Raw genomic sequence first — 57,671 nt, forward strand, 5'->3', positions numbered from 1 at the left:
GTTCTTTCCTTTTCACGCCTGCCAGTTCCAGCGCCGCCGACACATTGCCGCCTACAGTACGATTATGCACCAGATTGAATTGCTGAAAAATCATACCAATCTGCTGGCGTACTGGTCGCAACTGACGTTCCGACAAGCTAGTCAACTGCTGCCCACCTACGATGACACGCCCTTCATCTGGGCTTTCCAGCATGTTAATCATACGCAGTAAGGTCGATTTGCCTGCACCACTACTGCCGACGATGCCATGAATATCGCCTGTACCAATATGCAGATCCACCTGCTTGACGGCAGGCAAATCACTGCCGGTTTTGCCAAAATATTTGCTCACGCCTTCCAGCGTAATCATTCCCATTCCCTCCTCCGCCTCAATCCGGACCGATGAGGATCAGTGTATTACTATTTTGGTATATCTGTTATAGCCTGTTACTCCTGCTACATTATAAGCAAATGCTGCGTCTGTGTCACTATTTTTCACAGGTTATTAAAGATGAAATATGGATGAAGAAAAATGGCATTGCCAATCAAACCAAAAACACCGCCCATCCAGTCAACATCATGACGACTGGATGAGCGATGCAATATGTTGAAGATGAGGAGATTCTTATCCTATTTGATAGTGATCCAGACTTGATCCTGTTCCACCTTTATCAGGAATGTGCGCACCTGCACTTTATCGTAGTAATAGCTTAACTTTGCTGTTCCTGCTGCTCCATATAGGCACGGATTTTTTTCATGTAGTCCGGCGCATCCATCGGATCAGCAGCAATCATTTCGATCAGACATAGCCGCTCACTCTGCTGCTGCTCCGCTTCCGCAATTGCCAAATCCAATTCGCCATTGGTGGTTACTTTTGCCGTATACGCATCGCGTCCAAATGTACGGATCAGCTCGGTATAATTCCAAGCCGGTACTTCGTTGTACGTCTGCTTAGCAATGTCTTCTTTGACATTCAAATACTTTTCAATTGTATATCCGCCATTGTTCAGGATGAAAATAATTGGTCGACAGCCATATTCCAGCATGGAGCTTAGTTCCTGCACGGTCAATTGCAGCGAACCTTCACCGGTAAACAGAATTACCCGACGATTGGGAGCCGCAATGGATGCACCGAATGCTGCTGGCGTTGCGTATCCGATACTTTGCCAGCCGCCCTGCGCAAGATACATAACCTGATTCGGCAAACGAACCTGCGACATACCATATGCGAATGTCCCCGTCTCTGCCAGCACGATATCCTGTTCACGCAGCATCTGCTGAAAACGCGGATAATAGTGCAGCGTATGCAGTGGCTCGTCTGCATTTCCTTGCGCCGTATCATAAGCAAAATCCGTTTTCGGTATATCCTTCATATTCATCCAGCCCAGTTCCACCAGCGCCTGTATCATATCCTCTCCGCGGATATTCGAATAGGTTGCTTCCCCGATGGTCACATACTCTGGCTGAATATTGATGATCGTATTCGTATCCAGCTTAGCGGTAAAATTAGCTGTATTGATATCCGTCCAGATCAACCCCAGCGCCAGCACCACATCTGCTTGCTCCACGATCTCTGTTACCTGCGGATTACCAAATGCACCGCCATACATACCGATATATTGCTCGTGCTGCTCATCGAAGCCGCTTTTCCCCATTAACATAGATGCCGCTGGAATGCGTAGTGCCTCTGCCAGCTGAATCGCTTGCTGCTGCCAGCGCTGTCGCAGCACGGTGGTATCAGATAGCAGCACCGCGCGCTCTGCGGCATGTAGTAGCTCACCCGCCTGCTTCATCGCCGCTTGAAGCGAAGAGGAGCTTGTTTTCAATGGCGAAGGCTGTTGATTTGTATGTGGTAGCACCTGCTGGTTCACCAGATCAATAGCGACCATCAGATATACCGGCTTCTTCGTCGTTGTCGCGATATGAATCGCCTGCGGAATTTCCAGCATCGCATTTTCCGGTGTGATTACAGCGGTATAAGCGGTAATTGGCTCATACACTTTGCGGAATACATCGTAATCGCCATCCATCAGCGTATGATGCATTAATTGTTTGGATTGCTGCATCTGGGAAGCAGGTGTCCCTACAATATGAATGATCGGAATATTCTCACTGTATGCACCAGCAATCGCGTTGCAGGCACTCATCTCACCTACGCCAAAGGTTGTAATCATCGCGCTGATGCCTTTGACACGGGCGTAACCATCCGCTGCATAGCCCGCATTCAGCTCATTGCGTGCTGGAATAAAGCCAATGCCCTCGTAACTTTCCAGTGCATCCACCAGCGAAAAATTATAATCGCCTGGTACACCAAAAATCTCCGTAATATGTTGTTCCTTTAGGCAATCAAACAGATAATGTCCAACTGTCGTTCCGGTGCGGGTCATGCTGTTGGTGTTCGTATTCATGATGTTCCCCTTTCCCGTTCTGATTTTGGATTGTCGTCGCTCTGGTTTACACAGAGCGTCCATCACTATACCCATTACCCAATGCAGCCCAATCATTGCCAACTAGCTTACTGAAAAGCACAGCAAAAAGGAGATTTCCCGTCGCATACGGAAAATCCCCTTGGTCTACAATACTAATTCTAGCTCTATTCAAACTGCAAGAAGCCGACCTACCACTCATCAGATCTCGTCGCCAAATGTATTGCGGCTGCCGTTCATCTCCATCTCCGGTTCTTCCATCAGCTGCTCCAATCGCTCCTCATCCGCAATGCCCTGAATATCTTCCGAGCTGATGCTGATATAGCGATACCCATCCTCCTGCTGACGCTTGAGCGCTTCTTCCTTGAAAAAGCGTGGGCTGCCTTCCCCTGCATCCTCGTCATAGACCAGCACAATGCCATCCGTCTTGCGAAATAATAGTTCATCGCGCGCCTTGAACTGCCAGATGCCCTGATACGGCTGATTGCTGACTACCCCATGAAAGTCGATATCTTTTAAAATCTGATTGTAATAGTCCTTCTTGTCATCGCTCCAGCGTTCCTCTGGGTTAGCAAACGCGGACAGGATCGATACCCGCAGCTGCGGATACTCCTGCTTCAATTCTATCGCCGTCTCGCACGCCCACAGATCGACACCATACTGTCCGGGCGTAATCACCCATTCTAGCCCATCCTCCAGCAGCGGAATTAGCTTGCTGCGAATCGCTTGGCGGATATAATGAATGCCTTCATGCTTTTGACTGAAAATACTCAGCTCATGCGCACGGTAGCCAGTGACGAGTACATTCTTCATGCTGTTTTGCCTCCGCTTCCGTTTCCATTCTTTTGTTGTCCATCATACCATGTTACCATAGCTCGGTTAAGAGCAAGGCAGACATTGCTATAAGGAAACCAGAATATTCACGCACAAAAAAGACCGGTTCGGCTAATGGAATCGGTCTTTTTCTGATGAAGATTATGGATGCAGTAAATCAGACTGCACATGGAAAGCGATTAGGTTCCCATCTTTTTGCGCTGATTGTTTACTTTTTTGGTCATCTGGCTTTTCATCGATTTGGTGCCGGTGGATTGTTGTCCGTTACCGCCTTTGCCTTGGTTACCTTGCTTTTTCTGTGCCAGCAGACGTTTAGCCATCTCGGCTTGACTCAGCTTTTTCGCTGGAGCGTCTTCCGGTGTGGATGCTGGTTGATTATGTTCTGTCGTCAATAGACTCACCTCAGCTCCATCATAGCATATCGCCACCGCCAACTCTATCCCAAAACAGTAACAATTATACGGCGCTACGCCTCTACGAATAGTAAGCGAGCGACTGCCGCATGAACGATGGTGCAGATCAAGATATGAGCGTAACGATGGAGCATATAGAGTAACAATGGAGCATACAACGGGAGCTATTCTAGCAAATAAACCTGCTGCCGATGCGTATTCAGTAATGCCAGCACTACGCCGCTACTACTAGCAGACATGAAACGAAAACGTTCCGCACCGCCGACGATCATTTCCGGTTGAATATCATAGCGCACACGCAAGGTATCCGGCAGGTTATCCAGTACAATCGCACTCATCTCCTGTGCTTCTAGACGATCCAACAGCAGATGCTGATCTATCGGACGGTGATCGCCAGTTAACTCATCGATATGACGGAACTCGCCCGTACGCTGATAATGGGTGCGTGCATACAGATAGCTGTACACATTTTCCGCATAATAACGAGCTTCAAAATTGGCAATGCTAGACAATGCCACTTGAACCTGCTCTCCATAATCGGATGCAGCAATCTCTTCGTGCAAATAATACTCGCAGTTGCGGTCAAAATCCTCCACCAGCCACGCGTACACCTCTGGAATATTAACACCACCAAATACGCTGATGTTACCCAAGAAGCGGTATTTGCCATCATTATATTCAAAGCCCCAGATGTGATTCTCGCTGTATAGCGCCGCATCCAGACATTGTAGACCGTCTGTGCCGAGCAAGTGGATACGGTACGAACGTTGATCCTCTAAATGCTCATGCGTAAACGAAAGCATCGGTAAAAAGTAACACGACAGCGATGGATCTTCCAATACATCTGCTGGTTCGGGAAATACCGTTACCCCTGCATACTCTGTTGCTGGCATTACATGATCAGACTTGCGTTTTATCATGAGAGTCACCTCCCGCTTAACCGTTTCCGCCTTGGAACGATGGATATTTGGTCATGCCGCCATCGGCAAAGATAGTAATGCCGGTCACATAGCTCGCTTCAGAGGAAGCTAGCCATACTGCTACCGAAGCGATCTCGGACGGTTCGCCGATATATCCCATCGGAATCAGCTTGGTCACAGCTGCCTTTTTCTCTTCATCTTCAAACTTCTCCGCATTGATCGGTGTATTGATCGCGCCCGGTCCAATGCCATTTACCCGAATCCCATTCGGCGCATATTCCATCGCCAGCGTCTGGGTCATCATCTTCACGCCGCCCTTACTCGCGGTATAGTGTACAAAATGCGGCCACGGGATAATCTCGTGTACGCTGGACATATTGATAATGCTGCCTTTGATATTATGTTTCAGCATGTAACGGATCGCTTCACGGCTGCCAAGGAATGTACCGGTCAGATTCACATTGATCACCTTATTCCAATCGTCCAGCGACAGTTCATGCGACGGCACTTCATTTTCCATACCGGCATTGTTAACCATGATGTCCATACTACCAAATGTATCGTGTGCCGTCTGAATAATGCGCTGGGCATCCTCTTCGTTCGACATATCGCCCTGCACATCAATCGCCTGTCCACCGGCTTCCTTGATCTTTTGAATCGTTTCTTCCACGCCGTCGTGGTTGCTATGGTAATTGATTACTACATTTGCTTTTTCCTGTCCAAAACGAAGCGCAATCGCCTGACCGATCCCTGTTGCCGCTCCGGTAACAATCACTGTTTTGCCCTGCAAATCCGGATACATACTGTTGCCTCCTTCGTAATCATGCTCTCGTATTCAGCTCATCTTTTGCCGTTTATAACTCGTGCTGGCAAAAGAAGGTACAACCATTGGTTACACGAAATCAGACGATGGTAAACAATTCAGCTGTTGCTTTTAGGATATTCCAGCATCGTGAAGCGCCTGAAGCAGCGACTGTGCCAGATCGTCCTCACTGCTGGACGCAGCCTGCTCCTCATGTACAAACAGTACCTCTGCCGCATACGCATAATTGAACCGAATATATCCGCCCACACTATGATAAAAGAGCTGACCGGAATGCTCTGTTTCCACGCGTAGATTGGGCGGCCACTGCAAGGCAATACGATCGGCAATTTCCTTGAGCCGCAGTCGCAGCGGTTCACGATACGTAGGAGATGGTGTAGACGGTGCGACAGGTGCATCGGACGCTGCTCCAGCATATTCCATATCTGCGCCCGGATCGTTCACAAGATACACACCACCAGCAGACGCACTTGCGACAGAAGCGTTTTTTTCGGAAAGACCCGTAGGCTGAACTCCTTGTCCAGTCTGCCCTTTTTTCGACTTGCCCTTGTTTAACAACAGCTGATGATATTGCTTGGATTCATTCAAAGGTTCAAAATACGCCTTCTCCCGTAGTAGCTGATAACCGGGATCATAACGCTTGCCTAGCTCATGATCCATAAACTCCTGCCACGAGAACGTTCCCCAGTCCAGTCGTTCGATCGTCGTCGCATGACGTGGCAGCCAAATACCACCCTCTACCTCACGATGCAGAGCGATCATATCACCGTCAATCGTACTGGCGATCACGATACATTCCTCCAACTGGGGAGCGGTGATAGGACTACGCTCATCATGCTCCCATAACTCATACTGGGCAAATCCGTTCAGCTGCTGCGCATCCGGCTGCTCCACATGCAGCAAGCCGCAATATGTGCCCTGTCCATATTGCTGCAAAAATGCACTGTACGCCGCAGGCAGTATAATGTCATGCTCCTGCTCCCATAGCTCTAGCTGCTCCGTTTCGATAAGACTGTTCTGATTGGATACCAGATACATGTGATTGCCTCCTTCAAATAGATGGGCTTGATCCTGATTTCTTTGGCAGCCTGCGATTGTACAGATAGATGCACAATCAGAGACGGATTGGTAATATGTTCTTTGTCATGTATCTATTCACATCGACGAGGTCAAATGATGCCTTTGATTTCTTTTAAACCATTCCGAACATCTTTATACAACAAATTCCCCTGTAGATTCATCTACAGGGGAATAATAATGAACATTTCATTTTTATTTGGAGTTGTTATGCAGTAGATTCAGCACACTGCGCAGCTCAGCAATCGGAATCTGTCCGGGTGCAGAAGCGCGTTTTACCGCTCCAAACGTGAGTGCCGAACCGACCAGCTCGCCTGCCAGACGACTAATCAGCCCTTGACCACCCATCGACATCGTAATCAACGGACGCTCTGCATACTGCTCTCGCATCGTTACCGTTGCGTCCAACAGCGTGATCACATCCGCCGCAGACTTCGGCATCGCTGCAAGCTTCAGCAGATCGCCGCCCAGCTCCTGTGCTCGGCGCAGACGCGAGATAATCTCTTCCTTCGGCGGTGTTCCTTGAAAATCATGATTTGAAATAATAACAGCGGTATGATGCTGATGCGCCTTATCCACGATGGCGCGGATATGCTCGTCGCCAATAAACAGCTCAATATCGATCAGATCCACCTGACCGGAAGACGCCAGCGACTGATTTAATTGTACATAGTACGCATCGCTGATCTCGCGCTCCCCGCCTTCTTTTGCCGTACGGAACGTAAAGATGATCGGCACGGATGGTAGATACGCACGAATCTCTAACAGTGCAGCACGTACCCGCTCTATACTGTCCACATGTTCAAAAAAGTCCGCTCGCCATTCCACCACGTCCAAATCAGCGGTTTGCAAAAAGCGTGCTTCCTCTTGTAATTCTTCAGTAGTTCGACCGACGAGCGGCACGCATACTTTCGGCGCACCTTCGCCAATCACCACATGTTTTACAATCACGGGTGTAAAGTCGTTAGCCATACATAAGCTCCTTTTCGACGGAATAGTAGGATGTAAATAACAGATGACAAGGGAAGAGGCTCCAACAGCCGCCGTGGGACTATTCCTGCGGTATGTATCCGGTGCTGTGGAATCCTTATGTCAGTGAACGGTACAAAGGAACGGTACGTTCCCGTCGCTGCTGACCGATTCATCTGCCCCTATTGATGTTCATTGCCCCTAGTATACCCGTTATTGTCACACTTGAGAATGACAAGCTACATGGACATGCCGCACAGCACCCCTCTAAACTGCTGTACTGCAATGAGTGTTATAGCGTGTAACACGGATATTGCGTTATGATCAATGACGATCTCTATCGCAAAGTCGCGTTGCCGTCTAGATAGCCATCCTCTGATTATTTTCCAAGGGTATCGGTAGAACCGATTATACGTGCATAGGTTGCATCATCGCACAGCACGAATAGCTTCGCTTCTTCCGGTATGTTGTCATTCAATTTGCGATTGATGGTCATATCGTTGCGATCACTGATCAGCGTTGCGCCTTCTGCCAACAGCGCATGAAAGGCATCACCGTAACTGCTCCATTCCGCACGTACTGGTACATGAAAGAGATCCTCGCCATATCGCCGATTCAGCAATTGATTAATAATATCATTATTCCCTTCATGCAGCGCTGAACGTACAGCCAGACGTGAGATAGCGTCATGAGATAGTACAAACTCATTGATATGCACGTGGCGGAAGTTTTTAATATGATTTTCCAGCATAATCTCTACCGTGGTATGCACCTGCGGAGCGATGCGTTCGATACTGGAAGCAACCAGCAGCGATTTGCCATCCACCAGCGACGCATCATCAATCCGCGAATCCGCGAAAATGATCGCCGATTGCGCATGTGCAATATTTGCCTGTACCAGTATCTCTTCACGCGTTGGATCACCATGCACATAATGAACCTGCGGGTGATCATGCGGATGCTTGTCCAGCTCGTCGATAATAATAATATCCAATTGCGGATTGCTCGAAAATAGCTCGTCAATCGCATATTGCGCCTTTTTACTCCAATTAATAATGACGACATGATTGTGCCCGGTATAACTCAATTTGCCCGCGTCCCTTCTACGATTGTATTCCCCCATAGAGTCGATGATTTTCCCGATAATCAAGCTGAGCAGCCCGATCCCGAAGATGTATAGAAACATAGTAAATAGTTTGCCCGGTACGTGCTCCATAAAATAATCCCCGTACCCGACCGTGGACATCGTCGTCAGCACCCAGTAGAGTGCGTTAAACCAATGCCCAAATGTTTGTGGCTCCAACGCATACGCGATAAACGAGCTAACAAGAATAAACAGCAGTGCCGTACACACCAACACCGATTTACGCATCCGAATCAGCCGACGCGATAATTGAATCAGGATATGCATGCTCCCATTCCTTTCCTATGTACATTCTGCCATTTGCTTTGCCTGCGAGCATTGCTCTATGTATTGCTTGCTATGCCTCTATTCCTGCTATATGGCATGATCTCTATTCCGCAATCAAACAGATCAATAGATAGATAGCCGGAATGTAGCATTATTCGCGATCTGTCGGCATTCCACCTGTTTATTGTAAAAAATAGTGATCCTTGCAGCCCCTAACTCTTCTTCTCTCGCAAACGGTATGGAATCTTCCGCTATAAAATGCCTTAACTTTGTCTATTCCTTCCCGCTCCATCTTGCCTTCCATCCGCTATAATAAAAGCAACGATAGAGACATAATAGCGAACAAGGCTGCTGTGGATAGCTTGAAGCAGGCGGAGTAAAGGGGTACGCAGGATGATGGAGATTGCAGTTTCGGATTGGCTGTCTTATATAAACGAAGAAAATTTGAAGCGGTGGATGAATGAATACCGATCACTGGGACCGTTGATCAGCATTCTGATTCCGTTTCTAAAATCATTTATTCCACCGATGCCAACGGTGATCGTGCTGGGCGTCAATGCCGCAGTGTACGGGCTGTGGGTCGGGTTCCTATATTCGTATATCGGTATTATTGGCGGGTCATTGGTGGCATTTGCGCTGATTCGCAAGCTGTCACAGCATCGTTATCTGACGCGCCTTGCCAGTCGTCCCAAAGTGGATCGTACGCGGCGCTGGATTCGGGACAATGGATTTACGTATGTATTTCTACTTAGTCTGTTTCCGGTAGGTCCGTTTACGATGCTCAATATTGCCGCAGGCTTGAGCGGCATTCGCTTTCGTTCGTTTCTAATTGCGATTTTATTTGGACGCGGAGTGATGGTGTTTGCCGTTTCATTTATCGGTGCCGATCTGGCGTTGTATTGGGAGAATCCGTGGTATCTGACGCTGGTGGTGCTGTTTATCGCTGTCTGTCTGGTGATTAGCCGCCGGATTGAAGCCTTTTTCAGCCAAAGGGATAAGCAGTCAAAGGGGTGAATGACAATCAAGTTGCTTATGCAATTAAATTTGCCATGAACGCGGTCAGAAGCGCACGGAAAGGGTAATAAGAGGTAGAACGATATTCGGCTGCCTAGTATACTTTTGTGTTCATCGTGAGCCTTGTCTGTTATGGACATAAGCTTAAGATGACATTATATTTCAACACGCAGCCGCCAGCCCCCATTTTGGGTCGCTGGCGGTTTTGTTTTTTTATAAAAGGAAGGAATGAATCGGATGGATATGACACTGCTGCTCTCGTCTACGGCAGATCAGGATATCACAGGGCTGATGGAGCAATATCGCTCGTTCGGTCCGCTAGTCAGTATTGCACTGGCTTTTTTACTGTCGTTTGTCCCGCCGCTACCAACGATGGTGGTGATTGGGCTTAATGCAGCGGCTAATGGATTATGGTATGGATTTTTCTACTCATGGATAGGGGTTATGGTCGGCATCATGACGGTATTCATCCTTGTCCGCCAACTCTCGCACTGGAAATACCTTCAGCGCTTTGCCGAACGAAAAAGTATTCGCAAAAGTCTAAGCTGGATCGAAAAGAACGGCTTTTTATATTTGTTTTTGTTCAGCTTGCTACCATTTGGACCGTTTACGGTCATGCATGCAGCGGCAGGATTAAGCGGCATCTCGCTACGCTCCTTCCTGATCGCCTCTGCCACCGGACGAGCGATTATGATCTTTGTCGTCTCGTATATCGGCTCCGATCTGGACAGCTATATCCAGAATCCGTGGCTGCTGCTGCCAGTCGTAGTATTCATTGCTGCTGGACTATTTCTAGCGAAAAAGCTGGAGAGCTGGGTTGGTAAGCATCATGAAGAATCCGCTTCGGCTGCTACCGAAGAAGCCACCTCTTGATGTCTGATAAGTAGATTATTCCCTACATGAGTGTGATATGAGCTTTCCAATGATTCTGTTAGGGTCAAGGTATGACCTTGCATATAACGATCACTACAATGATGTGAGGCGAATGCTGCACTGCTTTGGATAAATAGATCGTCATAACAAAACGAGCAGAACTCCCATTGCATCTATAATGGGAGTTCTGCTCTATTCTTATTTACCACGAAGCAATCGCGCCATCTGTGCGCGATTCTGTACCGCCGATCAGCACACCGTTCTGCTCATCCCGCACGATAATCTGTCCGCGTCCAAATCCACCAGAGCTGTTGGCGCGGCGAATGATATGACCTTTGCGCATGAGACTTTGGGCAAGAGGATCGGGGAACGATGGCTCCACTTCGATCACTTTGCCTTCGAGCCATTGCCAGCGTGGAGCGTCTAGCGCCGCCTGCGGATTCAATCCAAAGTCGATCATATTCATCACTACCTGCATATGCCCCTGCGGTTGCATAAAGCCACCCATTACGCCAAATGGTCCAATCGGACGATTCTGCTTGGTCAAAAAGCCGGGAATAATCGTATGGTACGTCTTTTTGCCCGGCTCCAATCGGTTATCGTGGGTCAAATCCAGCGAAAAGGAATGTCCACGATTTTGCAGACCAATCCCGGTTCCCGGAATTACGATGCCAGAGCCAAAGCCCATATAATTGCTCTGGATATACGACACCATATTGCCCTCATCATCCGCTGTCGCCAAATACACGGTCCCACCCGCTGGTGGTTGCCCTGCCTCCGGCTGCAATGCTGTATCGCCGATCAATTGACGGCGCTGCTCCGCGTACACGTCAGACAACAACTGTGCAGCACGGATCGTCATTTTATCTTCCTGCGTAATATATTTTAGCCCATCCATAAATGCCAGCTTCATCGCTTCCATCTGCTTATGATGCGTATCCACTGTATCGCGTTCGGTAAAGGTATATCCTTTGAGTATATTCAATGCCATCAAGGCGATCAGCCCTTGACCTGCCGGAGGAATCTCCCACACATCATATCCTCGATAATTCACCGAGATCGGCTGCACCCATTCGGGAGTGAATGACGCTAAGTCCTCTTTGCGCAAATACCCACCATGTGCGCGTGAATGAGCATCTATCTGCTCTGCCAGCTCGCCCCGATAAAAGGACTCCGCCCCGCTCTCCGCAATGCTGCGCAACGTAGCTGCATGACCCGGTGATCTCCAAATCTCACCAATGCGTGGTGCTCTGCCCTTCGGTGCAAACGTATCAAACCAGCCCTGATACATCTCCCCTTGTAACACTTCACTAAATCGCTGATATGCCAAATTCCAGTAGTAGCCAAGTGTCGGCGATACGGGGAAACCGTTTTCTGCATAGTCGATAGCGGGCTGCAATACTTCGGTCAACGGCAAGCGACCAAATCGCTGTGACAGTTCCTGCCAAGCTGCCGGTGCGCCCGGTACAGTAACGGGTGTCCAGCCATAGGTCGGCATACGCTCATGCCCGGCTTCTTGAACTGCTTCTATCGAAATAGACTGCGGCGCTGGTCCATTCGCATTCAGCCCATGCAGCTCATCCTTCATCCATACTAAGGCAAAGGCATCGCCGCCAATTCCATTTGACGTCGGCTCCACTACCGTCAGACAAGCGGCGGTAGCAATCGCAGCATCGACAGCATTGCCGCCCTTTTTCAATATATCCAGCCCTGCCTGTGCCGCCAGCGGCTGCGAGGTTGCTACCATACCATTGCGCGCATAGACTGCATTGCGCTGAGAAGGATACGGGTAAAATAACGGATCAAATGTTGTCATCTTCAGCCTCCATTCCAGTGATGGACTCCACTCCAATATAGTCAACCAATCGGTTCCAATGTCCATCCAGTATGTATTCTTCCATACGTATGATTATGCAGACCAATACAATGCACTGCATATCCATACGAATGATTGCATATCTGTAGTATAAGCTTTTCCAGCATGAAATGGAAAAGCATGAGCTGACTACAACCACTCACATGACATCATGATTCCATCATCCTACATGACATATCGTCTCAAAACACAAAAAACCGCAAAGCCGTTTCAGTGACGAAACGAGCCTTGCGGGATCATGTATATATTGTTTTTCCTATTGAGCCATGCCTACTTAACCGTTGGTACGATCATTCCGTTGATCCTGCGATTCATCCTTGTGCAGGTTCACTGCTGGCGGCGGAGTAGGGCTTGCATTTCCTCCGTTATACGGATTGCCGTTATTGCCATTATTCACATCGGAGGAGTGATATGGCGATTGCTCACGGCGTTCACGCGAACGGGTGAATAGACGCTTAATCCAGCCAAATGCTGCCACAACAGCAGCCGCGATCACATACCAGAACTTTTTCAGCAACAGCAGCAGACCGAGCTTCTTGGCGGCAACCAGTCCAGCACCACCAACGATCAGACCCGTCAGACCCATTTCGGATACATGGTCTGTCGCTTCATTGAACGCAGTATATTGATTGCTGCTCGTCACAGTCAGATTCGGCAAAATCTTTTGCTCTAGAATCTGACGGTCGGTCGTCATATTCTCTGGATCGGTAACCAGAATAACAGAGATATAACCAGTACGCGTCAGAATACGCGAATTGTAGTTAATAATCGGCTGATTTTGTGCATCTTCCAGCTTGAGCGACCAAGTCAGATTCCGCGTATTCTCATTGTAATTCGGTTCCTGATCCCAACCGATTACTTGCAGCTGATTTTCGGCAGGCACTTGTTTGTTGTTTTCCTCTGTACCTTCACGATAGCTGTCGAGCAGATCGTCAGCATCGATATCGTTTTTCTCATCGTCGGCGATATGACCGGAATCGGTGTATTCAAACAATACCCACCAGTTCTGATTTTCGTCCGTCGGGAATACGCTACCGATCTCTTTACCGCTTGGAATATCATTGGAATCGGTCGTCATTTTCTTCGTATCATCGCCATCCAGATAGTAAAATTCCTTGCCCAGATCCAGTGAAGCAATGTCATCCATCTCTACCTTCTGCGGACCAGCTACCCAGTTATATGTACTCTCTGTCTGTGTACTGCTACTACCATCTGATGCGTATGCAGGCACTGTGCCCACCATCATCCATACCAATGCTCCTGCGAGAGCCAAACCTTTTGCAAATCTCAATCTGTACCTTCCTTTCCAGCATCGCTTATGCGATACTGCCCCTATTCTATTATTGTCTACTTTTGCTATTCCGCGAGCCTCACACTATTCGAATCATAGATTGATATACTACACGGACCTTTGCATCCTATCATTTGCTTGCTATCTAAATCAATACATAATTGATATAAACATTCGTATTCATACCTTTGGAACCATTTTTGGATTTGAAAAACCAAGAATACCATAGTACATTTGTCTCTTTATTTCGCATTTGTGTACATTTGGAATCCGTATCATAAGGGATGATTGCTTACCCAAAAATAGTTGTCCATCAAGTGTCAGATGGCGTATGCTACTCCATACCTATTGTTTATAAAGCCAAAGGATCATTTGTGAGGAAGTGCATTTGACACTCTCTTCTAACGTGTAAAGGAATGGAAGGTGTATGCCTTTTTTGATCCTGAATGGATTGGTGCTACAATCTATTACATGGGGTGCATATTGTTTTTTGTTATTTCTACGCAGCTCATTCGTTACTGTGTCTAACTCAACCATTCTCTCTGTTGCCGCATCACTGCATGTCATAGCCATTTTATAAAAGAAAGGTATATCACTCATGCTATTTATTCACAAAAAGCTAATCAACCGCCTCTCCAAACCGCATAAAGAACCGGGTATGGTATGCTGTTATGCTCAATCGCAAAGCATGGCGTCCATCACCAGCCGCGCGATTTTGCTAATGAATCATGATACGCTAAAGGTGTTGTTTCTCAACTTCTTTTCTACCAAGGTTGTACATACCGTTCAATGGAATATCGCTGATCTGAGTCGTCATTCGTTTCGTGCTGGTATACAGCTAGCGTCTGTCTGGTCCTTTGATGCAGGCGGACAGCATTGGCGATTCCAAATCATGAAAGTCATTCTGCCACTTGGCTCGATGCAGGGTGACTTTCTGGACTTTCTGCAGCAGTATATTGTTCATGAGAATGAACAGTAAGGCACCATAAGGAAGCAATGCAACTATAACATAACCCTGCCTATCAACGAGCAGGATCACATTGGCTTCATTATAGGAATACAATCGCACGAGAAAAGAATACTATCATACAAGAGTCCGACGATGAACATTCCTACCTTACACCGATGACTGCGCGAACAGCCTCCTATAACAAAGACTACGAATGACGAGATAGGATCAGCCCTATCTCACGTCATCCGTAGTCTTTGATCTACCCTTTATAATCTCCTATTGCTTAACCTTGAACATATCCTAACAATCAGCCCATCACATTATTCAGCTTGCCCTGACGCGATACCGCGATCACATCGCTCACTTGACGCAAGATCTGATCCAGTGAAGCCGAGTCATGTACATCGTATTCGTCAATATTCAGACGCAGTACGGGGCAAGCACTAAATTCGTTGATCCAGTTAGAATAACGACCGTGCATCTGCTCCCAGTACGAGCGGTCGGTATCAATCTCCATCTGACGTCCGCGCAGCTGAATCCGGTTCAGAATCGACGGCAGACTGCCTTCCAGATAAACTAGTACATCGGGATGTGGGAAATACGGCGTCATCACCATCGCCTCAAACAGGCTGGTATACGTCTCGTAATCCGTCACCGACATCGTACCTTTATCCGCGTGCATTTTAGCAAAAATACCAGTGTCCTCATAAATCGACCGATCCTGTACAAAGCCGCCGCCCGCTTCAAAAATATGCTTTTGCTCCTTAAAGCGCTCTGCCAAAAAATAAATTTGCAGATGGAAGCTCCAGCGCTCAAAATCATGGTAAAACTTCTCCAGATACGGGTTATGATCTACCTTTTCCAGCGACGTCTTGAAATGCAGTCGTTCCGCTAGTTTCGCTGTCAATGTCGACTTGCCTACGCCCACCGTTCCGGCAATCGTGATCAGCGCGTTATCAGGTATGTTGTATTCGTTCATATATAAGCTCCTTTAATGCGGCAGCAATTTCGCTGAATTGCGCCTGATTCTCCACAAAATCAACGGCATCGCCATCAATGGTAATAATCTTCGTATTCGGTTCATTTATTGCAATTGCCGCCATCGCATCATCGTAATCAGCAATCAGCTGCTCCAGATATGCGGTATCCATCGCCTGTTCAAACGAACGTCCACGACGCTCAATACGCGTCAGCAGCGTGTCCAGACTGGCACGGATATACAGAATAATATCCGGCTTAGGCAGATCGTCCGTCAGTAGATGATAAATCTGGCGGTATTTATCACGCTTCACGCCTTTGAGTGTACGCTCGGCGAAGATCATGTTTTTGTAAATATGATAATCGGAAATGACTGGCTGATTGTTAGCAATATAGTGCAGCCCGGTATCTTCTAGCTGCTTGTACCGATTGCAGAGAAAGAACATTTCCAGCTGAAAGCTCCACTCATCAATATTTTTGTAAAACTTGCCGAGAAACGGGTTCTCTTCCACAATCTCTTTGATCAGCGGCAGTTCAAACTGCTGCGACAACATTGTGGACAGTGTCGTTTTCCCAGCACCAATTGGGCCTTCTACGGCAATAAATGGGGGTTGTGTCATAGGCTGTACTATCCTTCCTGTATCGCATCGTCGTGCATAGACTTTATGTATTGTATCATGAAATTGGATGTTGACCAGCGAGGTATACTATTTATCTCAAAAAAATTTTTCGCAACTGTATGGACGTACGTTAACCTTTATATATAGAAGCAACATGAGAGTATCGGCAGTACGCTTTCCAATATATTCAGCGCATTTCCTGTACCATGTGGTCTCCATGCTGTTTCTTCATACATCGAAGATCGACAAATAACCGCCTGCATATGCACAGCGGTTATTTGTCATCTTTGATCATCAAGATAGCTAGCAAAAGCGATGGCTTATTCCTCGAACAAATACACAATCATGCTGTGATCATGCTCAAAGTTCCAGTCCACATAGATGTCAGCTACTTTTTTGTCCACAATCGATTCGATGCCTACATGACTTTCCAATAGCGTCTTTTCCAGTCGATCCTTGGTCATGCGTAGCATATGCTCATAACCGAGACTGATAAATTCCTTTTCCAGCAAAATCGTAACACCGCTTCGGAAAATAAACAGCATTCGGTTGTTGATCCACCAAGAATCGATATGAGCGGGTGGCTTTTGCAGCGCACTTGTAGCTTCGATGATACGTTCGTGAATCTGCGCTTTGCCTTCATACTCCACTGACGGCGGAACTTCCTTGCCTAACAGCGCGATGATGACACCAGAAGCGCGATACAGTCCCCAGTCGTAATACCAGTCCAGTACCTCCATATTCAACTGATGCTGCAAAAAGTCACGCAGCTCCGGCAGCAGCGACTTCATTAACAGATCACGAGTATAACGAAACGCCTGCTCCTCTTCTTGGCTTAGTAGAAACTTCTCTACTGGACTAATAAAATTTTTCAAATGAAATACCATACAATGCGTATTTAGATAAATCGAGACCGATTCGGGACCTTTACCAAATCGATTACGCAAGAGTTTGGTCGTATAACTGGTCGTTTGGGTGATTATGCTTTTTGCGTTCAATGATTTATACACTCCAGATTCCATAGAGTTTAGAGGATAGAGGGATTGGAATTTGCCATAGAGCATGGCAGTACCGCAGCGCAAGCGGAATACAGCACTGTGACCGAGGTGCTTAACTGCTCAGCTCGCGACGAAGCTGGCGAGTAAAATTCAGCAGATGCAGCGGCTTGGTAAAATAGCGTCCAAATCCGGCATTCAGCGCACGTGCCACATCCTGATCCATGGCAAAACCGCTAACCGCCCACACCGACATCGGCGTGTCCGGCAGATTTTGCTTCAATTGTTCAGGAATGGTGTATTCCTCCATGACCGGCAGTTGGATATCGACGATCACCAGCTTAGGTAAATGCTGCTGTACTTGCTGTAACGCTTCCGTTCCATTTGTGGCTTCAATCAGTGTGATGTGCGGAAACTTTTTGTCCAGCAAATAACGAAGTAACTGGAGGTTAATTGGATCGTGACCCACGTATAAAATGGTTGTCATCGTAACATTTCCTCCTTATAAATAAATAGGCCGAAGCAGAGGCGTCGTGTACCTCTACTTCGGCCTAATGTCAGCGCATTTGCATGTCTGAATTATTACCGAACTCTATATTCGTCTATACAGTGTTGATTATGATTTGAACGTATATAGAATTAGACTGTCATCCTGCTCAAAGTTCCAATCCGTATACACATCTTCGATTTCTTTGTGAAACAGACGTTCCAGATCGGTGTCTTGCTGCAACATTCGCTTTTCCAACCTGCGTTTGGCTGCGCGTAGCTGATTCTCATAACCCAGTTCACAAAGCTCTTTTTCCAGAAGTACGGTTATACCCTTTCGAAAGACAACTAGTGTATTGGGCTTCAACCACCATGAGTCCATAAATGAAGCCTGCCGCTGGATCGCTGCGGTCACCTCGTTGATCTGCTGATGCACCGTCTGCTTTCCTTCATAGTCTGCCGTTTGTCCCAGTTCTGGATCATGCAGAATCCCTGCAATCATACCAGAGGCATTGTGCATACCCCAATCATAATATAACCGATCTACCTGCAAATTTAAATGCTCGTCCAAAAATTCCACCAGCTCTGACAACAGTGATTTCATCACCAGCTCGCGGGTGTGCAAAAAGGTCTGCTCCTCCTGCTCGTTCAGCAGAAATGCCTCAACCGGATTTAAAAAGTGATGCAAACGGATCAAAATCATATGTTGATCCATCGTGATCGACATGGATTCTGGACCTTTTCCAAAGCGCGTGCGTAGCAATTTGCTAGTATAACTTGTCGTTCGACTGATCATCTCGGTATTGTTCATTGGAAATGCACCCACTATCATGTATGCAAGATTTAAGGAGAATTACTTTATACACTATAACCTATTTGCGTAATTCTGTGTTCTTTAAACGTATAAATGGTTCTGATTTGGAAAAATCGGTACTAAAGTTGCACGCGGTAAACGTCTTGCTTTTGGCATATCATTTTGTGCGTTTGGGTAAATTTACCTTCCAAAATCCACCTGTATATGTTACTAATTAGTAGGTCATACAATACATATATAGATAAGGGGTAAGTTGGATGAAATGGTTTCTTTATTGCTTGAAAAATTACGCGACATTCTCTGGTAGAGCATCGCGTACAGAGTTCTGGATGTACATGCTGTTCAGTACATTGTTGGCGATTGTCGTTTTAACGATCGACAAGATTATCGGTGCTGACAACATTTTGTACGGAGTCTTCGCGCTCGCGATCATTGTTCCGAGTATCGCAGTTAGCATTCGTCGTCTGCATGACACCAATCGCTCGGGTTGGTGGTACCTGCTGAACTTTGTACCATTCGGCGCATTTGTAGTCCTCGTATTTGATTGCCTGCCAAGTGACCCAGCAAGCAACCAATACGGTGTGCACCCAGATTACATCGACTACAACAATCCACAAAAGCAATCTGTATAAGTACGCGTAGCTTGAAGCTTGACTACATGGAATACGATACCATAGTTCCAATGCAATACTAAGCTAGTTGAATAGCATGGATTCTAGTCTCAAGTAAATCGCAGCAGCATACCGCCAATCTATGGCTCTGATCATTCTTCTTGCAAAGGAAAGAGATCAGCCAGAGATTGGCGGTTTTGCTTTATATTTTTGTTTTATATATGGATATGGAATGTATTTGCAGAGGTATTCGGCTATAGATGTGTAGGCTCATATCTAACTGCATTCTCATTATGACAAAAATATCATTCTTTTATTACCAACATATGCACTGGATTCTGGTAAAATAGGAAAGGTTGAACAGCAGAAGTTAAGATACATCCAGCTTGTATGAACGTCACGCTACATATCCTACAACGAACAGGAGTCTCACACATGAACACGATGCACAAAAGATGGATTAGCGCTGCTCTATCACTAACGATCGCCGGAGCAGGCGTATTCGCGACAACGCCATTTACATCGGTCGCCCATGCCGCTACAACCTCCAAAGTCAGCATTATGCTCGACGGCTACAATCTGCCTTTCCCAGTTGCGCCAACCATGATCAAGGGTACAACTATGGTGCCGTTCCGCACCATTTCCGAGGCACTGGGCATTACCGTATCGTGGAACCAAGCCGCCAAAACGATTACGGCAACATCCGCCGCTGGACAGGATAGCAAAAAAGTCGTCCTGACGATGAACAATCCGACCGCCACGGTAAATGGTCAAACCGTAACGCTCGCCGTAGCTCCGCAAAGCATTAGCAACAATACGATGATTCCACTTAGCTTTTTTAGTCAACAATTCGGCGCAGATGTAAAATGGGACGCTGCGACACACACAGTCGAGATTACATCGCCTGCCGAAGATCTGTATACGCTGGGATTTTACGCGATCTCATCGTATGACGAACGCAGCTATGTACCGGATTTTGACACTGTGGCATATGGATGGAGCCGCATCACAACAGATGGTGAATTTTCTACCACCAGCACCGAATACAAATGGCCACAAGCAGCAGGCAGCGATACACCGGACACCATTATTCAAAATACCGCCACGCAAGGCACATCGCCGTATCTAATGGTCTACTCGGTAGACGGTCACGGGGAATTGACCAAAAATCTACAGGATGCCACCTTGCAAAACCGTACCATTAGCTCCATTGTCGATACCGCAACCAGCAAAGGCTTTAAAGGCATCGTACTTGACTTTGAAGGGCTTGGCTGGAGTGGCGACAAAGCCAAAGCACGTACGGAATACAATGCTTTTATTCAAAATATATCTGCTCGTGCACATCAGGCAGGTCTGAAGCTGACTTTAGCCCTGCACCCGCTGAATAGCTCCTACACTGGTTACGATTACAAAACGCTTGGTACGCTGGCAGATGATCTGATCATCATGGCTTACGATTATGCGGACAAAAAAAGCCCCGAGCCGATTGCCAAAGTGGACGATGCGATCCAGCTGGCTTTGAAGCAGGTTGATAAAAGCAAACTCATTCTCGGCATCTCACTCAGCAGCGAAGACAGCAGCTCCGTCAACACCAAGATCGGTCTTGCCAAGCGCTACGATCTGAAAGGCGTCGCCCTCTGGCGTCTTGGTATCATTGGACAAAATGCGTGGACAGCGATGCAGAAGTCGGTAGAATTTAAATAGTATGCTGCGTACAAGTGTATAGGAACATGGATGAACGGCGCATAGATGCCCATCAAGACTCGAACACAGGAATGTAATCTATGTGAATCGCGAACGTAATCTAACGTGAATGTAAATCCATTTGAATGCTGTATCAATGCATATCAACACTACAATATGCGAACATGACCTAGCATGAATGTAAACTTATATGAATGATGTACTCCTGTGCATTCATCTGAGAACACACGAACATGACCTTACGCGAATGTAAGATTTTTTTAAGCTAATTCGATAGTGACCCAGCCTCCGTATTGGATATGATGTAACCAGCAAAAAGCGTATATGTCATCCTCTGTTGCCCTTGATTGCGTTTCTTAGCAAACAGGCAGTGAAGGAATAGGCATAGCGCGCGCGGTTCATTCATTTTCAAACGGAGGTTTTGTCATGTCTACTCTTACTGCTATTCCCGGCTTTAAGCATTTGCAATTCAACAGCTTTCAACTCAAGCTGATCGGTATGATCCTGATGGTGTTTGATCATGTTCATGAATTTTTCTGGATGGACGGCGTGCCGATCTGGTTTACTTGGATTGGTCGCATCGTCGCTCCCATTTTCCTGTTCGCCAGCGCCGAAGGCTTTCATTATACGCGTAGTAAAGGTAAATATTTGCTGCATTTGTATATCGGATTTTTATTGATGAACGGAGTTAGCTCTGTTGTACAACAGCAGTTCCCGTCGGATACTATGTTATTGAATAATATTTTTGGTACGTTGTTTTTGGCTGTCTTTTATATGTGGATGATCGACATACTGACATCATCTATGAAGGCACGAAGCTGGATCAAAGGCATAGGCGCGGTTGTCGGCTTGCTGATCCCCATTGCGTTAAGTGTGGTAATGTTGAGCGTACTGAGTTCTTCTACGTTTCCGGCATGGTCAAGCTATCTATGGAAATTCGTGCCGATTCCGCTGTTGGTAGAAGGTAGCTTCTGGTTTGTCTTGCTAGGTATCGCCTTCTATCTGCTGCGTCGCAGTCGTGCCTTACAAATTGCTGCACTTGCCGCTTTTTCCTTGTTTTTGTTATATAGCAGTGGCTTTGACTGGCTGGGCGAATTCCAATGGATGATGGTATTCGCTGCCATTCCTATAGCGCTGTATAACGGGCAAAAAGGACGCAACATGAAATACCTATTCTACGTGTTCTATCCGGCACATATTTACTTCCTATACCTGCTTGCTTATTTTCTGCATAAATAAGTGAATACTGCTTAACGTGAATACTGCTTAACGTGAATACTGCTTAACGTGAATACTGCTTAACGTGAATACTGCTTAACGTGAATACTGCTTAACGTGAATACTGCTTAAAATAAAAACGCTTCTGCCCTTTGGAGGACAGAAGCGTTTTTACTATACATCTTTTTTCACACTTTGTTGAAATGAATGATTTCTTTTTTGTTAACAGATGAGCAATTCTCGATTTGCATTGATGCTTCTGTTATTGTTTCTATACAAATCAATGAGTACCAGACGATTTGAAGTCGTTGTAGGATGATTCGTCCGTATCGTAGAATAGAACATCCCCATCCGTAACTGCATAGTTCACGTTGTAAGGATCGGTGACGATATGGTCGCGTTCGCCATCGGTCTGGTCAAATTGCTCCATATCCCACCACTGGTTGTCCAGCGGTGCATGGATATATTGCAAATGCGGCTGTTTTGTATTGCCGTCTACAATCGATTCCAGATCAAAGTTGACCGTAATATAGCCGTTTTTTAAGAAGATCGGTGATTTCTCATCCAGTGTGTGCGTACGACCATATTCCGCTAGATTCGTCCCTTGCGCAACGGCATATACATTGGCAGGCAGACTATATTCGCCATACCATTGCTGTACACTCGCTTGGACTCGTGCCAGAGATGCCGAAGCCTTGTCTGGGCGCGCTACCGTAGAGATAAACGTACGCAGCGGCGAAGGCAAAATCTGAATATCATAGCCGCCTGTATAGGTCGTTTGCAGCGCTCGTTTCAAAAAGCTAGCGATGTACTGCTCCTTGCTCACAGTCCAGCCTTCATTTAGATCATAAATGGCAGTAGCTGTGCGATTCAAATCAGCGGCGGGTACATTGCGTAGTCGTTGATTCAAGGTTACGGTGCGACGCTCGGTGTCCGCAGACGAACCGATTTTGATAAACTTCCGGTTGTCCGAATGGTAATACAGATCGACCGGAATGCGCTTGGGTGCTGTATCGGCATCCTTATCCTGATACGCAAACGAAGGCGTGATGCGAATCGCATCCTTGTCCCCGAACATATTGCCTATCGTTTTCAGATCGAATTTGAAATGGTATCCCGTTTTGACCGCTACGTTTTTGTAGCCTTGTGCGGGATGACTGCCGCGCATAATGGGCAGAGTGTAGGGCGCTTTGTTTCCACGTGCTGCTCCGTCAATGTTCCCTGTTCCTACCCAGTATGCGGCACCGGTTGGTAGATTACTACCAGCGGCTTTACGAAAGACCTGTTCCCAGTTAAAGTCGGCAATATCGGTCACTCGGAAATCGTACATCCGACCGATCACTTCCACATCCACCGTATCCTTGGCAACATGATTGCTCAGATCGGTATTAGCATCCTGCTGCGCGGTAAAGCTGGCAGGTGCATTTTCAGCGATGTTGCGGAACGAGACGGTGTAATTGCCTTCGTCGATCCAGACGGGGAGGTTGAATACCGTATCTAGCTGATTAACGGGGACATCAATCCATGTGTTTTTCGGATACAACGTCGTCTTCTCCTTGTTGTACACATCGAACGGGAACAAGACCTGCTTGGTTTTGAAATATTTGGCGTAGTTTCGACTGCCATACCCCGGATAATTGACGTGTTGCCCGCTCGTTGGCATACGCACCGTAAACGGACGATCTAGAATCAGCGCCATTCGACTTTGACTCGGCTGTGTCTTCTGGTTATGCTGCTTGTCATTAGAAATACTCGAATAGTTCACTACCGGCGTGTGCACGGTGACCGTGTTGACGCCGTAAATGTCGTAGGAAGCATTCGCGCCCCCTTTAATATTACCGCGCATCAACAGATAAGATATGCTGCCTTTGCTGGTGGTATTAGAGCGGTTGGTTTTGCTGGTCGGAATGGTATTGCCTGTGCTGTACAGAACGTTTTTGCCGATCAGTTGCGGTTCTGGAATCGGCTTGGGATCGGGACCGTGTACCGCAGTTTTGGTGTTGTCCATCAGCACATCATTGTTGAATTTCAAATAGTCATTTTCCACGTCTACATCCTTTACGGCGTTTTCCGCTTTGCTTTTGAAGGAACTGGATTCATTCGGAATACTAGGGCGGCTTTTGTTACCGGTTAAGGATTTGCTGCCGCCATTGATCACACCCGGTGTTGGCGGGGCATGATACGTTCCTGTTGTTTTTGTAGAAAACGATGGCGCAGTATAGTTGTTAGGCGAAATGTCTATTTGTTCACCCGAGAACGCATAGTTCATCAAGGTCGCCTGATCGATGTTATAGACCTCTAGATTGTCGATCTTCCAGTAGGAATACGGGCGCTTGACCTCATAGCTGTAGTTTTTCGTTTCGGTCGCTCGCTTGGTGCGTCCGGCACTGTTTTCCCATTTGAGATTGTAGGTTCGCTTGACGACCACTTTGTATGTACATACGCCGGAATATTCGGTAAAGGTATGCTTGGACAAATACGTGCGTGCGAGTACATTCCCATACAGACTTTCGCTCGTTGGAATGCCTTTGGACACGTCAAACTGTTCGGCATCGCGTTTGTCTGCTTTGATCACAGCCGTTGCCAGCGGGTCCATGTATTTGCCGATGATCTGCTTGCCCGCTTTGGGAATGGAGCAGATGCTGGTTGGTTGTTCAGGTGGTTCTTGATCCACGCCGACGGAAATTTCGACCGTGTCCTTGAGGTGCCAGACTCCATCTGCGGACGTCCACGAAGCCGAAACTTGTGTGGTGCCCTCTGTGAGAGCAGTGACAAGACCAGTCGGGCTTACAGTGGCGACGGAAGTGTTGGAAGACTCCCATGTCGTTTGCGTTCGGTTCGTGACGTTGGTCCAGTTATCATCGAAATCTTCCATGTTATATTCTTTCGTACGAACCTCCGCAGTGAGCTGCGTGGTATCGCCCACTTGCAGCTCAGCATCTTCGGTAGCTTGGATCTCTTTTTTTTCAGTAACATAACCTGTATATCCAATTTTTAATGGAGTGTAATATTCAAGCCTATATTTATTTGTCATTTTACCATTAACACTATAAAGTTCTTGTAAATCTTCTTGCTTTTTATATCCAGTTTTTGTGTGGACAATAGCAAAAACATTTCCACTAGTATACTCTATGCCATTAGGGACACGATCGTAACTAATGGCATCATCATACTCAACTGTTTCAAAAAATAGATTTTTGATATATTTTTGGTTATATATCCACCCAGTAGAATCAACCATTGAATCAGGCGGATAATTTTGTACTGTAATTTTATCTTTAACCTCGGTCATTTCTGGTCTAGAATTCTCCAAAGAAGGATTTTCATTACCAGTTTTGAATTCTACTCCTTTTGCATCATAAGTATCATAATCATCGTTCCTTGAAGCTTTCCAATTCCCTAAATCAGTCTGTATCCAGACTACTTTCGGTCTCGGATTAGATTTACCATTTAATGGTATTTTAGCGATTTGAATTTTAGCAGGCTCTTTTGGTGAAATTGTTAGTCCACCAGGAGGATAAATCCTCTTTGGTTTGTCTTGATTATTATTTTCATCGGAAGCTGCAGCAATTTTACTGTTATTTGTACTAATAAAATAATTAAATTGCGGAATTAAAGAAAAAGCTAATACCACTAGTAAAATAAATGTAATTTTCCTCATATTCCCTTAACCGCCTATCTTAAAATGAAAAATACGAGCCATCGGCTACTTTATAAAGAATATTAGGTTTCGAATAAGAAATAAAAACTGTAGTCCAGATTTGCATGCCTTCAGGTTTATTCATAAAAGTTCGAAATTGTTCATTAGGATTTTTTGTCGGTAATGTATTATAGCCTATTGTCTTTGGCAATTCATTCGGAATTGTACTTCCAGCAACTAATTGATCAACAAAACTACTTTTAAAAGTAGAAAGCGTAAAATTCTCAGTTGGATATACTGTTTGATTAACAAAAGCTCGAATAGTATTATTTTCATTACTTATTCTGTCATCAGCTCCAATAAAAATCGGTGCATATATACTTTTTTTATTACTCCAATCTCTCGCATCAATAAAAATTACATTTTGAACACTAGCACTGCCAGCATTATATCTATAATTCATTTTCTTTCCCTGTACATTTTTGAACGATGTCACTCCACTATTGAAAGGCGTTATCGTCTTCATGTTCGTCCCCGTCGTCCCAACCTCACGAAGCTCCTTCAGTCCTGTAAACGAATCCGCCTTCTGCGCCTGAACATCTGCCAGTCTCATTAAAATAACAGCGGCTTCCGCTCGCGTCGTGGTTTTAGCTGGTCCGAACGTTCCATCCGCATAGCCACCCATCAACCCAGTACCAATTGCTACCGATACATAGGGAAAGTCACTTTTGCTCATCGTCTTTTTAAAATACTCCGCTACCGGCACGACTGTATCCGCCGTGTCGCTCAGTGCTTGTTTGTAATCCTCTGACTCGGCTGCCAGCCCAGAGGACATCCACTTCGCCATTTCTTTGCGAGTGATTGGCGTAGACGGTTTGAAGCCATTCGGGTAATCGGCAGATGTGATAAACCCTTTGGCGGACGCGCTTTTCACGCCGCTTTCGCTCCAATTTCCGCTTACGTCAGAGAAAGAAGCACTTGCACCATCTGGCTCGTTTGTAGATACACGATCCAGCAATACAGCAAATTCTGCACGTGTCACAGATGCGCCGGGCTTGAATGTTCCGTCAGCATAGCCTTTAAAATAACCTTTGGATACGGCTTGGTCAATCGCAGTTTTTGCCCAGTGAGACGATGGAACATCCTTGAAGCTGGCGGCTGCCGCGCTGGAATGGTGTTCGGCTGGGCTAGCCAGCATTAGCATGGATGCTGCTAATACGGTACATACGGTTTTCTTCATCAATCTAGCCTTACTCTCAACTCTTGCTTTCATTTCGTGATCCCCCTGTATGGATAAAATGGCTTCCCCTGCTCTTATGTAGATCGTTAGTCAGGCTACATGCTGCCAGTTCTCAATATACACCAATTCTGGCATCATTTCTTGCTTTTTATCGGTCGAAAGCACTATTTTTGATAGCCGATGGTACAATTGAGTGGTTGATAGCCTTTGCGTGCTGCTTCCTTGGGAGAAGTAAATAATTCCTCGGCTGTATAATCCGATGTACAGGAGCTGGTGGAATAATAATATTTACGACCATTGGCGACAATCCCCTGATACATGTCCTGCTTGATAATACGTGCGCCGCCGAGTGCGTAATTGTTGTAGTACGCATTCCCCAGCGGAATCCCCTGCACAAATGCAAGTACACCCGCATCGTTAATCGTATTGTTCCACTCTTCCTGATCGATATACGGCACGGTAAAGGTATAGGAGACGCCATATTGCTTGGACAGTGTATTGTAGCGATTAATCGTCGCGCTCAGATCGTTTTGGATACGATTGACAATGGCGGTGCGCCTTGCTGCATCATAAGCGGCTTCATCCTGTAAAAATGGAATTCCACTTTCGCCCTGTATATCTCGTCGGAAGCCTTCCAGCCATTTTCCATCTGTGGCGCGATTGACTGTAACATAGTCGTCGAGTGTGAAGGTATACGTATTATGATCCTTATCCTCGTACGCATACGGCTTTTTCGGACTCCATACGTGGCGCATCTCCGTCTCGCCCGCAGCATTCCGATACGTTTCCAACTGATACATGTAATAACCGTCGTAGCCGATGACGATCAGCGCAGGAATGTATCCATTTAACACCTGCTGACCGACAGAATCATGACTAACACCAAAGTTTAAATACATCGTATGGAAAAATGTATCTGCTGCCTCTTCCTTGTTAATACGCACGTTTTTGGCAGACTGATACTGGCTCTCCAGCGGCTGACTGGCATTGGTTAATAGTGCCTGAGCAGCATCCTGAGTTGCAGTATCGATCGCACGGTTGTAGCGAACTTGCAGCTGCAAATTGCTGCGGTTATCCTCCTGATCCAACGCGTTTTTGACGAAGACAAACAATAGAATCAGCACGAAGAAGATCGCCCAGTTAGTAATCTTCATTCAGTACCATGCCTCCATACGGAATCACAATCTTTTCATTGGGAGCACTACCGCCGTTAAATAGCAGATCACCCATTAGCGTCGCCATCGTACGATTGGTGTTTTTGACAGTCACGCTAAAATAATCGCCTGCCGCCAATTTGTACATTCGTGCTGGATCGTGGATATTGTCATTGCCTGCCGGAAATAGCTTCGCCCGAATCTGACTGTTGTAATATCCTTCGTCATTCACCTGATAACTATCCTGAAATGATCCGTCGTCGTTGTACACCGGATCATAGCGCTTGTGCTGATGCTCCATTTGAATGTCATACGTATTGCCCGTCAGATACAGCTGATCTTCAAACTGCTGATACATTTCTGGCGTGATATACCCTTTATCCCGTACGCTATCTACAAATTTGGTCACGGTGTTCAGCACGATAATCTGGGAATTGCTGTCCTGCGAGCTGTAGGCGGTATAGATCGGCCAGATGCCCATCAGCAGCACCGCCAGCAGCGCTGCGAATATTTTTAAAATGGCATTGCTCATGGTCGCCCCTCCTTCAGTGATATTGCAGTAACACCAGATTGCCAGACGTATCCCGTACATAGGTCGGGCTGTAGTTGCGTTTCAGATCGATACCGGACACATCCACATCGTCCGGTTCCAAGTCCTTGCTGTAGTGCATGCCGTCCACTTCAATATCGACACCAATATCACGAATCATATGAATGCTCTGACGCACCTCGGCTCCGCTCACCGTCTCGCTCTGTTCGATCTTCAAAGTAGACTGCTGATTACGATCCGTTGTCGCCGTCAACGCATACGTCTTGGCATTGATGTCTGCGGTTGTACGAAATAACGATGAGCCAGCAGACAGGCATATGATAAAAATCAATATGCCCGCCCCTAGCCATAATGCCGATTTGGCATGTTCCCCTAGACCCATCATAGATGTGCCTGGATCAGTTCTGTTTGAAAATCAAAGCGCGCACGACATTGCTGCGGTCGCGAACGATTTGGCTTTTGAATGTACCCGTTGGATTGATATAGTTACCAGAAGATTGTGTCAATGCGTCGGCAAATGTTCCGCTGGCTTTGTCACTGTTAACTGCACCATAATCGGTACTGTCTGCCGATGCGGTTGTATTCACTTGATGGAAATACCATGTACCGGATGGATTTTTACCAGTCAGCACTTGGATGCCGAATGACTCCTGATCCTGAAACTTACGCAGCGAGGAGATGACTTGACTGCCAGAAATATTGGTATTGTCATATACAGCGTATTGCGTTTGATCCAGTTCCTTCTGAATACCAGAAAAGTTGTTTTGAGCGGTTTTGGTTGCTTCCTGTGCACTGATAAACAGCACGACAACGATGGTGATAAGGGCGATAGTCAGGAACAGTCCTGCGGCTACTTTCAAAGCGGCTGATGCGTTATTCATGGGTTAACTCCTTTAATTGGGTTTGGATGTAGTATGTTGTAGTAAAGCTGAAAGCCTTATAAACGTGGTACGTTGGTTCATCTTTGTTCCATATAGCTACTTGGATCATTCATTACCGTTCCGGTCTGCGATTCATTGTTGCTATTCATATTTTGCTATTTATTTCTCAACGTCCATTCCTCACAGTTGGTTCAACTGCTGGTAATATGCGCTCATCTGCTGGAAGCTCATATAGATAAATGGCAGCACCAGATAGATAAAGGTCAATACAGTCATCGGCGCGAAGCCAATGATACGCCCCCACTCGGACTTGGTATCGATCATGCGCTCATAATCCTGCTTACGCTTCTCAAAATTGTAATTGCGTTCATTTTCCAGATCGTCAAACGCTTCCTTGATCGGAATGCGCTCCACGGACAAAATCAGCTTGTCGATGGTTCGTGCTAACGGGATAAAGGGCGCATCTTGCTTCAGCACTTCCAGCGCCTGCTCCGCTCCACTTTCAAAATCCAGCACCGCCTTATGTAGCGGCTCACGGAAAATGGTTGAGAACCGTTCCATCCATTCCAGCATCATATCAACTGACATGCGATCAATCTGACACAGCATAGCGATAATCGTGTGGAATTGATCGACTTCATTTTGCATATCGATATACCGCACTTTTTTCTGAAATAGCAGCATCGCATAAGGAATCAGATAGCCGCCATAGGCGATTGCCGCTGCCAATAGTAACTCGTACCATTTAAAATATTCACTTTGCAGCACATGCAGCTTGTCCTCGATACGCTGTGTTGTCGTCAGCAATTGCGAGCTATCGCCCGCCAACTCTGGATCGGCATACAGCAGTTCCATCAGTCGATCTTCCATCTGCTCCGGCTCTACCTGCTGTAGCTGTGTAATGACATGGGTATCAAAAGCGGTCGTCTGCCGTGCCTTGTCCATCTCTGCATCTGACAATTGCCCAAACATGGTGCCATTCTGCGTCGGTGCCTGCAAAATATTGCGTACGGTAATAGAGTGCATCGTTTGAAACGATAGCAGCATCGTTGTAAATAGCGCAGTTGCCAGCAGCACCCGATGCAAATAATGCCACTCCAGCGGCGTTCCTGCATTCGCATCCTTAATCAGCGTCGTAATGCGAAACCGAGCCGTCGTACGCGGTGCTGGAACAAAACGATTGACGATCCACTCTACTGGCTTGAAGGAGAGCAGCTTTTGCTCCCACAACACTTTGCGTACCTTTGCCTGATACAATCCTTCCTGCTGATCCTGCAATTTTTTGAGCAAAATGTATGATAACAGAATGACTGCGAAGATAATGATTTTGAAAAAGAAGCCAAATTTGCTGTCGTAAAATTGCTCCATTACCGGAAAGTTATTCTTCGCCCAGATTTCAATCGGCTTAGTGAACAAGATAGGAGCGATACAGATCGCGGTTAGCCCTTTTAGCAAATAACTGAGCTTGGTACGCTTGAGCAGTTCCAGATTGATCTCGTTCGTCAGCTTACCCATATTGCTCAGGTAGAGCGAGCCATCCTTGACCGTTTTGTCGCCAAATTCCTTGACCAAGTACGTAATCCCAGCAAATGCCTTCAGAAAGCGGTTCGGTGCTGCCTGATAATAGGTTTGCAGCAGCTTTTCCGGCTCGGGCGCGACTAGAATGTCGTGTACTTTCCGTGCGTGCAGCGAAGCTTCATGGGTCGATGATTCCGCCGCATCATGCAATGCCTCTTCGATCATGCCATGCTGCTGATAGCTATGTCGCACATCGTCCATGACCGATTTGAGCTGGATCAATAGGCGATTTTCCACTCGATTCACAAAGGTATCGATCAGCATGCCATTCATCACCAGCGCCGTTAGCGCAATCATGAACATAAAGGTCATATCCTTGTTCATAAACAGCAGCACCAGAATAAAGGTAGACAGAATCGCCAGCGTAGCAAATACGATCTTCATCGTCTCCCGACGCATGGAGAATTCATCATACGAGTGAATACTTTGCAGCCGCTTGCGTACACGCATAATGTAGTTGCGCAGTAGCGGTACACGCATATACGCATGATACGAATCCTGCAAAAATCGGTTATATTGCCGAATGCGTCTGGATTTGCCGGAACCGATATAATCGGCATATGTGCGGTACAGATCAGCATTGCCGTTTTGCATATTGCGGCGCTGCACAAACTTGAATGCAGCCAGCAGCACGACAAAGCCAAATGCTGAGCCAATCAGCACATAGATCAGTACATTAAGAAGCGTCAACGGTTATGCCACCCCAGTTCTCTGCCATAAACTGTTGAAAACGGATCTGATCCGCAGGCTCCATCATGGTCAGCATCTGCTGCTGGTTATAGTCCGAGATCGGATGTACCGCCACATAGCGTCCATTGCGATACTCGATAATATTGCGCCCCTCGCCTACTTTGCGGTTGGTGGAGCGCTGGAAGTATTCCGTCATGCTCTCCATCATCGCCGTAAAGCGCTCGTCTGAACGCTTGGCAGTTTTGAAGCTGGTCGGGTATTCCTGCTCCTGATCAACAATGATACATTCGGTAATACGCTCAATATAACGCGAACCGTCTGGATCGCGGCGCAGATGCACATCAAAGTTCAGTACGCGCACGACCTGCTCCTCCGCGGTTTTCTCATTGCTGAAAATATTTTGCTTGAGCAGTGCGTTACGCAGCGAGTACACCAGATCGCGGAAGGTTTTGGCGTGGTGAGTAAAGATGGTGAACAAACTCGCCACCTGCGCCATTTGGATCATCCAAGCAGCCACTTCATCCGTCGCCACCTCACCGAGAATATTGACCGTACCATCGGTTTTCTTTTGCACATCCAGACCTGCTTGACCGGATACGGTTTCGGTTTCTTTGAAGGTCAAAATATTACGCTTGTTGTAAATTTTGCGTAGATGCAGCTCGAACGACATTTCCTGAATCCGCAATGTGAATGTTTCGTTAATATGCGCAACAAGCGCCATCAGCAGCGTCGTTTTACCAGAGCCCTGCGCACCAGTGATCGCTACAATTCGCCCACCCTTCATTAGATAGATGAGCAGCGATTTGACCATATCGTGGTTGGCAATATTGTCGGTAATGAGCTGATCCAGTGTTGCCGAAGCAGGATCGAATTTGCGGACGAAGAACGCCCATGATTCTGAGAAGCTGGGACGCACCACCACAATCCGGCTGCCATCCTTCATCTCATTGACTTTAAAACCGTTCGCTTCGGACAATTGACCCGGATTGTTGTAGCGGTAAATGTTCTGACAGACCCGCTTCAGCTCTGCCTCCGTGCCAAATGATAGAAACTCCAGATGCACGCTTTTCCCGCGATAAAAGATCCACACGCTATCATGACTGAACGGAATCTGTCGCTCATTGATCGCCGAGGTAAAGTCGTAAAAGTCATCATCGTATTCCACCTGACTGACCGGAACACCAGATACGCCACCACTGACACCGTCGATCTTCATATCACGGATTTCGTCGATCACACTAAAGCCCTTGAATGTCTGATAAATGCGCTGTACGACAATATGCAGCTTGTCCTCAAACCCTAGCATGCCGGGAAAATCATCATATACATGATTGATTTCATCCGTTGTAATAATGTACGAGCCGGAACCACCTGATTCTGGATCATATTTTAATCCTGCCAGTGAGTAATCTTCCAGCAATCGCGATAAGCCATTTAACCCGTGCATCATTTTGTACTGATACAGCAAAATATCGAATTTCTCCTGACTGCTCAGCGCCATTGCATGCTCAAATGGAATGACCTTATTCAAATGATCTTCCGTCAATTCGTATGTTTTGAGCAGCAGATCGTAGATGGTGCTTTTGACGAATAGTTTGGCGTTCAGATCGCCATGCGTGCAGTCTTTGAGCGACTTGATCAGCGTCGCGCGCTGGTTGAGCCGTCGGGTATATTCTTCCTCCGACAATCCGAGATCATCCAATGAGGATGAGGTCATTTCGTTTAGAGCAGCTTTGACATAATCGATCATCGTGGGCAATGTATATTTGCTATTCTGACGATCTTTTTTATCGTTTGCGCTTCCCTTGTACGCCAGCTTGAAATACGCGAGTACGAACAAAATGAGCACAATCAGACCGATACACGCCCGGTTGATCAGTAATGCCATATCGAGGCTAGCCATAATGCTTTACGCCTCCTTTGCAAACATATTATGATCCACCGCTAGCGCATCGAAGATACCGCGGTTCAGTTTGCGTACTTCCTGCAACAGCCCATAGTCCGGCTGATCGCGCTGTACATGCTTGCGTTTCAGGAAAAATTCCACGACACGCTGCTCGTTGCATGCGTCCATATATCCACTGCTATGCGGAATGGTGAATAATGGCGCTTTGATTTTGAACAATCGACGGATATTGGTAGCTGTTAAGCGCGAGCTGCTGTCATATTGACCAATCACCAGCACCACCTTTTTACTATCCAACCACGTCGGCGGATGATGGAAAAATTGACGTAGCATGCTCATATTTTGACTGAGTGAAACCACCACCAAATCGGCGCTATCCAGCATCGCCTCCATTAATGAATCTCCTTCGCCGCTACCTACATCCAGCAGCGTAAGATCATAGGCGCTACGTGCAGCTTCGCAGATCGAACCTGCAACTTCGTGCATGGACATGAGCATATGCCGATCCGGCTTGTTCGTGCCAGGCAACAGATCGAGCGAGCCACTAAATACAGGCGTCGTATAATCCTTCATCATCGCTGGTGTCAATTGCCCAGAGCGCGCCAGCATCTCTAGCGAATCTATACCAAGCTGTGAATACCGAAGCGACATCTCATCCAAGGAGCGCTGCTGACGGCGAAACGCATCTTCCACCAGTGAGCCGCCATATTGCGTATGTGCGACCAGAATCCGGCTGACATAATCCATCGCTAGCACCGCCGCCGAGGACACCAGATTGGAGGAACTGCCTGTTTGACCAGCACGCGCTCCCCAGTAAGCAATTACATTCCCCATACCGGCTGATTCCTCCGCGACATTTTTTTGGCATACACTTTCAACTGCTGCTGATCCAGCTCGCATACATTGCCTGCCATCTGCTGAATCGTACTGCGCAGTGGACGAGAGATGCGCTTGATGCTGACCGTATTGCTATTCTGATTGATAATTTTCTGCATATAATCCATCTCATCGAATGGAATGGTGAATGCCTGCTCTTCAAAAACGACCGGCAGCACATCCAGCATTTTCTCGATATAATCCTCTGCTAGTCCGCTATCCAACTGATGAACCAACAATCGTCCAAACGGAATACGCGGCTGTCTACTATCCCGTCCATGCAGCAGCAGACTCATCAGTTCAATCGCCTTTTCCAGTGAGCGACGTTCTGGTGAAATCACGACAAACCGTTGTTTGAAGCTCATAAGATCAGCTTCGGTAATAAAATCAGGCTGAGAGCAAAAGACCAATACCTGATCGTACTGCTGCTCCTGATCCAATTGAAGCTTCATGTCGCCAAATGCAGCAAAATCATATCCAATATCAAATTCATCGTACTGCGACACCCCCGCTTCGGTTGTCAGAATCGGTGTGTTATAACGGATAAAGCCTTCGCTGCTCGCATCGACCAGCAGGACGCGTCGACCTGCCGTTTGCAGGAATTTGCTAAGATAGATTAGCAGATCGCTAATATCGGCTGAGCCGAGAAATAACGTATAATTCATGGGAATCCTCCTTGCGCTATATCTAATATGGTGGTGCGAATACGTTCTATAGGACAACAGGTTTGAATCTGTGTTATTTAATCAATGGCTGTTCAAATACATCCTGTGCTTTCTGATCGGCTGACGATGACTGATTGCCCCCACTTGTATGAGAGGAAGCATCTGTAGAGCTGGTCGCTGAGGAAGCTGACGACGTATCCTCCTGCTGAATCGGTGTAACGATTGGCTCCGTGGATGATGGCACAGCAGACGGATCGGTGTCTGGTACCGCCGATACTGACGGCTCAGATTGCAGCGTTGGCGTCTGTGAAGTGACGGAATCGCTTGATACGGCACTCGCTCCCGCTGGATCGTTACTAGACAGGTCGGTCGTTGAAGCTGTAGATGTAGTATTCATGGAAGCACTGGATGCCTTCGCTTTATCAGCTTCGCTCATACGACTCATGCTATCATCAAGTGTGGTGCGTGCCGCTTTGCTCAATTGCAGGGTCGCTTTTTCCAATACATTCGGATCGGATTGGATCAGGTTAATCACATCGGTATTCGCCGGATAGTTTGGAATTGCTTTGTCCTGCATATAAGGGTCAGCATAAGAGATCGCGTACAGCTTCGCACCTTGCAAATACGCATCTACAATCGCGCTGCTCATAACTAGCAATTCCGATTCATTGATGTTGTACCAAACATTGGTGCCGGACAAGTCCTCGACCTTTTTCTTGGACAATACGATATAGTCGTTACCATTGGGAAAGCCGATCCGTACATCGACAAAATCGCCTTTTTTCAAACGGCTAGGCAATTGAAGCACATTGTACTCGCGAATCCGCAGATCATTCGGTGTTGCGCCTTCGGCGTACACCATTGCGGGAGTTAGCGCAGTGCCTTTACCCGTATCCAGCTTGATCACTTTGCCGATCAGCTGCTTCGGGTCGGTTATGGCATTGCTTGGTGCGCCCTGTTTGGATACAAAGGCGGTCGTAATCTGCTTGCTGCTAATGGTATCGCCAGCTTTGAGTTCGCCAGTTGTGACGACAATTTTGTTCGATACTGCTTGTTGTTCTTCCAGTGCCTGTTGCGTTTGCAGCAGTTCGACTTCATACTGGGCTTTGACCGCTTTTAACTGCTTGGACTGATAATTGATGAGAAATATGTATCCTAGGGACGATAGAATCGCCACGATCAGACCGCCGATCAAGCCAGCGTAAATCTTATTTTTCATCCGAAAACGAATAATGGACACGTGCTAACACTCCTTAACAAAAGCTGGTTTCAATCGTTGGGGTTGATGCTTCGTATTGCTGCTAGTGCTTGGTATTCATACTGACGCTTGGTATAGACTTACTTTGTTTTTCTTGAGCTTGCTTGGATGAGCTTGCTTGATTTACTCTCCGCCTGCTATCGACCAGATCGGTGTATTGAGTACTTTCTGAATCAATTGCTTTTCGTGCTCAGTCGGTTGGCTTTGCGCATTTTCCAGACGGCTGATTCGGGTTTGGTATGAACCGATGTGGCGGGCAAGTTCGCCCTGAGACAGCTTTTGGCGCTTGCGTGCGAAGATCAATCGTTCCGCCTCGTTTAGCATCATTTCCATAGATGGTGGCTCCTTTCCAGTAGATAGACAACAAAAAAAGCACGCAAAATGTCCTAAGACATTAAGCGTGCTTCGCTTATATTGATAGGTGTTGTTTATTTATACAGCCATCTTATATGATCCTTTAGCACTATGTCAATTGATTTTTGTATAAATATATGATTCCCTCTATCCTGCATCTATGTTGATCAAGGAGGACACTTATGGAACAACCGAAAAAATACCGCATCGGTGTAGAAGTTACACTAGAAATCATCGGTGGCAAATGGAAAAGCATCATTCTGTATCATCTGACCGAAGGCAGCAAGCGCTACAACGAATTAAAACGCCTCATTCCGAATATTAGCCAGAAAGTACTCACTCAGCAGCTACGCGAGTTGGAGCGCGACGGGGTCGTAATCCGGCATGATTATGGCGAAGTACCACCACGGGTAGAATATATATTGAGTTCCTATGGGGAGAGTCTGATTGAGGTGCTGGACTTCTTTTGTCGTTGGGGTGAGAATCATCTAGAACGCGTGTATGGCGACAAGCATTTGATGCTGGATGAATATTTTCTAGACGACCCTCAGCCGCCTACCAAGGATCAATAATTGATTTACAGGGCAGGTACTTCAAAGTGCCTACTTAACATAGAACTTCCTTCCCTCTACAATGGCGTTACAGCTTCACATACCATTACAGAGGATATAGGAGGACATTCCGTTATGAAAACATTGATTGTTGTTGCTCATCCAAATCTGCATGAATCCCGCATCAATAAACGCTGGCTGCAAGAGCTGGCACAGCATTCCGATCGACTGACCATTCATCGTTTATACGAGGAATATCCTGACGGCAAGCTGGATATTGCACGCGAACAAGCGCTGCTGGAGCAGCACGACCAGATTATATTGCAATTCCCGCTATACTGGTTTAGCAGTCCACCGCTACTCAAGCAATGGCTGGATGAAGTCTTTCTGGAGGATTGGGCATACGGACCGGATGTCAAATTATTTCATAGCAAAACGATTAGCGTTGCCGTATCTGCGGGCAGCCGAGAGCAGGATTATCAGGCAGACAGCAAATATCGCTATGATATTCACTCCATTCTGAGTCCATTTGAAGTGACAACGCGGTATCTGAATGCACAGTATCGCAAACCATTTGTGCTGTATGCTGCCGGATCGCATTTGAGTAAGGAAGCGTTGGAGGATAGCGCGCGTCAGTATGCAGACTATGTATTGCAGCCTTATACTCAGGGGCAGACTGTTATCTAAACTTACCAATTTGAGCAGTATCAGCCTGTCGGATCATTGTTCCATTCTCCTCAAAAAGAAAAGCGTATGGCAAGGGAACAAGTCCCTATGCCATACGCTTCTTTTCATTCCATCTGCCAATTGCCCAGACTAGCAATGATAATACGATCATCACACCGCCAGACAGACTGACTGCGGACCAGCCGCCATGCTCCCACATATAACTGCCAACTGACGAACCAACCGCCCCGCCAATAAATGTACTCACCATCAGCACGGTATTCAGCCGACTGCGCGCCGCCGCTTCCAGCGCATAAATACGCGTCTGATTGGAAATCTGCGCGCCCTGCACACCAAGATCCAGTAGCAAAATGCCGACAATCAATCCAATCATCCACATCCCTGTGAATCCGAATAGCAGCCAAGATAACAGCGTAATGCCCAGCATCCCGCCGATAATCCAGTGTGGCGCGATACGGTCCGCCATTCGTCCAACCCACGGCGCCCCAAGCGCTCCTGCTACCCCAAACAATCCGAACAACCCAGCAATGCGGCTATCATAATGATACGGCGCTCCTTCCAGATAAAAGCTAAGCGACGTCCAAAATACACTAAATGCACCAAAATTCAGCGCACCAATCAGCGCCCCTTCGCGCAAAGTAGCATACTTGCGGATCAAGCCTGTAATCGACAGCATTAGCTCGCGATACGACGATTGCAGCTCCGGCTCTACGCGTGGTAAACGACTACGCAGCACGATTAACAATACAAACATAAAGACTGCTGCCAGCACATACATCCAGCGCCAGCCCCATGTGCCGCCGATCAGACCGGATACAGTACGCGCAAGCAGAATGCCAAATAGCAAGCCGCTCATGACCATCCCGATCACCTTGCCGCGCTGCTCCGGCGACGCTAGCTGTGCGGAAAAAGGCACCAGAATCTGCGGCACCACCGTTGTCAGTCCAATCATCAAACTGGCTGCGTACATCCACTCAATCGATTGAGCCGCCGCCGCACCGAGCAGCGACAAGGTGACAATCCCCAGCAAAATAGAGATCAGTCCACGCCGTTCGCGAATATCGCCTAGCGGTACAAACAGCAGCATCCCTACTGCATACCCGATCTGCGTAAAGGTCGAAATATACCCCGCTGCATCGCGTGATACACCAAACGACCGCGCCATATCTGCTAGTAGCGGCTGGTTATAATACAAATTAGCAACAGCTGCACCCGCAGCAATCGCCATCGTCCAGATCAAGCTGGAAGTCAACGTTTTACTCTGTGTCATTACATCGACTCCTTATATGTTGTTGCTTTGATAGATTTTGTTGAGCAGCTGCCATAGCTGTTCCTTTTCCTCTTCGGTTAGACTGCTGGTCAGCTTCTCATTCGCCGTCAATAAGGTCTGCTGGAGTACAGGTTCAAAATCAAGCGCTCGCTTCGTCGGATACAGCAAATACGCACGACGATCATTCGGATCGACTCGGCGCTCGATATATCCCGCTTCCTCCAACTGACGGACTGAGCGTGCCGTCGTTGCTTTATCAAATTTGAGATCATTCGTCAGCTGATCCTGGTTAACACCCGGACGCTGCAAAATCGCTTTTAAATAACTATGATGTCCGCCGCTTCCAATATCATACGGCTTGAACATACGAGCCAATTGCTTCTGATTCAAACGATTAATATAAGAGATCAGCTTGCCGACCGTATCCCTTTTCATATGTGTACACCTTCTCTGCCGGAACCAATCCAGCTTTTTTCTGTTTTGATTTGCTCTTGGATGAAGAACTGTAACAAGAAACATTCAAATTTTATAATAAATTAGTTGCGAACGCAACAAAATATCAGTATACTCAATTTGCGAACTTTGTTGCACCTGCAACTAATTTAGATAAATGAGGTGTATTACCATGAACGAAACCGCCAATCGGCGCACATATCAGGACGATCCCGATATTCAGCGCAGACGCTGGATCATTTTGATCGTTCTCAATCTGTTTACCTTTATGTCTACACTGGATGGCAGCATCGTCAATATTGCACTGCCGACCATTTCTGAAACGCTCGGATTGCCTGTTGCACAGAGCGAATGGGTGACGACCAGTTACTTGATGGCGATCTGTGCTGCCATTCTGTTCTTCGGTAAGCTTGGCGATAGTATCGGCAAAATCAAAATCTTCAAGATCGGCATGGTCATCTTTATTATTGGCTCGTTACTGTGCGGATTTAGCCATAGCCTGACCTTTCTGTTACTCTCGCGGGTTGTACAAGCGATCGGTGCCTCAATGACGATGGCGAACAGTCAGGGGATTGTCACAGACATCTTCCCGCCGACCGAACGTGGCAAAGCGCTTGGTTTGGTCGGTACGTTTGTTTCGCTTGGTAGTATTGCCGGACCAAGTCTGGGTGGTGTGATCTTATCGTCACTGGGCTGGGAATATATTTTCTGGGTGAATGTGCCGATTGGTATTATTGCCATCATCTTCGGCTTGAAGCTGCTACCGCCTGATATGGTGAAAACTGGTGCAAAAATTGATACGACAGGTACGGCACTATTTACCGGCTTTATTCTGTTTTTGTTTGCGGGACTGCTGCTGGGGCAGCAGCTTGGATACGGTGATGGTCGCATTGTCGGCTCGCTGATTGCCGCTGTTGTGCTACTGTGCATCTTTCTATGGGTGGAAAAGCGTAAAAGTGATCCGCTGCTTCAATTGGATTTGTTCCGCAATCCGCTGTTCTCGCTCGGCATTATCTGCGGGTTTCTCGTATTTGTTGCCAATTTCTGCTTTAACATTATTGCTCCCTTTTATACACAGAGCATCTTGAATCTGTCACCGTTTCAAGCAGGTTTCCTGCTAATGCTGTTCCCGATCATGATGGTGATTATCGCACCGATGAGCGGTTCGCTGTCCGATAAAATCGGCTCCGAAATTCTCACCTTTGCCGGGCTGATTGTGATGGTGGTTGCCCAGTTCGGGTTGGCACGACTGCATCAAGGTAGCCCGCTGCCACTCGTCGGTACGTGGGTCGCGATGCTTGGGATCGGCAGCGGATTGTTCCAATCGCCGAACACCTCGCTCATTATGTCGCGGATTGCCCGTACCCAGCTTGGTATCGCGGGCAGTGTCAATTCCTTGATCCGAAATATCGGTATGGTCGTCGGGATTACCGTTGCTACTAGCACACTATTCGGTGTGATGAGCCGCGAAGCCGGACAACGCGTCACTGGGCTGATCCCCGGACAACCGGAGATTTTCCTAAGCGGTATGCACGTAGTCTTTACCGTGTCTGCAAGCATCTGTCTGGTCGCTGCGATGTTGACAGGCTGGCGGATGCTGCGCTCACGTCGCACTAGTGATTCGGAAGCGAATGCTGCGCAATGATAGCGAGTGACGGCAACATGATATGATGAACATACATCCTCAAATTACTATATGAGAAAAAGCAGCTCCCAAGCGTGCTGGGAGCTGCTTTTTCATGTGTTTTATCATCATTTGTTTTGTCATGATTTGTTGTATCATTCCATTTTATATCGGCTTTATATCGGCGCTAGTACAACCTATACCCGCACGATTACTACAAAGAAGTGTATCTGCTTCTGTATGGTTTAGTCTTTCCACTCACACCGTCACTTTGCTGAGTGCCACCCGTTCGCCAGCACGATCAGCAGAAGTCATCTCTGCTTCGACCAGTTCCATGGACAGCAGCGTGCTTTCTGGAGTCGCGCGATCCATCGGCTCACCTGATAACAAATGCTCGATAAAATAACGAAGCTGACGATAATATCCCATATCTGGCGACAGCTCCGCGATATAACCTTGATCATCATTCGGATGGACATGTACCTTGCCCTGCTCATATACTAGATTGCCATGTTCAAAATTCACCCGATACACCATAGAAAATCCATAATCGCCGCGCAGCGTCCAGTCCACCTGCGTATTGATCACTTTGCGATCGGCATATACATAATTAGAGGAGCACATATCATACGCACTGCCCGGAATCACATTCCGCGCAATCGAGGATACATAATCTGGCATGCCGAATATGTACTGCACAATATCGACATCGTGGATATGCATATCCAGCATAGCACCTTTGCTGCGCTTACCATCCAAAAACCACGGAGAAGGCAGATCGCCACCACGGAACAAATACGCACCCAGCGGCTGACCGAATACGCCGCTATCCACCGTTTCTTTTAAATATTCATATGCAGGCCAGAAACGCAGACACTGCCCTACCATCAGATGACGATTATGGTGACGTGCTGCTTCTGTCATCGTTTGGGCTTCGGCTACTGTCAATGCCATTGGCTTCTCAATAAACACATGATACCCGCGCTGTAGTATATCTACAGCCAGCACCGCATGCAAATCCGTTGGCAGACAAATGTCAATCACATCCAGCTGCTGCTCGGTTAGCATTTGCTCCATATCGGTGTATAGCTGGTAAACGGAGAGATCGATCTGCGTGGTATCGGTATCTGTATCAATATTGCCTTTGACATGCGCATGCTGTAATTGCTCCATTTGTACATCACAAATCGCAACCAACTGCACCTGCACCCCCTCCGCCTGCAAACGAATATAATTTTCCAGATGCATATGCCCCATTACACCGAATCCAATCAAGCCTACTTTGATCACGAAATTGCCTCCCTCTTCCTGATAATAGTGACTGTATAGCCTTGCCATTGTCCTCCGCCATCGCTACTGCATGGCAAACGGCATATACTCCGTTTATCCGCGTACTTGAACGCGCTCCAAAATAACATCCATCGATTGCGAGGTGTTATAAATGATCTGACTGCTATGATGTCGATAGGATGGAATCATCTCAGCGGTCACATAGTTGTCGTATCCAATCTGCCGCAGTGCCTGCATCACTGCTGGATAATTCACATCCCCTGCCAGCAAATCCACAAAACCAGCCAGCGTTCCAGTTTCCCGGCGATAATCTTTGAAATGAACCTTTTTGATCCGATCGCCGAGGATCGTAATCCATTGTTCGGGATACCCTGCAAATACCACATTGCCTACATCAAAATAAGAGCCTACAGCTGGTGAACCGACATGATCAATAAACTGCCGCACTTCCAGTGGCGAGAGCAAGAACTGATTCCATACATTTTCCAGAGCAATATCAACACCGCATGCCTGCGCTTCTGCCGATAGCATGGTGATGCTCTCCAATGCACGCTCATATGCCACATCATAGGGTACAACTGGAAAATTCGGTATAAAGGATACGCCGACCGCACCCGGAATAACCAAAATGGCATCGACACCTAGCGCAGCAGCGATATGAAGCTGCTTTTTACAAATATCCATCGCCTGCTGGCGCACAGATGAATCATCACTCGTCATCGAATACGTCCAATACAATCCGGTGGCAAGCCCGGCAATCTCCAGCCCAGTATCATTCACTTGTCGCCGAATATGCTGCCACTGCTTCTCATCCGTTTGCAGGCCAAGCTCGCCTTCCTCGTTCAGCGATAGCTCCATCCCGTCAAAGCCTGCATCCGCAGCAACCTCTGCGCATCGTGCAATACTCCAATCATCAGGAAAAGACCAGATATTAATACCTTTTTTCACAATACCGCCTCCTGTTCATTTGGTAGAAATGGTTGTATCATCAGCGTAACGAGCAAATGATGTCTTGGTTTGTAGACATTGTAGCAATAGAAGCACACGATGAATTTAGCGGAAGGAGAGATATTTTTGCACAATTTCGGTTTCTTGATCCATCCGCGCAGATCAGCACCATTGCAGGAGTGGTCGCCTACGGTTCACTATGCACAATTTCAGAAAATGGCTCCTTGTCTGTTGCCGGAACGTCGTTTGTATGACTTTGAGCTGCTATATGTACGGAAAGGGGAAGCGCGCACTCATTTTCGCGAATATACTATGGACATTTTGCCCGGTCAGCTGCTATTCATCCCGCCGGGCGTACATCATCATAATGAAGTGCTCGGTGCGCCGCATACGCAATTTATCGGGATTCATTTTGATTTTTTGGGTGAGATGCGTATTCAGCGGGATGACGATATGGTGGTACATGAACAGAGAATCATGCGGGAGAAGTTTGGCATCGAGGCTGTCGCAGAGGGTTTTGAGCCGTTATCGTCACAGCTGCTGTATACGCCTTCTCCGCTTTGCGTGCAGCTTATGGAACAGCTGGTGCATGAATATACGATGCGACCACCGGGATATATGCTGATCTGCAAAGGGCTGATGCTGCATATTCTCGGTCTGCTGCTGCGCTCGCAAAAGGAATATACTTCTCTAAAACCGCCCGTGCATGGTGACCGAATTCAGGAACTAATGATGGATATGGAAGCCGAGCCTGCGGCAGTATGGAGTAATCCGCAATTAGCGGAGCGATTAAATATGAACGAGGATCATATGATCAAAATGTTCCGTCGGATGGCGGGCATGCCGCCGGGCGAATACGTACAGATGCTGCGTTTGCGCGAGGCACGCCGTTTATTACGTGAGACGGACAGTACGATTGAGGATATTGGTCGGCAGGTGGGCTATGGAGATATTCACTATTTCAGCCGTTTATTTCGTAAGGTGGAAGGCATGCCTCCGCGCACCTATCGGCGGATCGCGAGAATTTTGTAGCCTGTGTAGTGAAGCCCGCCTAGTGAATACAGTAACCATATAATGAATATACAGTCGACATATAGTAGCCTAAGCCACGCTCTGGCAGAGCTGTATGATAGAGCATACAGAGAATGAGAAGATTGTTGTATTGCTAGCAAAAAACCGGTATCTCATTATCTTCATCTAGCAGCATATCACCCTAACTGGATGATGCAGCGACTGTAAGATAAGACAACAGGATACCGGTTTGCACTGATATAATGAGCTACTGATATAAGGATCTACTGATCTATCAACCTACTCATCCATTGACCTACTGTCTGTACTCCATCTATTCGTGTAGGCTGTATATGGATGTACTAGAATGGCCTGCTTCTAATATGGACATAGCAATTGTGTGCTACCATCCCTTTTAAAATCCGATCTTTATACTTTCGCCTTCCATTGCTACCGCAGGTGACTTGGTCAGAGACAATCGTTGCTCCTCCGAATAGCCTAGCGTTTCGCCATCTTGCAGTACTACATTACTGCCGACCACATAGCTAATAATATTCATCATAAATTCAAACACATCTTCAATCGACTGCTTCGAATCAATGATCTCTAATTCATCTTTGCCAAAATTCTTCAGACCAACCGTATAGGCTCCACTACCGGAACCGTCTTCGGTTTTGTACAGACCGAGGAATACCCACAGCTGAACGGGCAGCTCCTGATCTTTGAGAATCTCGGCGCTTTCTACATAGGCTTCTGCCGACATGACCATAGGCGGTGCATAATAGGCAATCGCATTGTCCAGCTGCAAGACACTGCTGGTCAGCTGCGTGAACAGTGCATGTCCAAGCAATACATCCGTAATGCCCATCACTGTGATGATGACATGGGATTGGTGCGTGGCTACCACTTGCTCCGCTTGAGGCCACAGCACATTGTATTTGCAGTTTTCTTCCACTTCCCGATTCGGAATGACGGCTGGCATATGAGCGATGGCTACATTCATACCTGCCAGCTCAAACACCATATTGTCATCTGGCTGCAAATCGGCAATGGTGATGCCCCAGTGATCGTGCATGATTTGAATGACACGCGCAGCATCGAAGGCTTCACTATTCAACAGCGCGAAGCCAAGCAGCATCGTCGTCTCCTCTGGCACATCGGACTGTACCTGTACCGTAGACTCCGCTCCATGGTCATATCCAAACGCGCTTGGTTGGCTGGTTACAGCCGTTGGCTCCGTCTGACGTTGCTGATTCTGAGTGGTATCATCGTTATCCTGCTTTTTGCGGCGAAACTTATCAAAAAATCCCATCATTCATTGCCCCTTTACTATGTAGTGTTAGCGTCAAATGCTCTTTATCCGCAGCCTTCTGACAGTGCTGGTTATCCGGCAGTTGCACATGACCATTCTAGCATTCATTTCCAGTGTATCAGGTATGACAGCATTTTCCTATCTTCCCACCGTAACATTTGGAAGGAACAGGGAAATCCAGAACAAGACTCGCTACCTGTTCTCCATAAAAAAAGTCTGACATTCCGTTAAATACTTCGGAATATCAGACCCTGTCTATATTGGTAACATCATCAGAATGATCGAGGACAATCCCAGACAAACGCTGATCAAGCATAGCACCAGCAGCACCTGCTGTGGATTCAATCCGCTCGACAGCAATCGGTAATGAATCTGCGTCGCATCTGCTTCATAGATTCGCTGCCCTCTCATCATACGCCGAATCACGACAAAGATATTGTCAAAGATCGGCACACCGAGCGCCAGAATAGGCACAAAGATAGAGAGTAACGTCGCCTGCTTGAATGCGCCATCGAGCGCGATAATCGCTAGTACGAAGCCGAGGAATGTAGCACCGGAATCGCCCATATATACTTTTGCAGGTGGCTTGTTGTAACGCAGATAACCGATCCCTACACCGACTAGGCTGATCGCCATAATCGCAGGTCCACTCTGTCCCTGTGCCATTGCTACGACAAAGAGCGTAATCGCTGAGATCGTCGCCAGACTACCCGCCAATCCATCCATCCCATCGCTGAAATTAATAACAGTTGTCACACCAAAAATCCACAGCAACGTTAGCACCAGCTGTAACCACTCTGGCAGTAAAATATATTCGCCGTTAAACGGATTAGAAAAGCCTGAGAACTGGATACCCGCCATGTAGACGATGAGCGCCGCTGCCAGTTGGACAAGCATTTTGGGTAATGCCGCAAATTCGCGATGACTGACTTTGTACCAGTCATCCACCAGCCCGATGATCAGCACTAGCAACGAACCGCCAAGCACTGCCGCCATTTTCCCCGGACTGGCATCCATAAATGATATGTAGGAAATGACAAATCCGCCAAACAAGGCAATCCCCGCCATTAGCGGCACTGGCTCTTTGTGCAGCTTGCGCTCGCTATCCGGGCGCGGCTTGTCTACAAAATCGAGCGTAATCGCCCATTTGCGCAGCATGGGGATGGTGATTAATACAAAGACGAATGACAGAATAAACGCAGCAATATATTGCATAGTTCCCTCCTTGAGGTTGGACATTCACGCTCATCGCTTGCTGGTTGGACATCGAGATACAAAACGCATGGTGTTAATTCACGGTCAGTAGGTCTAAATTACATATACAGCGAAATGACGGCGAGGGCAATATGGCAAATCTGATATTTCTGTCAGAATTGTTTTGGGAGTGGTTGGGGGTGAGATGATGAGCAGCATTCACTGCGGGAAGGAATAAGGGAACGGGACTCCGGTGGAGATACGAGAATCTACGGAATTGGGAGATACTTGTAGATTCTCGCATCTCCAAAGTCGCCCTTTTCCCTTATTTCCTTCCCTCCGTTCCGTGCTTGCCCACCATCCCAACTCGCCATACCAAGCAAAAAATTCTTTTGGATGGGGGAGTTGGGGGAATAGAGATTTTTAGGGGATTGTGTTTGGGGATGGGGTTTTGAATGTGAGGTGTTGGTGGTATGCTTTGTTTGGCAAGGTTTTTATACATAATATGGAATTTGATTGAGATTTTGAATGGCATGAGAATGGAGTGTTAGAGTTGATAGTGTTTTGGAATACTTGTCTGACTGTTGGGTTTAGTTGGATGCGGAAAGGAGTAGATTGAGGTGTGGAGGTTATTGGGTGGTAGGTTGAGTGGATTGGGGAAGGTTTTGGTTGGGGGTGGGATTGTGGTTGTGTTGGGGATGGGGAGTTGGGTTGGGTACGTTGATGCGGGTGGGGTTCCTGATGAGGTGCGGGGGAAGATTGAGCAGGAATTGCGGAATTCGCAGACACAGGTTCATATTCTTGGGCAGAATCAGGGTGTGCAAGGGCATGAGAATCTTCCGGTTCGTGAGGATACATATACGTTAGGTGAAGGGTATCGGTATTATGTTTTGGATGGCATGGCGATAGAGCAGCTGGGTGGGCAGGCAGATGAACGTGGGATTTCTTCGGATCAGGTGCTGGATATGGCGGGGTATGTGTTTACGACGCAGTATCGGGGGAAGGATCAGTCATTGCTATATGCGTCTACTCCGCCAAAATATGATGAGATTACGATGGTGGCGACGTCGGAAGGATTTTCGGAGAAGGATTTTACAGGACCGCTACGGCATGCGATGGCTTGGAGTCAGTATGATACGAAGGGTATGTTGATTGACGATCAGCGTACGGGGATTAAGGCATTGGTTACTCATATGGATGGTCAGGAGCAGGTGATGCTACTGCAAAATAGTATGTTGTTGAAGATGAAGCAATTTGATACGTTGACGCTACAGGCATTTGTACATCGATTATGGAATGCGGAACAAACGCGCGCGGATGAGCAACTTGCAGCGGGACAGGAACGGAATGATGGTCGTGCTGGTGAGATGTCTGGTTCCGCTGGATCTGGGATGAATGTAGATGGTGTAGCGAATGAGGATGAGAGTAATACTGCGCTTAGAATGATGTGGGGTTGGGTTGCTGGGGGAATATTGATTGTAGGGTTTGCGGGATGGTGGGTTGCTCGTAGAGTTGGGAATCATCGTCGGCAGAAATGAATTGCGATAGAGCATTAAGTTCCAATCCATATCTATAGGATCGAGATTGGTATATGTATCTGTAGCGCGATCGGTATATGTATTGGTCTATGTATCTATAGCGGTATTTGTATTTATGAAATCATAAAAAATGTTGTGATTGTTCTCTACTCTATTTACGGGGAATTGGGCAATGGTGTGGGACAATACAAAAAAGGGATACCTGCTGGAATAGCGGGTGTCCCTTTTTGATGGAATGTTTGGTTAGAACCATTCCGCGTCCCAAGTCACTTAGGCTTCTTCGAAGATTTTTTCGACCTGTGGCATGATGTCGTCCCAGCTTGCATCGGGCAGTTTGCTGACAGTTACGAAGTCGCGCATACCGAAGATGTTGTCTACGCCGTCGATATTCACGAGCGCTTGTGCCAGTGCGTGATCCGTTGTATCGCCAGCTTTCACGGACTTGCTACCTGCACCTTCGAAGATCGTTTGGTCTGCGTTGATTTTTACAGCATTGGGGTTAGGTGTTGGTTGTACTTGGATTTGAATCGCCATGGGTGTCATTCTCCTTTGCATCCTATAGTGGTGTATGGGCAGTCAGGAATTGCGTTTGTTGTTACGTGTGTTGGCTTTTGGCTTGTCTTTTTTCGGGTTGATCGTCAGATCAAGACTTTCCCAGCGACCGCGCAGCCAGTTATCGAATTCGTCGCCTTTTTCGCCTTCATAGGCGTTGTAGATGTCGGCACGCATTTTGTTCAGCTTGTCTTTGAAGTCCTCGTAGCTATGATCAGCAGGCAAGCTTTTTTTGATACGGATCAGCGTTTTGGTCATGTGGTTGAACAGTTCGCCACCTTGACGTTCCGGCAATTCCACTTCTTGTCCTAGTTGACGTAGCTGCTCATATGCTTCCTGACGCACTGCTGTTACTGGATCATTGTGCAGCAAATGTTGCAGCAGATCGATCACTGGTGGCTGATTGTACTGACCCAGTTCGCGTGCAGCTTGCTGGCGGCGCTGCCAATCCGATTGACGATGCGCATCCTTTTTCAGCTGGCTATAGTTTTCCGGCAGTTCATATTGTCGGGCAGACACAGCCTGCTCCTGTTGTTCTTCATTGAATTCGTTACTCAAAATATTCATTTCCTCTCTGTGCTTCATCACATGAAGCGTGCATTGTTCCAGCCTCTATATTAGCATACTTACCACGCTTGCAGCATATCAACACCAAAATGCGCATAATCCTTTTTACAGCATACCCGATTTCATGGAAGTGACTTTTGTAATTATGGTACGATACAGCTATACATAGACCTACAGGAGGAACGATTGTGTTTAGAAAAATACTACGCTTATTCCCCATTTTGATCTTTCTATTTCCTGCTATTTTGTTGAGCTACTTCGTGTGGAACGATTATAAGGATAGCTTGAGTCCCGAAACGTTCAAGCAGTATACGAATGAGATCAGCGATATTTTTTATGTCGATCAGGGAAATCGTGTCATCGCGCTCTCTCCCTCCACCTCAGATAACCAGCTGAAGGCGTATCTCTACCAAGCCGACGGCTCGCAATATGAGGGTGAGATGAACATGAGTTCGAATGTTTTCATGGAGCATCTGGCAGCCTACCAGAAGGGGCAGCTTCTTCTTGCTGTCAAAGGTCAAACGGACGATGCCCATGCCTACCTGCTGGATACGGCAACCAAGCAGCTTACCAATCTTATCGACCAGTCTGTGCCGATTGGCGGCTATCTCAGTTCGGACAGCAACATCTGGCGTAATCAAATCATTTTCGCACAGGCAGACCAGAGTGGACAAAAGGAGGCTTTTATCGCATGGATTGCCCAAGGCAAATTCCATTCTATCAACTTGCAAGATGGCAGTTATTTTAAAGGGCAGCGTCCAGTCAGAATCGATGCGGTTGACGATACATTTGACGATGCAGGCGGCACCATTCCGATGTTCCAAATATCGCTGGTAGACTCCACCACCGCTTACATTAGCGGCATTCGAGATGACAAAGGTGAGATCGACGTGTACTACCATCCTGAAAAGGAAGAAACTCCTTTCGAGGCGGAAGATCTGGCACAGCTGCAATTCCGCAAGCACTTTGGTACGCAGTCGCGCCCGACGATCAAGATCGACAGCACGTATCCGTCACAGGCGTACACGTATTCACAGGACGATGACCGATTACAGGCTGTGCCTACGCCCAAGCCAGTCTATGAGCCGAAGCTCTTTTTACTAAATGACAATGAGATTCTCATCGCTGGTTCCACAACACCAGACCCAGTCAAGGGCAAACGCAGCGGTTATGTATATAACGAACAAACCAAAGCATCCACCGATGTCTCTGCCCTGCTAGTCGGCTTGAGCACAGAAGACTTGAAAAACAGCAGCCTGCAATTTTACAAGGAATTCAACAGCCCACAGCTCTACTATTCGTATGAAGATCATGGTGGCGGCTGGTTGAATACCAAGACGAACAAAATGGCTTCGCTGCAAACCAAAACGGTACAAAACTGGCAGCTGAACGGACAAACAGGAGCAGTGAGCGATTCGCCATCGTTGCACGGATTTTTGGCTTTTGTTCGTCAAGGTGGAGCGCTGGTGATCAACTGGTTTATCTGGCTTGCCCTTCCGGTACTGCTGTTTGTCGTGCCGCTCATTCTGAGTCCGCTGATGCGCTCTCGGAAGAAACGGCAGCTTGCCAGAGGCGTTGTGCTGGATGCGGTGATTACCCGAATGAAGGAAACCAGCACCCGAATCAATGACCAGCCATTGGTCGACTTTACGATTTCGTTTTCGTTCGAAGGACAGCCGCGTGAGCTGCATATACGCAAAGTCATCTCGCTGCTGAATGCTCCATCTGTCGGTGATACGGTCATGATCAGCTATGATCCAGCACGCAACAAAGCGATATTTATTACCGAACAGGACGATGTTCTGTTGCCAGAAGATGCTGACGAACCGGAATGGATTTATAATGCCACACTTCAGCGGATCGATCGCATCGATACTGTACAGCGTGGAGAAGCGTTGCTGCTGCATTTTGAAGCCGATGGAGATCATTATGCCATTCCTGTTGTTCAGCCTGTCGGATTCACCTATCGGACATGGGAACAGGCGACCCTCGCTATTATTGGCGGTGTGCCGCGTCTATTCCGCTACGGCTCCACTCAGCCGTATCGTCCAGAGGATCATCTGACCCTGCAAGGCGAACTGATCTACAGCAAGCCGTATCCGCTGCGCAGTGGAGATCGCCAGCTGGTGCTGATGGAAATCTCCATTCAGGCAGGTGAGAATGTGATCAAGCGGATGAATAGTCTATTCGTACAGGAAGCGATGCTGACTACATTGCGGACGGGGATGACGATCCCAGTTAGCATCAATCGGTATGAATTGGAGCGTGAAATTCGTCTACTGCGCGGCAAGCAGGGCAGTGCCATCGTGCAGCGAGTGGAATTCCAAGGAACGGTTGGCGAACGTCCCTATGCGCTCATTACTGTGCAGCGTCATGGACGGGATTATCAAATTGAACAGTCGATTGAACCACTGTTCGGCGTGCAGATCGGCGACGAATTGTGGATAGCTTATGATGAACAATCACAGGACGCGGTCATTGTAAAATATGCTTCTACCTGATCATAAGAACGTCCAGCGATACAGCAGCTCAAGATGATGCTTTACTGTTATTGCTTTACTGTTATTGCTTTACTGTTATTGCTTTACTGTTATTGCTTTACTGTTATTGCTTTACTGTTATTGCTTTACTGTTATTGCTTTACTCTCATAGCCTTACTTTCACACCATTGCTCACAATAGCGATGCCACCAATCAACGGAACGGGCTAAGCTTGAACAGACCGATGTCTGCAATAATATCGCGGATACGGGCGATCTGCTGTTTCGCCTCATCTGCTGCACGGGATGCCGGATATTGTTCCGAGCCGCCCAACAGCTCTAGCTTAATGAGTCGCATCAGATGAATGAGTCGGCGATTCGCTTCACCTGCTGGATCATCGGCAGAGATTTGGCGTTCGAGATCACTCGACTGCACCATGTCTCCTTGCAGAAAACGCTGGTGTACATCGCGCTTAATCTCCACCACGTCTGGCTTGCCCGTGTTCACTGCTGATTCAATCGCGGCGATAGCTTGCTGCTTGGCTGCATCAGCTTGTTCGGCTGGTGCCAGTACGGCATGCAGCACATGGGCAATTTCTATCCATGTCCAGTAGTTGTAGTTATTATTAAAAGGAAGTGCGATGAGTGGCTCTACAATCTGGCGTGCCTTTTCTTTTTCCCCATTCACATACAGTAGCTGTGCCAGTTCAACGAAGCATTGCAGCTGCGCTTTGTCACCGCGCATTTGGCGCTTGGGAAGACGCTGGATATAGTCGGCTAGCGTTGACTGGGTGGATGCAGTGTCGGTATTGACAGTTGCGGCGCTAGAGCTGGCAGATTCGCTAGTGGAAGGCGCAACATTGGATAATGGAGACTGGGCGGCTTCCTGAATGTGTGCGAGAGCTTGTTGTAGCGTTTGTGTTTCACTCATTGGCTGTACCTCCGGTTATATGTATTGTAGGGTCGCAATCTTTTATTCTACTGAATGTTTGCTTACAAAAAATGTTTGCTCACAAAAAGCACGATTGGGATGGATGTATGCAGCAGTCTTGCCTACCTATTAATCTCGCTCAACTGCTACGCTTATCAATGGTATATCGTTTCTCTGTACATCATTAACCCATACAGTATAACTGAAAAAACAAATTCAACTCCAGCACACAACAATCAAAAAGGTCAGAACCGATAGATACATAATCACGGTTCTGACCTTTTTGCCTATGGTATATATCATGATGTCTATGACGACGAGGTGATCCTCTATACTCGTTTGGGCAACCATTTGCTGTATTGACGGCGTAGGCGGTGCAGCTCCTCACCGTGACGCATTGCTTTTTGCTCCTGCGATTTGCCAACTGCGACGATCAGCGCTTCCAGCATAACGAGCGGAGCTGCCATAGAATGGAACTCCCATACTTCGCCGCGTGCCGTGTACAGCGCGACATCTGCTTTTTGCCGCATGTCGCTAACGACCAGATCGGTTAGCAGAATAATGTGACAGCCGCATTGACGTGCATAATCGAACAGCGTTGCCATCTCTGGCGATTCGGATACAAAGCCGAACATGACTACAGCATCCCCAGTACGCAAATGGATCAAATACTCTAGTATCTCATGCCCGCCGTAATCCATTGTACGGACACGATTACCAAATCGAGTGAGCCGGAATTGCAATAGCTCTGCCAATGCGCGCGCCGAGCCGGGCGCGTAAATGTGAATGGTATTGGCTTCGGTCAGCATCCGTACCGCCCGATCAAACTCCTTTTGCTCCAAGCGGTCGGCGGTTTGCTGCAAATAATCGACGGTGTCCATAATCTGGGCGGTGGTGCTACCCTGCTCCTCCAAACGTTCAAAGGCGGATTGCAGCTTGCGTGTTGGCGAAATCAGCCCTTCTTTTTTTACGCGGTTTTTGAATTCCTTTAGATTGCGACATTCAATCTCTGCCCAGAAGCGTGAAACGGTTGATACGCTCACCTCACAAGCGGACGCGATGTCTTCCTCTACCATAAACGGGATGCCGTCGATATGTTTCAAAATATAATCAGCCACACGCTGATGACTGCGCGACAATTTGACATGATCAAAAGTCAGCCCCATCGCCGTCCCTCCCTTATTGATCTATATACATGTCCATCATGTTAATCCTCTATCATACTTCATACTTCGATGTTGAAACGATTATCCGTGCAGTGAATCGACAACCTCGACTTTCTTTTTCAGCATTTTTTTCACCGTATTAGCGGCGCGTACTTGTAAATGTAGAGACGGCGAAATGTGGCGCTTGCACTGTCCAGCGGCGATGGCGGCGCGAATGTCTGCAACCGTCTCATAATTGCCCGGTAATTCGTTGTACACGCAGCCGACTTGGAACATCTGGTGTGCGTCGCTGCCTGCCACAACAGGTACATCGTGCTCCTCACCTAATGTTAGTACTTTCGCGATATTTTCCTGAATACCGATTTCGTGCAGATCTTTGCCATTCAGATCAAAAGCGTCGAAGCGACGCAGCAGCTCTGGTGCTACATGATACAGATGATTGGATTCGCGGAATGGATGACCGCCGATGACCATCAGACCAGCAGGTTCGCACAGCTCGAACAAGGCTTCCAACGGGATAAAGTGATCTGATGAGGTATAGCCTTCCAGTGCTTTACGGACGTTCAGCAGTTGCTCCTTCGGTCCGCTGATCAGGATATGACCGCCCTCGGCAACGTCTACTTCCATACCAGTAAAGATGCGGAATCCGTTACGATCGTAATAGTGACCATTGCATGGAAAATGCTTGTCGAGCGTGCCGTATACATCGTCGAAGCGATGGGTATTGAAGTGCTCGGTCAGGATGATCGCATCCAGCCCGTGCATCACGGCTTCGTCGAGGATGGTGGTGAAATGGTCGATGGAGAAGTCGGTTTTTTTGGACAGTTTGGCGTGAATGTGGAAATCGAATTTCATTGTGGGTGCCTCCGGGTGAATGTATTTGGATTGGGTTTATTTGGTGTGGATCGAGTATACTGCGCTCCGGGAAGGGATTGGGAAACGGACTCCGGTGGAGCTACGAGAATCTACGGATTAGGAAATACTTGTAGATTCTCGCACCTCCAAAGCAGTAAGATATTTTGCTTCGCAAAAATCACTTTTGATTGAACCCCGTGTTTGAAAATCGCAAACACTAGAAGTCGTCCTTTTTCCCAATTCCCTTCCCTCCGCTCCGAGCGATTTGCATACTTTGGTAGAACCAGTGCAGCAAATTCACCCGGAGGGGGATGGGAGTAGTAGGTTAAGGAATGTAGGGCATGTTACTTTGAAAGATTGGTATAAGGTGACTATGAGATTGGACTTGGTAATTTAGAGATAGCCATTTCTGTTTTTCTGCTTCTCCTTACCAAGCCGCATGTATTACTTTTCTTTCTATACCTTTTGTATACCCTATACCCTTCTCAAGCACGGATGCTTTCGCGTTTGGGGAAGGTATAGGGGGTTGGGTCGGCGATGGGGGTTGGGATTAGGGTTATGTTTGGGAGTAGGTTTCCCGTTTCGCCGTGGTATAGGTTGATGTGACTTGGTTGTAGGAGCATGTATGCTTGTGTGCTAGGTTCGTACGTTATGTCGCCTAGGGTGCGGGCGGTTAGGGTTCTGCCGTTGGTGTGTACGGTTACGGTTGTTTCGGCACCTGCTGGGATGATGCTTTCGATGGTGCAGGGAATAGCACCGGGTGTGTGGTGCTTTTGTAATTGGATGTGTTCGGGCTTGATGGTTAGGATGACGGGTTGGCTGGATGACAGGGAATGATTGTCTTGGGCTGCTGGATTGACTTCGCTTGTAGCACGAGCAACGGCAAAAGAGCAGACGGGGCTGCTGACGTACAGATTGCCGCCATCGGTGGGAACAAGCTGAGCTTCCAGATGGTTGGTGTCCATACCACCATTACCGAAGAAATCGGCGATCCGCAGTGTGGCAGGGCGACGGTACAGTTCCTGTGGACGATCCACTTGTACGATCTTGCCATCGAAAAAGACGGCGATCCGCGTGGACAGTGTCAACGCTTCCTGTTGATCATGTGTAACGTAAATGATCGTGGCGCCCAACTCACGGTGCAGTCGCTTCAGCTCGGCTCTCATCTCTACCCGCAGCCGTGCATCCAGATTGGACAGCGGCTCGTCGAGTAGCAGCAGCTCTGGCTCGGTGACAATGGCACGAGCAATGGCAACGCGCTGCTGTTGTCCGCCGGACAGTTCACTCGGATAGCGGTCAGATAGGTCAGCGATGCGTACCTTTTCCAGAGCCGATTGTACCTTTTGGCGAATGTCGGCTTTGCTCATTTTGCGTACCTGTAAGCCGAAGGCGACATTGTCGAATACGGACATATGGGGCCATAGCGCATAGCTTTGGAATACCAGATTGAGTCCGCGCTTTGCTGGGTCCATATGGTAGGCGGTGTCCCCATTGGCGACCTCGCGACCGCTCAATACGATGCTTCCTCCACTCGCCTGCTGCAATCCGGCAATTGTACGCAGCAGGGTCGTTTTGCCGCAACCGGATGGACCGAGAAAGGTCATGAATTCGCCCTTTTCTACGGTCAGATCGATACCAGATAGTACGTGCTTGCTGCCGATCTGCACCTGTACGCCCTGCAATTGTATTGCACTCATATTACTGTCCTCCAATTCCTGTAGTCAGATCGGCTTTGCCGTAACGGGTTGCCAGCGCATACACGGCAATGACGATGCCGATCATGATCATCAGTACGACGTTAGTTAGCTGAGTATAACCCTTTTCCACATACTCAAATGTTAGCGTGGTCAGCGTCTCTGTTCGCGGTGTCACCAGCATGATGATTAGCTCCGTCTCCTTCATCGCCCCAATAAAAACAAGTAAGAACGCAGATAGCAGACTTTTCCGATTGAGCGGCAGCAAGATGCGCCGAAACCGTCTCCACCACGACGCTCCATTCATCTGCGCCGATTCCTCCAACTCGCCGCCAATCTGCATCATCGCGGCACTGCCTGCCTTGACTGTAAATGGTAGTTCCTTCACCACGCTAATCAAAATAATCAGCCAGATCGTACCGTACAGTGCTGGAACAATCCAATGGGGCTTGGCGAACATCGTAATATAGATT

The 57,671-nt window shown here is 47.4% G+C and carries 53 protein-coding genes (2 of these 53 only partly in view); 12 read left to right on the forward strand and 41 right to left on the reverse strand.

The window, feature by feature from the left end:
- The 9 genes from ABXR35_RS17515 to ABXR35_RS17555 form a co-directional block, all read right to left on the reverse strand.
- A protein-coding gene (locus ABXR35_RS17515) for a methionine ABC transporter ATP-binding protein (protein ID WP_367063294.1) crosses the window boundary here: on the reverse strand, positions 1-349 show its beginning. 413 nt of this gene lie to the left of the window's left edge; 349 of the gene's 762 nt are visible here — the first part of the coding sequence; the start codon lies at positions 347-349; its stop codon lies beyond the left edge, outside the window.
- A 340-nt stretch (positions 350-689) separates the two neighbouring features.
- A complete protein-coding gene (locus ABXR35_RS17520) occupies positions 690-2,387 on the reverse strand; it encodes an alpha-keto acid decarboxylase family protein (protein WP_367063296.1) in 1,698 nt (565 codons plus the stop codon).
- A gap of 219 nt (positions 2,388-2,606) precedes the next feature.
- Positions 2,607-3,218, reverse strand: a complete 612-nt coding sequence (locus tag ABXR35_RS17525; protein WP_367063298.1) for an SLOG family protein — start codon at positions 3,216-3,218, stop codon at positions 2,607-2,609.
- 200 nt (positions 3,219-3,418) lie between these two features.
- Positions 3,419-3,631 (reverse strand): hypothetical protein, encoded by a 213-nt coding sequence (locus ABXR35_RS17530; protein ID WP_367063300.1) that lies wholly within the window; start codon positions 3,629-3,631, stop codon positions 3,419-3,421.
- Positions 3,632-3,816: 185 nt separating this feature from the next.
- On the reverse strand, positions 3,817-4,572 hold the full coding sequence (locus ABXR35_RS17535) for a hypothetical protein (RefSeq protein WP_367063302.1): 756 nt from the start codon (positions 4,570-4,572) through the stop codon (positions 3,817-3,819).
- A 16-nt stretch (positions 4,573-4,588) separates the two neighbouring features.
- Positions 4,589-5,374: a glucose-1-dehydrogenase gene (locus tag ABXR35_RS17540; RefSeq protein ID WP_367063304.1), complete on the reverse strand. Its 786-nt coding sequence runs from the start codon at positions 5,372-5,374 to the stop codon at positions 4,589-4,591.
- 132 nt (positions 5,375-5,506) lie between these two features.
- Positions 5,507-6,433 carry an SMI1/KNR4 family protein gene (locus ABXR35_RS17545; RefSeq protein ID WP_367063306.1) on the reverse strand — a complete coding sequence of 309 codons (927 nt, stop codon included), beginning with the start codon at positions 6,431-6,433 and terminating at the stop codon, positions 5,507-5,509.
- A 234-nt stretch (positions 6,434-6,667) separates the two neighbouring features.
- Complete coding sequence (gene aroD, locus ABXR35_RS17550; protein ID WP_367063308.1) at positions 6,668-7,444, reverse strand: type I 3-dehydroquinate dehydratase; 777 nt, start codon at positions 7,442-7,444, stop codon at positions 6,668-6,670.
- Positions 7,445-7,820: 376 nt separating this feature from the next.
- Positions 7,821-8,852: a potassium channel family protein gene (locus tag ABXR35_RS17555; protein ID WP_367063310.1), complete on the reverse strand. Its 1,032-nt coding sequence runs from the start codon at positions 8,850-8,852 to the stop codon at positions 7,821-7,823.
- A gap of 393 nt (positions 8,853-9,245) precedes the next feature.
- On the opposite strand from ABXR35_RS17555, the gene ABXR35_RS17560 reads away from it, so the two are divergent.
- Positions 9,246-9,866: a TVP38/TMEM64 family protein gene (locus ABXR35_RS17560; RefSeq protein WP_367063312.1), complete on the forward strand. Its 621-nt coding sequence runs from the start codon at positions 9,246-9,248 to the stop codon at positions 9,864-9,866.
- Positions 9,867-10,103: 237 nt separating this feature from the next.
- On the forward strand, positions 10,104-10,739 hold the full coding sequence (locus ABXR35_RS17565) for a TVP38/TMEM64 family protein (protein WP_367063314.1): 636 nt from the start codon (positions 10,104-10,106) through the stop codon (positions 10,737-10,739).
- Positions 10,740-10,941: 202 nt separating this feature from the next.
- Here the strand turns inward: ABXR35_RS17565 and ABXR35_RS17570 are convergent, their stop codons facing one another.
- Together ABXR35_RS17570 and ABXR35_RS17575 are read right to left on the reverse strand one after the other, a co-directional pair.
- Entirely contained in the window at positions 10,942-12,555 is a 1,614-nt protein-coding gene (locus ABXR35_RS17570; RefSeq protein WP_367063316.1) for a gamma-glutamyltransferase family protein, read from the reverse strand.
- Between the two features lie 334 nt (positions 12,556-12,889).
- Positions 12,890-13,906, reverse strand: a complete 1,017-nt coding sequence (locus ABXR35_RS17575) for a DUF2167 domain-containing protein (protein WP_367063318.1) — start codon at positions 13,904-13,906, stop codon at positions 12,890-12,892.
- A gap of 598 nt (positions 13,907-14,504) precedes the next feature.
- Here ABXR35_RS17575 and ABXR35_RS17580 point away from each other — a divergent pair.
- Complete coding sequence (locus ABXR35_RS17580; RefSeq protein ID WP_367063320.1) at positions 14,505-14,885, forward strand: hypothetical protein; 381 nt, start codon at positions 14,505-14,507, stop codon at positions 14,883-14,885.
- 280 nt (positions 14,886-15,165) lie between these two features.
- On the opposite strand, the gene ABXR35_RS17585 is transcribed toward ABXR35_RS17580, so the two are convergent.
- The 5 genes from ABXR35_RS17585 to ABXR35_RS17605 form a co-directional block, all read right to left on the reverse strand.
- Positions 15,166-15,837, reverse strand: a complete 672-nt coding sequence (locus ABXR35_RS17585) for a deoxynucleoside kinase (RefSeq protein WP_367063322.1) — start codon at positions 15,835-15,837, stop codon at positions 15,166-15,168.
- Positions 15,815-16,456 carry a deoxynucleoside kinase gene (locus ABXR35_RS17590; protein WP_367063324.1) on the reverse strand — a complete coding sequence of 214 codons (642 nt, stop codon included), beginning with the start codon at positions 16,454-16,456 and terminating at the stop codon, positions 15,815-15,817. Before ABXR35_RS17590 ends, ABXR35_RS17585 begins: the two co-directional genes overlap by 23 nt.
- Before the next feature lie 320 nt (positions 16,457-16,776).
- Positions 16,777-17,454, reverse strand: a complete 678-nt coding sequence (locus ABXR35_RS17595; RefSeq protein ID WP_367063326.1) for a Na-translocating system protein MpsC family protein — start codon at positions 17,452-17,454, stop codon at positions 16,777-16,779.
- A gap of 112 nt (positions 17,455-17,566) precedes the next feature.
- Positions 17,567-17,938 carry a response regulator gene (locus ABXR35_RS17600; RefSeq protein WP_367063328.1) on the reverse strand — a complete coding sequence of 124 codons (372 nt, stop codon included), beginning with the start codon at positions 17,936-17,938 and terminating at the stop codon, positions 17,567-17,569.
- Between the two features lie 129 nt (positions 17,939-18,067).
- The gene (locus tag ABXR35_RS17605) at positions 18,068-18,748 is read right to left on the reverse strand and encodes a Na-translocating system protein MpsC family protein (protein WP_367063330.1); all 681 of its coding nucleotides are present in this window, start codon (positions 18,746-18,748) and stop codon (positions 18,068-18,070) included.
- Positions 18,749-19,008: 260 nt separating this feature from the next.
- On the opposite strand from ABXR35_RS17605, the gene ABXR35_RS17610 reads away from it, so the two are divergent.
- The 3 genes from ABXR35_RS17610 (at position 19,009) to ABXR35_RS17620 (ending at position 22,305) form a co-directional block, all read left to right on the forward strand.
- Positions 19,009-19,383, forward strand: coding sequence for a DUF805 domain-containing protein (locus ABXR35_RS17610; RefSeq protein WP_367063332.1), 375 nt, complete (start codon positions 19,009-19,011; stop codon positions 19,381-19,383).
- Positions 19,384-19,797: 414 nt separating this feature from the next.
- Positions 19,798-21,066 carry a stalk domain-containing protein gene (locus tag ABXR35_RS17615; RefSeq protein ID WP_367063334.1) on the forward strand — a complete coding sequence of 423 codons (1,269 nt, stop codon included), beginning with the start codon at positions 19,798-19,800 and terminating at the stop codon, positions 21,064-21,066.
- Positions 21,067-21,492: 426 nt separating this feature from the next.
- On the forward strand, positions 21,493-22,305 hold the full coding sequence (locus ABXR35_RS17620) for a TraX family protein (RefSeq protein ID WP_367063336.1): 813 nt from the start codon (positions 21,493-21,495) through the stop codon (positions 22,303-22,305).
- Positions 22,306-22,564: 259 nt separating this feature from the next.
- Here ABXR35_RS17620 and ABXR35_RS17625 read toward each other — a convergent pair whose 3' ends face one another.
- From ABXR35_RS17625 to ABXR35_RS17680, 12 genes are all read right to left on the reverse strand, one after another.
- Positions 22,565-25,444 carry a DUF5704 domain-containing protein gene (locus tag ABXR35_RS17625; protein WP_436669386.1) on the reverse strand — a complete coding sequence of 960 codons (2,880 nt, stop codon included), beginning with the start codon at positions 25,442-25,444 and terminating at the stop codon, positions 22,565-22,567.
- 520 nt (positions 25,445-25,964) lie between these two features.
- Complete coding sequence (locus tag ABXR35_RS17630; RefSeq protein WP_367063338.1) at positions 25,965-27,197, reverse strand: S-layer homology domain-containing protein; 1,233 nt, start codon at positions 27,195-27,197, stop codon at positions 25,965-25,967.
- Positions 27,198-27,328: 131 nt separating this feature from the next.
- Positions 27,329-28,318 carry a hypothetical protein gene (locus ABXR35_RS17635; RefSeq protein WP_367063339.1) on the reverse strand — a complete coding sequence of 330 codons (990 nt, stop codon included), beginning with the start codon at positions 28,316-28,318 and terminating at the stop codon, positions 27,329-27,331.
- The gene (locus tag ABXR35_RS17640) at positions 28,305-28,850 is read right to left on the reverse strand and encodes a hypothetical protein (protein WP_367063340.1); all 546 of its coding nucleotides are present in this window, start codon (positions 28,848-28,850) and stop codon (positions 28,305-28,307) included. The genes ABXR35_RS17635 and ABXR35_RS17640 overlap by 14 nt, the downstream gene beginning before the upstream one ends.
- 13 nt (positions 28,851-28,863) lie before the next feature.
- The gene (locus tag ABXR35_RS17645; RefSeq protein ID WP_367063341.1) at positions 28,864-29,199 is read right to left on the reverse strand and encodes a hypothetical protein; all 336 of its coding nucleotides are present in this window, start codon (positions 29,197-29,199) and stop codon (positions 28,864-28,866) included.
- Between the two features lie 67 nt (positions 29,200-29,266).
- A complete protein-coding gene (locus tag ABXR35_RS17650; RefSeq protein ID WP_367063342.1) occupies positions 29,267-29,749 on the reverse strand; it encodes an ABC transporter permease in 483 nt (160 codons plus the stop codon).
- 180 nt (positions 29,750-29,929) lie between these two features.
- Positions 29,930-32,017 carry a hypothetical protein gene (locus ABXR35_RS17655; RefSeq protein WP_367063343.1) on the reverse strand — a complete coding sequence of 696 codons (2,088 nt, stop codon included), beginning with the start codon at positions 32,015-32,017 and terminating at the stop codon, positions 29,930-29,932.
- Positions 32,004-33,920: an ATPase, T2SS/T4P/T4SS family gene (locus tag ABXR35_RS17660; protein ID WP_367063344.1), complete on the reverse strand. Its 1,917-nt coding sequence runs from the start codon at positions 33,918-33,920 to the stop codon at positions 32,004-32,006. Before ABXR35_RS17660 ends, ABXR35_RS17655 begins: the two co-directional genes overlap by 14 nt.
- 6 nt (positions 33,921-33,926) lie before the next feature.
- The gene (locus ABXR35_RS17665; RefSeq protein WP_367063345.1) at positions 33,927-34,757 is read right to left on the reverse strand and encodes a CpaE/TadZ family protein; all 831 of its coding nucleotides are present in this window, start codon (positions 34,755-34,757) and stop codon (positions 33,927-33,929) included.
- Positions 34,745-35,464, reverse strand: a complete 720-nt coding sequence (locus ABXR35_RS17670) for a hypothetical protein (protein ID WP_367063346.1) — start codon at positions 35,462-35,464, stop codon at positions 34,745-34,747. The genes ABXR35_RS17665 and ABXR35_RS17670 overlap by 13 nt, the downstream gene beginning before the upstream one ends.
- A 73-nt stretch (positions 35,465-35,537) precedes the next feature.
- Positions 35,538-36,704 carry an SAF domain-containing protein gene (locus ABXR35_RS17675; RefSeq protein ID WP_367063347.1) on the reverse strand — a complete coding sequence of 389 codons (1,167 nt, stop codon included), beginning with the start codon at positions 36,702-36,704 and terminating at the stop codon, positions 35,538-35,540.
- A gap of 141 nt (positions 36,705-36,845) precedes the next feature.
- Positions 36,846-37,055: a helix-turn-helix transcriptional regulator gene (locus ABXR35_RS17680; RefSeq protein WP_367063348.1), complete on the reverse strand. Its 210-nt coding sequence runs from the start codon at positions 37,053-37,055 to the stop codon at positions 36,846-36,848.
- A 203-nt stretch (positions 37,056-37,258) separates the two neighbouring features.
- On the opposite strand from ABXR35_RS17680, the gene ABXR35_RS17685 reads away from it, so the two are divergent.
- Entirely contained in the window at positions 37,259-37,648 is a 390-nt protein-coding gene (locus tag ABXR35_RS17685; protein WP_367063349.1) for a winged helix-turn-helix transcriptional regulator, read from the forward strand.
- A gap of 114 nt (positions 37,649-37,762) precedes the next feature.
- Positions 37,763-38,314 carry an NAD(P)H-dependent oxidoreductase gene (locus ABXR35_RS17690; RefSeq protein ID WP_367063350.1) on the forward strand — a complete coding sequence of 184 codons (552 nt, stop codon included), beginning with the start codon at positions 37,763-37,765 and terminating at the stop codon, positions 38,312-38,314.
- Between the two features lie 85 nt (positions 38,315-38,399).
- On the opposite strand, the gene ABXR35_RS17695 is transcribed toward ABXR35_RS17690, so the two are convergent.
- The gene (locus ABXR35_RS17695) at positions 38,400-39,584 is read right to left on the reverse strand and encodes an MFS transporter (RefSeq protein ID WP_367063351.1); all 1,185 of its coding nucleotides are present in this window, start codon (positions 39,582-39,584) and stop codon (positions 38,400-38,402) included.
- A gap of 12 nt (positions 39,585-39,596) precedes the next feature.
- Positions 39,597-40,019, reverse strand: coding sequence for a MarR family winged helix-turn-helix transcriptional regulator (locus ABXR35_RS17700; protein ID WP_367063352.1), 423 nt, complete (start codon positions 40,017-40,019; stop codon positions 39,597-39,599).
- A 190-nt stretch (positions 40,020-40,209) separates the two neighbouring features.
- Between ABXR35_RS17700 and ABXR35_RS17705 the strand changes: the two genes are divergently transcribed.
- Complete coding sequence (locus tag ABXR35_RS17705; protein WP_367063353.1) at positions 40,210-41,682, forward strand: MFS transporter; 1,473 nt, start codon at positions 40,210-40,212, stop codon at positions 41,680-41,682.
- Between the two features lie 237 nt (positions 41,683-41,919).
- On the opposite strand, the gene ABXR35_RS17710 is transcribed toward ABXR35_RS17705, so the two are convergent.
- Together ABXR35_RS17710 and ABXR35_RS17715 are read right to left on the reverse strand one after the other, a co-directional pair.
- Positions 41,920-42,951, reverse strand: coding sequence for a Gfo/Idh/MocA family protein (locus ABXR35_RS17710; protein ID WP_367063354.1), 1,032 nt, complete (start codon positions 42,949-42,951; stop codon positions 41,920-41,922).
- A gap of 93 nt (positions 42,952-43,044) precedes the next feature.
- The gene (locus ABXR35_RS17715; protein ID WP_367063355.1) at positions 43,045-43,899 is read right to left on the reverse strand and encodes a sugar phosphate isomerase/epimerase family protein; all 855 of its coding nucleotides are present in this window, start codon (positions 43,897-43,899) and stop codon (positions 43,045-43,047) included.
- 126 nt (positions 43,900-44,025) lie between these two features.
- Here ABXR35_RS17715 and ABXR35_RS17720 point away from each other — a divergent pair, with 126 nt between their 5' ends.
- Positions 44,026-44,931 carry an AraC family transcriptional regulator gene (locus tag ABXR35_RS17720; RefSeq protein ID WP_367063356.1) on the forward strand — a complete coding sequence of 302 codons (906 nt, stop codon included), beginning with the start codon at positions 44,026-44,028 and terminating at the stop codon, positions 44,929-44,931.
- Positions 44,932-45,325: 394 nt separating this feature from the next.
- Here ABXR35_RS17720 and ABXR35_RS17725 read toward each other — a convergent pair whose 3' ends face one another.
- Positions 45,326-46,225 (reverse strand): DUF4261 domain-containing protein, encoded by a 900-nt coding sequence (locus tag ABXR35_RS17725; RefSeq protein WP_367063357.1) that lies wholly within the window; start codon positions 46,223-46,225, stop codon positions 45,326-45,328.
- Between the two features lie 252 nt (positions 46,226-46,477).
- The gene (locus tag ABXR35_RS17730; protein ID WP_367063358.1) at positions 46,478-47,437 is read right to left on the reverse strand and encodes a glycosyltransferase family 4 protein; all 960 of its coding nucleotides are present in this window, start codon (positions 47,435-47,437) and stop codon (positions 46,478-46,480) included.
- 599 nt (positions 47,438-48,036) lie between these two features.
- On the opposite strand from ABXR35_RS17730, the gene ABXR35_RS17735 reads away from it, so the two are divergent.
- A complete protein-coding gene (locus tag ABXR35_RS17735) occupies positions 48,037-48,954 on the forward strand; it encodes a hypothetical protein (protein WP_367063359.1) in 918 nt (305 codons plus the stop codon).
- Positions 48,955-49,224: 270 nt separating this feature from the next.
- On the opposite strand, the gene ABXR35_RS17740 is transcribed toward ABXR35_RS17735, so the two are convergent.
- Both ABXR35_RS17740 and ABXR35_RS17745 read right to left on the reverse strand, forming a co-directional pair.
- Positions 49,225-49,488 (reverse strand): NifU N-terminal domain-containing protein, encoded by a 264-nt coding sequence (locus ABXR35_RS17740; RefSeq protein ID WP_367063360.1) that lies wholly within the window; start codon positions 49,486-49,488, stop codon positions 49,225-49,227.
- Positions 49,489-49,530: 42 nt separating this feature from the next.
- On the reverse strand, positions 49,531-50,064 hold the full coding sequence (locus ABXR35_RS17745) for a HEAT repeat domain-containing protein (protein WP_367063361.1): 534 nt from the start codon (positions 50,062-50,064) through the stop codon (positions 49,531-49,533).
- A gap of 197 nt (positions 50,065-50,261) precedes the next feature.
- Between ABXR35_RS17745 and ABXR35_RS17750 the strand changes: the two genes are divergently transcribed.
- On the forward strand, positions 50,262-52,574 hold the full coding sequence (locus ABXR35_RS17750) for a hypothetical protein (RefSeq protein WP_367063362.1): 2,313 nt from the start codon (positions 50,262-50,264) through the stop codon (positions 52,572-52,574).
- 192 nt (positions 52,575-52,766) lie between these two features.
- On the opposite strand, the gene ABXR35_RS17755 is transcribed toward ABXR35_RS17750, so the two are convergent.
- The 5 genes from ABXR35_RS17755 to ABXR35_RS17775 all read right to left on the reverse strand — a co-directional run.
- Positions 52,767-53,483 (reverse strand): DUF6707 family protein, encoded by a 717-nt coding sequence (locus tag ABXR35_RS17755; protein ID WP_367063363.1) that lies wholly within the window; start codon positions 53,481-53,483, stop codon positions 52,767-52,769.
- 329 nt (positions 53,484-53,812) lie between these two features.
- Positions 53,813-54,649 (reverse strand): MurR/RpiR family transcriptional regulator, encoded by an 837-nt coding sequence (locus ABXR35_RS17760; RefSeq protein ID WP_367063364.1) that lies wholly within the window; start codon positions 54,647-54,649, stop codon positions 53,813-53,815.
- An 81-nt stretch (positions 54,650-54,730) separates the two neighbouring features.
- Positions 54,731-55,504 carry a PHP-associated domain-containing protein gene (locus ABXR35_RS17765; RefSeq protein ID WP_367063365.1) on the reverse strand — a complete coding sequence of 258 codons (774 nt, stop codon included), beginning with the start codon at positions 55,502-55,504 and terminating at the stop codon, positions 54,731-54,733.
- 485 nt (positions 55,505-55,989) lie between these two features.
- Complete coding sequence (locus ABXR35_RS17770; RefSeq protein ID WP_367063366.1) at positions 55,990-57,201, reverse strand: ABC transporter ATP-binding protein; 1,212 nt, start codon at positions 57,199-57,201, stop codon at positions 55,990-55,992.
- A 1-nt stretch (position 57,202) separates the two neighbouring features.
- Positions 57,203-57,671 carry the 3' portion of an ABC transporter permease gene (locus ABXR35_RS17775; protein ID WP_367063367.1) on the reverse strand. Its footprint extends 1,370 nt past the window's final position, so the window shows 469 of its 1,839 coding nt (coding positions 1,371-1,839); the start codon falls outside the window, past its right edge; its stop codon occupies positions 57,203-57,205.

The sequence above is a fragment of the Paenibacillus sp. JQZ6Y-1 genome (genome assembly GCF_040719145.1).
Taxonomy (GTDB): domain Bacteria; phylum Bacillota; class Bacilli; order Paenibacillales; family Paenibacillaceae; genus Saccharibacillus; species Saccharibacillus kandeliae.

What these genes read in the sequence shown, in the direction of transcription:
- ABXR35_RS17520 (WP_367063296.1), bottom strand. Translation starts at nt 2,387, where the DNA reads ATGAATACGAACACCAACAGCATGACCCGCACCGGAACGACAGTTGGA.
- ABXR35_RS17525 (WP_367063298.1), bottom strand. Translation starts at nt 3,218, where the DNA reads ATGAAGAATGTACTCGTCACTGGCTACCGTGCGCATGAGCTGAGTATT.
- ABXR35_RS17535 (WP_367063302.1), bottom strand. Translation starts at nt 4,572, where the DNA reads ATGATAAAACGCAAGTCTGATCATGTAATGCCAGCAACAGAGTATGCA.
- ABXR35_RS17540 (WP_367063304.1), bottom strand. Translation starts at nt 5,374, where the DNA reads ATGTATCCGGATTTGCAGGGCAAAACAGTGATTGTTACCGGAGCGGCA.
- ABXR35_RS17545 (WP_367063306.1), bottom strand. Translation starts at nt 6,433, where the DNA reads ATGTATCTGGTATCCAATCAGAACAGTCTTATCGAAACGGAGCAGCTA.
- aroD (WP_367063308.1), bottom strand. Translation starts at nt 7,444, where the DNA reads ATGGCTAACGACTTTACACCCGTGATTGTAAAACATGTGGTGATTGGC.
- ABXR35_RS17555 (WP_367063310.1), bottom strand. Translation starts at nt 8,852, where the DNA reads ATGCATATCCTGATTCAATTATCGCGTCGGCTGATTCGGATGCGTAAA.
- ABXR35_RS17560 (WP_367063312.1), top strand. Translation starts at nt 9,246, where the DNA reads ATGATGGAGATTGCAGTTTCGGATTGGCTGTCTTATATAAACGAAGAA.
- ABXR35_RS17565 (WP_367063314.1), top strand. Translation starts at nt 10,104, where the DNA reads ATGGATATGACACTGCTGCTCTCGTCTACGGCAGATCAGGATATCACA.
- ABXR35_RS17570 (WP_367063316.1), bottom strand. Translation starts at nt 12,555, where the DNA reads ATGACAACATTTGATCCGTTATTTTACCCGTATCCTTCTCAGCGCAAT.
- ABXR35_RS17580 (WP_367063320.1), top strand. Translation starts at nt 14,505, where the DNA reads ATGCTATTTATTCACAAAAAGCTAATCAACCGCCTCTCCAAACCGCAT.
- ABXR35_RS17585 (WP_367063322.1), bottom strand. Translation starts at nt 15,837, where the DNA reads ATGAACGAATACAACATACCTGATAACGCGCTGATCACGATTGCCGGA.
- ABXR35_RS17590 (WP_367063324.1), bottom strand. Translation starts at nt 16,456, where the DNA reads ATGACACAACCCCCATTTATTGCCGTAGAAGGCCCAATTGGTGCTGGG.
- ABXR35_RS17600 (WP_367063328.1), bottom strand. Translation starts at nt 17,938, where the DNA reads ATGACAACCATTTTATACGTGGGTCACGATCCAATTAACCTCCAGTTA.
- ABXR35_RS17605 (WP_367063330.1), bottom strand. Translation starts at nt 18,748, where the DNA reads ATGAACAATACCGAGATGATCAGTCGAACGACAAGTTATACTAGCAAA.
- ABXR35_RS17610 (WP_367063332.1), top strand. Translation starts at nt 19,009, where the DNA reads ATGAAATGGTTTCTTTATTGCTTGAAAAATTACGCGACATTCTCTGGT.
- ABXR35_RS17615 (WP_367063334.1), top strand. Translation starts at nt 19,798, where the DNA reads ATGAACACGATGCACAAAAGATGGATTAGCGCTGCTCTATCACTAACG.
- ABXR35_RS17620 (WP_367063336.1), top strand. Translation starts at nt 21,493, where the DNA reads ATGTCTACTCTTACTGCTATTCCCGGCTTTAAGCATTTGCAATTCAAC.
- ABXR35_RS17630 (WP_367063338.1), bottom strand. Translation starts at nt 27,197, where the DNA reads ATGAAAGCAAGAGTTGAGAGTAAGGCTAGATTGATGAAGAAAACCGTA.
- ABXR35_RS17635 (WP_367063339.1), bottom strand. Translation starts at nt 28,318, where the DNA reads ATGAAGATTACTAACTGGGCGATCTTCTTCGTGCTGATTCTATTGTTT.
- ABXR35_RS17640 (WP_367063340.1), bottom strand. Translation starts at nt 28,850, where the DNA reads ATGAGCAATGCCATTTTAAAAATATTCGCAGCGCTGCTGGCGGTGCTG.
- ABXR35_RS17650 (WP_367063342.1), bottom strand. Translation starts at nt 29,749, where the DNA reads ATGAATAACGCATCAGCCGCTTTGAAAGTAGCCGCAGGACTGTTCCTG.
- ABXR35_RS17660 (WP_367063344.1), bottom strand. Translation starts at nt 33,920, where the DNA reads ATGGCTAGCCTCGATATGGCATTACTGATCAACCGGGCGTGTATCGGT.
- ABXR35_RS17665 (WP_367063345.1), bottom strand. Translation starts at nt 34,757, where the DNA reads ATGGGGAATGTAATTGCTTACTGGGGAGCGCGTGCTGGTCAAACAGGC.
- ABXR35_RS17670 (WP_367063346.1), bottom strand. Translation starts at nt 35,464, where the DNA reads ATGAATTATACGTTATTTCTCGGCTCAGCCGATATTAGCGATCTGCTA.
- ABXR35_RS17680 (WP_367063348.1), bottom strand. Translation starts at nt 37,055, where the DNA reads ATGGAAATGATGCTAAACGAGGCGGAACGATTGATCTTCGCACGCAAG.
- ABXR35_RS17685 (WP_367063349.1), top strand. Translation starts at nt 37,259, where the DNA reads ATGGAACAACCGAAAAAATACCGCATCGGTGTAGAAGTTACACTAGAA.
- ABXR35_RS17690 (WP_367063350.1), top strand. Translation starts at nt 37,763, where the DNA reads ATGAAAACATTGATTGTTGTTGCTCATCCAAATCTGCATGAATCCCGC.
- ABXR35_RS17695 (WP_367063351.1), bottom strand. Translation starts at nt 39,584, where the DNA reads ATGACACAGAGTAAAACGTTGACTTCCAGCTTGATCTGGACGATGGCG.
- ABXR35_RS17700 (WP_367063352.1), bottom strand. Translation starts at nt 40,019, where the DNA reads ATGAAAAGGGATACGGTCGGCAAGCTGATCTCTTATATTAATCGTTTG.
- ABXR35_RS17705 (WP_367063353.1), top strand. Translation starts at nt 40,210, where the DNA reads ATGAACGAAACCGCCAATCGGCGCACATATCAGGACGATCCCGATATT.
- ABXR35_RS17725 (WP_367063357.1), bottom strand. Translation starts at nt 46,225, where the DNA reads ATGATGGGATTTTTTGATAAGTTTCGCCGCAAAAAGCAGGATAACGAT.
- ABXR35_RS17730 (WP_367063358.1), bottom strand. Translation starts at nt 47,437, where the DNA reads ATGCAATATATTGCTGCGTTTATTCTGTCATTCGTCTTTGTATTAATC.
- ABXR35_RS17740 (WP_367063360.1), bottom strand. Translation starts at nt 49,488, where the DNA reads ATGGCGATTCAAATCCAAGTACAACCAACACCTAACCCCAATGCTGTA.
- ABXR35_RS17755 (WP_367063363.1), bottom strand. Translation starts at nt 53,483, where the DNA reads ATGAGTGAAACACAAACGCTACAACAAGCTCTCGCACACATTCAGGAA.
- ABXR35_RS17760 (WP_367063364.1), bottom strand. Translation starts at nt 54,649, where the DNA reads ATGGGGCTGACTTTTGATCATGTCAAATTGTCGCGCAGTCATCAGCGT.
- ABXR35_RS17765 (WP_367063365.1), bottom strand. Translation starts at nt 55,504, where the DNA reads ATGAAATTCGATTTCCACATTCACGCCAAACTGTCCAAAAAAACCGAC.
- ABXR35_RS17770 (WP_367063366.1), bottom strand. Translation starts at nt 57,201, where the DNA reads ATGAGTGCAATACAATTGCAGGGCGTACAGGTGCAGATCGGCAGCAAG.